Source organism: Thioalkalivibrio sp. ALgr1 (assembly GCF_000378285.1).
Classification (GTDB): Bacteria; Pseudomonadota; Gammaproteobacteria; order Ectothiorhodospirales; family Ectothiorhodospiraceae; genus Thioalkalivibrio.
Genome location: NZ_KB905138.1, coordinates 1 through 53,527, shown reverse-complemented (window position 1 = coordinate 53,527; position 53,527 = coordinate 1). Strand labels below are relative to the sequence as shown.

64 protein-coding genes (1 of these 64 cut by a window edge) are annotated in these 53,527 nt (G+C 66.8%); 14 read left to right on the top strand and 50 right to left on the bottom strand.

Annotated features, from left to right (window positions below):
• Positions 1–290 carry the 3' portion of a molybdopterin-guanine dinucleotide biosynthesis protein B gene (gene mobB / locus F466_RS0112630; protein WP_018174554.1) on the top strand. Its footprint begins 247 nt before the window's first position, so only the last 290 of its 537 coding nucleotides appear in the window; its start codon lies off the left edge, out of view; its stop codon occupies positions 288–290.
• A 27-nt stretch (positions 291–317) separates the two neighbouring features.
• On the top strand, positions 318–1,562 hold the full coding sequence (glp, locus tag F466_RS0112625; protein WP_018994272.1) for a gephyrin-like molybdotransferase Glp: 1,245 nt from the start codon (positions 318–320) through the stop codon (positions 1,560–1,562).
• A gap of 51 nt (positions 1,563–1,613) precedes the next feature.
• On the opposite strand, the gene F466_RS0112620 is transcribed toward glp, so the two are convergent.
• Entirely contained in the window at positions 1,614–1,979 is a 366-nt protein-coding gene (locus F466_RS0112620) for a PilZ domain-containing protein (protein WP_018174552.1), read from the bottom strand.
• Positions 1,980–2,041: 62 nt separating this feature from the next.
• Here F466_RS0112620 and F466_RS0112615 point away from each other — a divergent pair, with 62 nt between their 5' ends.
• Complete coding sequence (locus tag F466_RS0112615; protein WP_018138159.1) at positions 2,042–2,578, top strand: RDD family protein; 537 nt, start codon at positions 2,042–2,044, stop codon at positions 2,576–2,578.
• 43 nt (positions 2,579–2,621) lie between these two features.
• Here the strand turns inward: F466_RS0112615 and F466_RS0112610 are convergent, their stop codons facing one another.
• The 3 genes from F466_RS0112610 to lptF are packed head-to-tail and all read right to left on the bottom strand — an operon-like array spanning position 2,622 to position 5,460.
• Complete coding sequence (locus F466_RS0112610) at positions 2,622–3,278, bottom strand: GDSL-type esterase/lipase family protein (protein WP_018994346.1); 657 nt, start codon at positions 3,276–3,278, stop codon at positions 2,622–2,624.
• A complete protein-coding gene (gene lptG, locus F466_RS0112605; RefSeq protein ID WP_018994271.1) occupies positions 3,275–4,348 on the bottom strand; it encodes an LPS export ABC transporter permease LptG in 1,074 nt (357 codons plus the stop codon). The genes F466_RS0112610 and lptG overlap by 4 nt, the downstream gene beginning before the upstream one ends.
• Entirely contained in the window at positions 4,345–5,460 is a 1,116-nt protein-coding gene (lptF, locus tag F466_RS0112600; protein WP_018174550.1) for an LPS export ABC transporter permease LptF, read from the bottom strand. Before lptF ends, lptG begins: the two co-directional genes overlap by 4 nt.
• Positions 5,461–5,549: 89 nt before the next feature.
• On the opposite strand from lptF, the gene F466_RS0112595 reads away from it, so the two are divergent.
• Positions 5,550–7,043, top strand: a complete 1,494-nt coding sequence (locus F466_RS0112595; protein ID WP_018174549.1) for a leucyl aminopeptidase — start codon at positions 5,550–5,552, stop codon at positions 7,041–7,043.
• A 16-nt stretch (positions 7,044–7,059) separates the two neighbouring features.
• Positions 7,060–7,479: a DNA polymerase III subunit chi gene (locus F466_RS0112590; RefSeq protein ID WP_018174548.1), complete on the top strand. Its 420-nt coding sequence runs from the start codon at positions 7,060–7,062 to the stop codon at positions 7,477–7,479.
• A 29-nt stretch (positions 7,480–7,508) separates the two neighbouring features.
• On the opposite strand, the gene F466_RS0112585 is transcribed toward F466_RS0112590, so the two are convergent.
• Positions 7,509–8,108 (bottom strand): DUF938 domain-containing protein, encoded by a 600-nt coding sequence (locus F466_RS0112585; RefSeq protein ID WP_018994270.1) that lies wholly within the window; start codon positions 8,106–8,108, stop codon positions 7,509–7,511.
• Positions 8,109–8,198: 90 nt separating this feature from the next.
• Between F466_RS0112585 and F466_RS0112580 the strand changes: the two genes are divergently transcribed.
• Positions 8,199–9,065 (top strand): bifunctional nuclease domain-containing protein, encoded by an 867-nt coding sequence (locus F466_RS0112580; RefSeq protein WP_018994269.1) that lies wholly within the window; start codon positions 8,199–8,201, stop codon positions 9,063–9,065.
• 21 nt (positions 9,066–9,086) lie between these two features.
• On the opposite strand, the gene pgi is transcribed toward F466_RS0112580, so the two are convergent.
• Positions 9,087–10,745 (bottom strand): glucose-6-phosphate isomerase, encoded by a 1,659-nt coding sequence (pgi, locus tag F466_RS0112575; RefSeq protein WP_018138167.1) that lies wholly within the window; start codon positions 10,743–10,745, stop codon positions 9,087–9,089.
• A 153-nt stretch (positions 10,746–10,898) separates the two neighbouring features.
• Between pgi and glgA the strand changes: the two genes are divergently transcribed.
• The 5 genes from glgA to F466_RS0112550 all read left to right on the top strand — a co-directional run bounded on the left by glgA (position 10,899) and on the right by F466_RS0112550 (position 18,742).
• Positions 10,899–12,374, top strand: coding sequence for a glycogen synthase GlgA (glgA, locus tag F466_RS0112570; protein WP_018174544.1), 1,476 nt, complete (start codon positions 10,899–10,901; stop codon positions 12,372–12,374).
• An 87-nt stretch (positions 12,375–12,461) separates the two neighbouring features.
• Complete coding sequence (gene ppc / locus F466_RS0112565; RefSeq protein WP_018994268.1) at positions 12,462–15,302, top strand: phosphoenolpyruvate carboxylase; 2,841 nt, start codon at positions 12,462–12,464, stop codon at positions 15,300–15,302.
• A 66-nt stretch (positions 15,303–15,368) separates the two neighbouring features.
• A complete protein-coding gene (locus tag F466_RS0112560) occupies positions 15,369–15,650 on the top strand; it encodes a PP0621 family protein (RefSeq protein ID WP_018138170.1) in 282 nt (93 codons plus the stop codon).
• Between the two features lie 21 nt (positions 15,651–15,671).
• Positions 15,672–17,321, top strand: a complete 1,650-nt coding sequence (locus tag F466_RS0112555) for a PAS domain-containing sensor histidine kinase (protein ID WP_018174542.1) — start codon at positions 15,672–15,674, stop codon at positions 17,319–17,321.
• Positions 17,318–18,742: a sigma-54 dependent transcriptional regulator gene (locus F466_RS0112550; protein ID WP_018994267.1), complete on the top strand. Its 1,425-nt coding sequence runs from the start codon at positions 17,318–17,320 to the stop codon at positions 18,740–18,742. Before F466_RS0112555 ends, F466_RS0112550 begins: the two co-directional genes overlap by 4 nt.
• Positions 18,743–18,752: 10 nt before the next feature.
• On the opposite strand, the gene F466_RS0112545 is transcribed toward F466_RS0112550, so the two are convergent.
• The 8 genes from F466_RS0112545 to leuS all read right to left on the bottom strand — a co-directional run bounded on the left by F466_RS0112545 (position 18,753) and on the right by leuS (position 26,452).
• Positions 18,753–19,349, bottom strand: a complete 597-nt coding sequence (locus tag F466_RS0112545) for a nucleoside triphosphate pyrophosphatase (RefSeq protein ID WP_018994266.1) — start codon at positions 19,347–19,349, stop codon at positions 18,753–18,755.
• Positions 19,346–19,816, bottom strand: coding sequence for a 23S rRNA (pseudouridine(1915)-N(3))-methyltransferase RlmH (rlmH, locus tag F466_RS0112540; RefSeq protein ID WP_018174539.1), 471 nt, complete (start codon positions 19,814–19,816; stop codon positions 19,346–19,348). The genes F466_RS0112545 and rlmH overlap by 4 nt, the downstream gene beginning before the upstream one ends.
• Positions 19,817–19,831: 15 nt before the next feature.
• On the bottom strand, positions 19,832–20,224 hold the full coding sequence (gene rsfS / locus F466_RS0112535) for a ribosome silencing factor (protein ID WP_018138175.1): 393 nt from the start codon (positions 20,222–20,224) through the stop codon (positions 19,832–19,834).
• A gap of 7 nt (positions 20,225–20,231) precedes the next feature.
• Entirely contained in the window at positions 20,232–20,882 is a 651-nt protein-coding gene (gene nadD / locus F466_RS0112530; protein ID WP_018138176.1) for a nicotinate-nucleotide adenylyltransferase, read from the bottom strand.
• A gap of 69 nt (positions 20,883–20,951) precedes the next feature.
• Positions 20,952–22,256: a glutamate-5-semialdehyde dehydrogenase gene (locus F466_RS0112525; RefSeq protein WP_018174537.1), complete on the bottom strand. Its 1,305-nt coding sequence runs from the start codon at positions 22,254–22,256 to the stop codon at positions 20,952–20,954.
• 4 nt (positions 22,257–22,260) lie between these two features.
• A complete protein-coding gene (gene holA / locus F466_RS0112520) occupies positions 22,261–23,298 on the bottom strand; it encodes a DNA polymerase III subunit delta (protein ID WP_018138178.1) in 1,038 nt (345 codons plus the stop codon).
• On the bottom strand, positions 23,298–23,864 hold the full coding sequence (gene lptE / locus F466_RS0112515) for an LPS assembly lipoprotein LptE (protein ID WP_018138179.1): 567 nt from the start codon (positions 23,862–23,864) through the stop codon (positions 23,298–23,300). Before lptE ends, holA begins: the two co-directional genes overlap by 1 nt.
• A complete protein-coding gene (leuS, locus tag F466_RS0112510; RefSeq protein ID WP_018994265.1) occupies positions 23,861–26,452 on the bottom strand; it encodes a leucine--tRNA ligase in 2,592 nt (863 codons plus the stop codon). Before leuS ends, lptE begins: the two co-directional genes overlap by 4 nt.
• 206 nt (positions 26,453–26,658) lie before the next feature.
• Between leuS and F466_RS0112505 the strand changes: the two genes are divergently transcribed.
• Together F466_RS0112505 and F466_RS0112500 are read left to right on the top strand one after the other, a co-directional pair.
• Positions 26,659–27,513, top strand: coding sequence for a DUF2189 domain-containing protein (locus F466_RS0112505; protein ID WP_018138181.1), 855 nt, complete (start codon positions 26,659–26,661; stop codon positions 27,511–27,513).
• Positions 27,514–27,574: 61 nt separating this feature from the next.
• Positions 27,575–28,120 (top strand): zinc ribbon-containing protein, encoded by a 546-nt coding sequence (locus F466_RS0112500; RefSeq protein WP_018138182.1) that lies wholly within the window; start codon positions 27,575–27,577, stop codon positions 28,118–28,120.
• A gap of 47 nt (positions 28,121–28,167) precedes the next feature.
• Here F466_RS0112500 and lnt read toward each other — a convergent pair whose 3' ends face one another.
• The 7 genes from lnt to F466_RS0112465 all read right to left on the bottom strand — a co-directional run bounded on the left by lnt (position 28,168) and on the right by F466_RS0112465 (position 35,758).
• Complete coding sequence (gene lnt, locus F466_RS0112495; RefSeq protein ID WP_018994264.1) at positions 28,168–29,667, bottom strand: apolipoprotein N-acyltransferase; 1,500 nt, start codon at positions 29,665–29,667, stop codon at positions 28,168–28,170.
• Entirely contained in the window at positions 29,667–30,599 is a 933-nt protein-coding gene (locus F466_RS0112490; protein ID WP_018994263.1) for an HlyC/CorC family transporter, read from the bottom strand. The genes lnt and F466_RS0112490 overlap by 1 nt, the downstream gene beginning before the upstream one ends.
• Positions 30,592–31,107 carry an rRNA maturation RNase YbeY gene (gene ybeY, locus F466_RS0112485; protein ID WP_018138185.1) on the bottom strand — a complete coding sequence of 172 codons (516 nt, stop codon included), beginning with the start codon at positions 31,105–31,107 and terminating at the stop codon, positions 30,592–30,594. The genes F466_RS0112490 and ybeY overlap by 8 nt, the downstream gene beginning before the upstream one ends.
• Entirely contained in the window at positions 31,094–32,089 is a 996-nt protein-coding gene (locus F466_RS0112480) for a PhoH family protein (RefSeq protein ID WP_018138186.1), read from the bottom strand. Before F466_RS0112480 ends, ybeY begins: the two co-directional genes overlap by 14 nt.
• 3 nt (positions 32,090–32,092) lie before the next feature.
• The gene (gene miaB, locus F466_RS0112475; RefSeq protein WP_018994262.1) at positions 32,093–33,445 is read right to left on the bottom strand and encodes a tRNA (N6-isopentenyl adenosine(37)-C2)-methylthiotransferase MiaB; all 1,353 of its coding nucleotides are present in this window, start codon (positions 33,443–33,445) and stop codon (positions 32,093–32,095) included.
• A gap of 39 nt (positions 33,446–33,484) precedes the next feature.
• Positions 33,485–33,964, bottom strand: a complete 480-nt coding sequence (ssb, locus tag F466_RS0112470) for a single-stranded DNA-binding protein (protein WP_018138188.1) — start codon at positions 33,962–33,964, stop codon at positions 33,485–33,487.
• 405 nt (positions 33,965–34,369) lie between these two features.
• Positions 34,370–35,758: an MFS transporter gene (locus F466_RS0112465; protein WP_018174532.1), complete on the bottom strand. Its 1,389-nt coding sequence runs from the start codon at positions 35,756–35,758 to the stop codon at positions 34,370–34,372.
• A 169-nt stretch (positions 35,759–35,927) separates the two neighbouring features.
• Here F466_RS0112465 and uvrA point away from each other — a divergent pair, with 169 nt between their 5' ends.
• On the top strand, positions 35,928–38,777 hold the full coding sequence (gene uvrA / locus F466_RS0112460; RefSeq protein ID WP_018994261.1) for an excinuclease ABC subunit UvrA: 2,850 nt from the start codon (positions 35,928–35,930) through the stop codon (positions 38,775–38,777).
• A gap of 85 nt (positions 38,778–38,862) precedes the next feature.
• Here the strand turns inward: uvrA and rplQ are convergent, their stop codons facing one another.
• The 29 genes from rplQ to tuf form a co-directional block, all read right to left on the bottom strand.
• Positions 38,863–39,258: a 50S ribosomal protein L17 gene (rplQ, locus tag F466_RS0112455; protein WP_018138191.1), complete on the bottom strand. Its 396-nt coding sequence runs from the start codon at positions 39,256–39,258 to the stop codon at positions 38,863–38,865.
• A 42-nt stretch (positions 39,259–39,300) separates the two neighbouring features.
• The gene (gene rpoA, locus F466_RS0112450; protein WP_012983507.1) at positions 39,301–40,287 is read right to left on the bottom strand and encodes a DNA-directed RNA polymerase subunit alpha; all 987 of its coding nucleotides are present in this window, start codon (positions 40,285–40,287) and stop codon (positions 39,301–39,303) included.
• Positions 40,288–40,317: 30 nt separating this feature from the next.
• Positions 40,318–40,938, bottom strand: coding sequence for a 30S ribosomal protein S4 (gene rpsD / locus F466_RS0112445; RefSeq protein WP_012983508.1), 621 nt, complete (start codon positions 40,936–40,938; stop codon positions 40,318–40,320).
• A gap of 15 nt (positions 40,939–40,953) precedes the next feature.
• Positions 40,954–41,343, bottom strand: coding sequence for a 30S ribosomal protein S11 (rpsK, locus tag F466_RS0112440; RefSeq protein ID WP_012983509.1), 390 nt, complete (start codon positions 41,341–41,343; stop codon positions 40,954–40,956).
• 21 nt (positions 41,344–41,364) lie between these two features.
• Positions 41,365–41,721, bottom strand: a complete 357-nt coding sequence (rpsM, locus tag F466_RS0112435; RefSeq protein ID WP_012983510.1) for a 30S ribosomal protein S13 — start codon at positions 41,719–41,721, stop codon at positions 41,365–41,367.
• Positions 41,722–41,787: 66 nt separating this feature from the next.
• Positions 41,788–41,901, bottom strand: coding sequence for a 50S ribosomal protein L36 (gene rpmJ, locus F466_RS0112430; protein WP_012983511.1), 114 nt, complete (start codon positions 41,899–41,901; stop codon positions 41,788–41,790).
• A 36-nt stretch (positions 41,902–41,937) separates the two neighbouring features.
• Complete coding sequence (gene secY, locus F466_RS0112425; protein ID WP_018994260.1) at positions 41,938–43,284, bottom strand: preprotein translocase subunit SecY; 1,347 nt, start codon at positions 43,282–43,284, stop codon at positions 41,938–41,940.
• Positions 43,284–43,718: a 50S ribosomal protein L15 gene (gene rplO / locus F466_RS0112420; protein ID WP_018138192.1), complete on the bottom strand. Its 435-nt coding sequence runs from the start codon at positions 43,716–43,718 to the stop codon at positions 43,284–43,286. The genes secY and rplO overlap by 1 nt, the downstream gene beginning before the upstream one ends.
• Before the next feature lie 3 nt (positions 43,719–43,721).
• Positions 43,722–43,901: a 50S ribosomal protein L30 gene (rpmD, locus tag F466_RS0112415; protein ID WP_018138193.1), complete on the bottom strand. Its 180-nt coding sequence runs from the start codon at positions 43,899–43,901 to the stop codon at positions 43,722–43,724.
• Positions 43,902–43,903: 2 nt separating this feature from the next.
• Positions 43,904–44,410, bottom strand: a complete 507-nt coding sequence (rpsE, locus tag F466_RS0112410; RefSeq protein WP_018138194.1) for a 30S ribosomal protein S5 — start codon at positions 44,408–44,410, stop codon at positions 43,904–43,906.
• Positions 44,411–44,437: 27 nt separating this feature from the next.
• Positions 44,438–44,788 carry a 50S ribosomal protein L18 gene (gene rplR, locus F466_RS0112405; protein ID WP_018138195.1) on the bottom strand — a complete coding sequence of 117 codons (351 nt, stop codon included), beginning with the start codon at positions 44,786–44,788 and terminating at the stop codon, positions 44,438–44,440.
• Positions 44,789–44,798: 10 nt separating this feature from the next.
• A complete protein-coding gene (gene rplF / locus F466_RS0112400) occupies positions 44,799–45,329 on the bottom strand; it encodes a 50S ribosomal protein L6 (protein ID WP_018994259.1) in 531 nt (176 codons plus the stop codon).
• Positions 45,330–45,339: 10 nt separating this feature from the next.
• Positions 45,340–45,732, bottom strand: a complete 393-nt coding sequence (rpsH, locus tag F466_RS0112395) for a 30S ribosomal protein S8 (RefSeq protein WP_018138196.1) — start codon at positions 45,730–45,732, stop codon at positions 45,340–45,342.
• Between the two features lie 13 nt (positions 45,733–45,745).
• Positions 45,746–46,051 carry a 30S ribosomal protein S14 gene (rpsN, locus tag F466_RS0112390; RefSeq protein WP_018138197.1) on the bottom strand — a complete coding sequence of 102 codons (306 nt, stop codon included), beginning with the start codon at positions 46,049–46,051 and terminating at the stop codon, positions 45,746–45,748.
• 13 nt (positions 46,052–46,064) lie between these two features.
• Positions 46,065–46,604 carry a 50S ribosomal protein L5 gene (gene rplE / locus F466_RS0112385; RefSeq protein ID WP_018138198.1) on the bottom strand — a complete coding sequence of 180 codons (540 nt, stop codon included), beginning with the start codon at positions 46,602–46,604 and terminating at the stop codon, positions 46,065–46,067.
• A gap of 16 nt (positions 46,605–46,620) precedes the next feature.
• A complete protein-coding gene (gene rplX, locus F466_RS0112380; RefSeq protein WP_018138199.1) occupies positions 46,621–46,935 on the bottom strand; it encodes a 50S ribosomal protein L24 in 315 nt (104 codons plus the stop codon).
• A 7-nt stretch (positions 46,936–46,942) separates the two neighbouring features.
• Entirely contained in the window at positions 46,943–47,311 is a 369-nt protein-coding gene (gene rplN / locus F466_RS0112375) for a 50S ribosomal protein L14 (protein WP_012983522.1), read from the bottom strand.
• 21 nt (positions 47,312–47,332) lie between these two features.
• Positions 47,333–47,599, bottom strand: a complete 267-nt coding sequence (gene rpsQ, locus F466_RS0112370) for a 30S ribosomal protein S17 (RefSeq protein WP_018138200.1) — start codon at positions 47,597–47,599, stop codon at positions 47,333–47,335.
• A gap of 4 nt (positions 47,600–47,603) precedes the next feature.
• Positions 47,604–47,795, bottom strand: coding sequence for a 50S ribosomal protein L29 (gene rpmC / locus F466_RS0112365; RefSeq protein ID WP_018138201.1), 192 nt, complete (start codon positions 47,793–47,795; stop codon positions 47,604–47,606).
• On the bottom strand, positions 47,795–48,208 hold the full coding sequence (gene rplP / locus F466_RS0112360; RefSeq protein WP_012983525.1) for a 50S ribosomal protein L16: 414 nt from the start codon (positions 48,206–48,208) through the stop codon (positions 47,795–47,797). Before rplP ends, rpmC begins: the two co-directional genes overlap by 1 nt.
• Positions 48,209–48,220: 12 nt before the next feature.
• The gene (rpsC, locus tag F466_RS0112355; protein WP_012983526.1) at positions 48,221–48,901 is read right to left on the bottom strand and encodes a 30S ribosomal protein S3; all 681 of its coding nucleotides are present in this window, start codon (positions 48,899–48,901) and stop codon (positions 48,221–48,223) included.
• Positions 48,902–48,903: 2 nt separating this feature from the next.
• Entirely contained in the window at positions 48,904–49,242 is a 339-nt protein-coding gene (gene rplV / locus F466_RS0112350) for a 50S ribosomal protein L22 (protein ID WP_012983527.1), read from the bottom strand.
• A 9-nt stretch (positions 49,243–49,251) separates the two neighbouring features.
• Complete coding sequence (gene rpsS, locus F466_RS0112345; RefSeq protein WP_012983528.1) at positions 49,252–49,524, bottom strand: 30S ribosomal protein S19; 273 nt, start codon at positions 49,522–49,524, stop codon at positions 49,252–49,254.
• Between the two features lie 12 nt (positions 49,525–49,536).
• Entirely contained in the window at positions 49,537–50,358 is an 822-nt protein-coding gene (gene rplB / locus F466_RS0112340) for a 50S ribosomal protein L2 (RefSeq protein WP_018138202.1), read from the bottom strand.
• Between the two features lie 2 nt (positions 50,359–50,360).
• Positions 50,361–50,657, bottom strand: a complete 297-nt coding sequence (gene rplW, locus F466_RS0112335; protein ID WP_012983530.1) for a 50S ribosomal protein L23 — start codon at positions 50,655–50,657, stop codon at positions 50,361–50,363.
• Positions 50,654–51,259, bottom strand: coding sequence for a 50S ribosomal protein L4 (gene rplD / locus F466_RS0112330; protein ID WP_018862952.1), 606 nt, complete (start codon positions 51,257–51,259; stop codon positions 50,654–50,656). The genes rplW and rplD overlap by 4 nt, the downstream gene beginning before the upstream one ends.
• A 5-nt stretch (positions 51,260–51,264) precedes the next feature.
• Positions 51,265–51,909 (bottom strand): 50S ribosomal protein L3, encoded by a 645-nt coding sequence (rplC, locus tag F466_RS0112325; RefSeq protein WP_012983532.1) that lies wholly within the window; start codon positions 51,907–51,909, stop codon positions 51,265–51,267.
• Between the two features lie 111 nt (positions 51,910–52,020).
• Positions 52,021–52,332: a 30S ribosomal protein S10 gene (gene rpsJ, locus F466_RS0112320; RefSeq protein WP_012983533.1), complete on the bottom strand. Its 312-nt coding sequence runs from the start codon at positions 52,330–52,332 to the stop codon at positions 52,021–52,023.
• Positions 52,333–52,337: 5 nt separating this feature from the next.
• On the bottom strand, positions 52,338–53,527 hold a 1,190-nt coding region (gene tuf / locus F466_RS0112315; protein ID WP_018994258.1), incomplete at its 5' end, for an elongation factor Tu.

Below are 53,527 nucleotides of genomic sequence, written 5' to 3'. Positions count from 1 at the left end.
CCCCGGAGACCGACGATGGCCGCGTGCCGGACCTGGACATGCTCTGCTCGCGTCTGGACCCGGAGCGCGCAGACCTGATCCTGGTCGAGGGCTTCAAGCAGGCCGACCTGCCGAAAATCGAGGTCCACCGGCCGGCCGTCGGCAAGCCCCCGCTCTACCCGGAGATCCCCGGCGTGATCGCGGTCGCGACCGATGCCGCCGAGCTGGACTTCGACGGCCCCCTGCTGCCGATCAACGACCCCGATACGATCGCGCGTTTTATCATTGACCACTTCAACCTGAACCCCTGAACACCTGCCCCGGAGACGCCGAGCGCCATGTCCGTGCCCAGCTGCGACGAATTCGACCCCAACGCACTGACCCTGGAACAGGCGCGCGCGGCCATCCTGCAGGCCTGCGATGCACTGACCGAATCCGAGACGTTGGCACTGGAATCGGCGCTGGGCCGCACCCTGGCCGAGCCGGTCGCCGCCCGTATCGACGTCCCGCCGGCCGCCGTCTCGGCGATGGATGGCTATGCCCTGCGCGCCGACGACGCCGTCGAGGGCCGCGAGCTGATGCTGGCCGGGACTTCGGCCGCCGGGCACCCCTGGGACGGCACGGTGACACCGGGCCAGTGCGTGCGCATCCTGACCGGCGCCGTGGTCCCGGACGGGGCCGACGTCGTGATCATGCAGGAACAGGTCGAGCGCGTCGGCGAAACCGGGATTCGCCTGCACAACGGCGGCCTGGCGCCCGGGCACAACATTCGCGGCCCGGGCAGCGACACTGCCAGCGGGACCGCGCTATTCGCCAGGGGGCATGTCATCGGGGCGGCCGAGATCGGCGTGCTGGCCAGCCAGGGGATCGGCGAACTGCAAGTACTGCGCAAGCCGCGGGTCGCATTCTTCTCCACCGGCGACGAACTGGTGCCGCTGGGACAGCCGCTGGGACCGGGCCAGATCCATGACTCCAACCGCCACACGCTGCGCGCGCTGCTGGCCTCCTACCCGGTCGAGGCGCTGGACTACGGCGTGATCCGCGATACAGAGGCGGCCGTTCGCGAGGCGCTGGAGCGCGCCGGGCAGGAAGCGGACCTGGTCATCACCACCGGCGGCGTCTCGGTCGGCGATGCCGACCACGTGACTCGTGTCCTGCAGGCCTCGGGCCAGGTCGGCTTCTGGAAGATCGCGATCAAGCCCGGCCGCCCTCTGGCCTTCGGGCGTTTCGGCAACGCCCACTTCCTGGGCCTGCCCGGCAACCCGGTCGCGGTCATGACGACCTTCGCGCTGCTGGTACGCCCTGCCCTGCAGGCCCTGGCCGGACGCGACACCACGCCGCCGCACACCATCAGCGCACGCCTGGTGGAGGACCTGCGCAAGACCCCCGGGCGCAAGGACTTCCAGCGGGCGGTGCTCGCCACCGATGAGCGTGGATGGGTCGTACGTTCGGCCGGCGGCCAGAGCTCGCACCAGCTGCGCGCGATGAGCGAGGCCAATGCCTACATCGTGCTGCCGCGCGAGTCCGACGGGGCGCGCGTGGGCGAATGGGTGGAGGTGCTCCCGTTCCGGGAAGTCTTCTGATCGCCGCAGCCTTCGGGATTGCAGGCTGGGGCCTTTGCTTTGAAGGCTGACTTATTCGCGAGTCGGGGCGGACTCGGCCATGGCGGCAAATTCCCGCTCCAGCAGGGCCTCGTCACCCAGATTGAGCTCGACCAGGCGGCGCAGGTGCGTCGCCGATTCCAGCGGCATCGCCTCGATCTCGAGTCCCAGCCACAGGCCCTCCTGCCAGCGTACGCGACCCTCGAACGCGATCCGCGCCTCGTCGGACAAAGGGATGTCCAGCGTGACCACGGCATCTGGCTCAAAAACTGGGATCTGCGCCCCCTCGACCAGGACACCGCGCAGCGATATGTCCTCGACGCGCACGGGACATTCCCCGTTCGCATGGACCAGGGTGGCCGGAAACTCCAGGGGGATACGTTGAAACCGTCGCTCCATACAGGAAGACTACGCGCTCCTTGCCCGTTCCACCAACCTGCGTCCCGATCCTGACCCTGCCCATGAGCCAAGACCCCAAGAATATCGAAGGCCTGCCCGCCGGCCTGCTGCGCCGCTTCGGCGCGATCATCTACGACGCCCTGCTGTTGATCGCGATCTGGATGGTGCTGGGCATGATCGTGGTGGCGCTGGGCAACCTGACCGGCTGGTACTCCACCCGCGCGCATTTCATCGCCAACCTGTTCGTGGGCTGGGCATTCTTTTTCTGGTTCTGGACGCGCACCGGGCAGACCCTGGGCCTGCAGACCTGGAACATCCAGCTGCGCACCGAGCATGGCCAGCCGGTCAACGCCTGGCAGGCCACGCTGCGCTATCTGGTCGCGGCCGCCCAGTGGCTGGTGGTGCTGATGGCGATCTGGGCGGTGCGCGAACACGGCGCCGTGGCAACCGTGGCGGTCACCGCCGCGGCAATCTTCGCGCTGGGGCTGTCGCAGTTCCATCCACGGCGCTGGATGCTGCACGACTGGCTGTCCGGGACCGAGCTGGTACGCATCCCGGGCCTCGCCAAACCACGCTGGAAAAAAGACAAGGCGGCCTGAACCGACGCCGCCTGCGGCCCCGGAGCCCGCAGGGTCCTTTACATCACGGGGCAAGCCACAGGCCTGATTCCTCCAGCCCGTCGGCGATTTGCTCCGCCATTTGCTGATAGCCGGCCGCGTTGGGGTGGATGCGATCCGCGCGCAGGTCGCCGTTCGAGAGCACCCCTGACAGCACCCCGTCGATTAGCGGGACCTCCTCCTCGCGCGCCAACTCGCCATAGATGCCGTCGTCACGCAGGCGCCCCGTGGCGGCCGCGAAGGCCGAGGCCGAGGGCACGCCAAGCAGCAGGGGCTGGGCGCCATGCTCGCGCACCTCGTGGATCAGGGCCCGCAGGTCCTCCTTGACCGCCGGCGCGGCGCGCTGGCGCAGGAAGTCATTGCCGCCGAGACCAATGATCACCAGATCGGGCTCGTGCTCGCGCAGGCTGGGGCCCAGCCGGCCACGCGCGCTGTCCGCCCGGTCGCCGGGCACGCCGTCGTTCACCACCTGCCAGCCAGTGATCTCGGCCAGACGCGCCGGGAAATCTTCCCCGCGCGAGGCGCCCGTCCCGTGGGTCACGCTGTCCCCGAACGCCAGCACCGTGGCCGCGCGCGGCAGCGGCTCCAGGTCACCGGGTCCGCTACCACCACAGCCGGCGAGCAGGGCCAGCAGCCCCGCCAAACCGCCCGCGAGAAATATCCGCCGCAAGGGAGCGATCATGCCCGCACCGCCATGCGTCGCAGCGCGAACAGCGCGATGGCCAGGAACAGCAACACCGGCAGGCTGGCCGCCAGCAGCGGCGGCAGGTTGTACACCAGCCCCAGGTGGGTGATCGCGCGCATCACGATCACGAACGAGACCCCGATCGCGATCCCGATAAACAGGCGCTGGCCGGCGCCGCCCTCGCGCTGCGAGCCGAACAGGAACGGGATCGCCAGCAGCAGCATCACGAAGGTACTGGCCGGCAGGGTGAAGCGCTGCCAGAACGCGACCTCGTAGGGAGCCGCATCCAACTGATTCTGCTGCAGATAGTCGATGTAGCGATAGAGATCGAGCGCGGCCATCTGGCTGGGCTCGACCACCAGCACGTCGAAATACTCGGGGGCGATCAGCCGGTCGATTGTCTCCTGCTCACGGTGTTCGGCGACCACGCGGTCATGCGACAGCTGCGAACGCTCCACGTCCTCCAGCCGCCAATCTCCATCGACAAACCGGGCCCGCGCCGCGCGGGTGATGCGGCTGGGCTCGCGATCCCCGGTGAACTCGATGATGCGCACCCCGATCAGCTGATTCCCGGCCAGCACCGACTCGGCGTGGATCATCCGCTGACCGTCGCGTGCCCAAAGCCCCATCGACCCCACGCTGATCTCCTCGTCGAAGGCCGAGGCCTTCAACGCCTGGGCACGCGTCTCCGAGGCCGGGGCAAAGAACTCGCCGATAATCAGCATCACCATTACCACGACCAGCCCCGCCTGCAGCACCCAGACGATGAACCGGCCCAGGGTCATGCCGGCGGCCCGCATCGCCGTCAGCTCGCTGTTCGCGGCGAGGTTGCCCAACCACAGGAGCCCGCCCAGCAGGGCCGCCGAGGGCAGCATTTCGTACATCCGCCGCGGCAGGGTCAGCGCCACGTAGAGCATCGCCTCGGTGACCCCGTAGGTGCCGGTGCCGGTATCGCGCAGCTCGTCGATCATCGCGAACACCGCGTCCAGCGCGACCAGCAACACTACGGCCAACGTCGTGCCGATCAGCACCTGGCGGATCACATAGCGCCCCAACACCGTGGTCATGGCGCCCCTCCGGCATCACGCAAGCGAGGAGTGGCCGATCGCAGCCGCAACAGGCCCTTGTGCCAGGCCAGCACCACCCACAAAACCAGCATCAGACCATGGGTCCACCACAGCCCCAGGGCCAGTGGTGTGCGGCCGTCGGCCAGCTGTCCCTGCCCGAGGATGAGGAAGTTTGCGTACAGCACGTACACACCGATCGCGGCCGGGATGCGCGCATAGCGCCCGGTGCGGGGCGGCACCTGCGCCAGCGGCAGCGCAAGCAATGCCAGCACCAGGATCGACAGCGGCATTGCCAGACGCCATTCCAGCTCGGCGCGCGCCTCGGGATCGTCGCGCTGCGCCCACAGCGCGGAGGTCGGCAGCGCATCCAGGCTAGCGCGGCGCGTGGTTGGGTCGGGCTCGGTAATCTGGGTGCGCAGGCGCTCAAACTCCAGCATGCGGAAGCTCGCAGTGCCGGGCTCGCCGACGTAGCGATAGCCGTTCTCCAGCAGCAGGAAGCCGCTGCCCTCGGCCTCGGGATCGGGCACCGCGCGCTCGGCCACGGTGATCTGCGACTCTCCATCCACCTCGCGATAGATGAAGACTTCCAGCAAGGCCTCGCGATCCTCGCTCATGCGCTCGGCGAAGAAGACCTGATCGCCCACCCGCGAACGCAGGAAACGCCCCGGGGCAATCCCCACCAGGTCGGAGCGCTGCTCGGCCAGGTCACGCAACTGGTCGATCTGCGCCTCGGTACGGGGTACGACCATGGTCATCAGCACCAGCAGCAGGATCGCGGCCGGGGCCGCCACCCAGAACAGCGCGCGGTAGAGGGCCGCGAACGACATCCCGCTGGCCTGCAGCGCGGTCATCTCGCTGTCGCGCTGCATGCGCCCGAACACCAGCATGAACGCCAGAAACAGGGCGACCGGCCAGAGGAACACAATGCCCTTGAACGCCCCGAACGCGACCATGCCGGGGAGGAAATCGACCGGCAGGCTGCCCTCGGCGACGTCGCGCAGCACCCGCGCCAGTACGCCGCCGATAATGACCAGCAGCAACACCACGCTCACTGCGGCCTGGGTCAGCCACAGCTCGCGGGCGATGAAGCGCTCGGCGCGACGCAGGATCATGCGCCCGTCACCCCGCGCCGGACGCGACGCGTGGTCGGGCGCCGCTCGGCGCTGGTAACATGCTCGGACTCATTTTCGGGAGGCATTTGATGCAATTCTCCGTCACCACCTCGACCCTCGACAAACCCCGCGTCGGCATCCGCGCCGCCGGGATCGCCCACAAGCGCAAGCCGGCCGCGGGCGCCAGCGCCCTGGATGCCGCTCGCGACGGCGAGATCGCGGCCCTGCTGAAGGCCGGCGAGATGGATGGCGAGGCCGGCAGCCGGTTGTTGCTGCCCGGCGGTGGCAGCCCAGGCAATCAAGGGAAGGGTAGCGCACTCCTGATCGGCCTGGGGGCGAAGAAGGACTTCGACGCCCGCGCCGCGCGCAAGGCGGCGCAGGCCCTGGCCGCCGCGCTGGTCGAGCGCCCGGCCACCAGCGCCGCGATCGCGGTCGCGGACTTCCAGCCGCGCGGCAAGGACATCGCCTGGGTGGTGCACACCCTGGTCGCGGCGATCTCGGATGCCGCCTACCGCTTCACCCCGTTCAAGGGCAAGGAGAAGACCACCCCGGTGAAGCTGGACAAGATCCAGCTGTGCGTGGAGCGCAAGGACGCCGAGGCCGCGAAGCAGGCCTGCACCGAGGCCGCGGCGATCGCCACCGGCGTGAACCGCGCGAAGGACCTGGGCAACACCCCGCCGAATGTCTGCTACCCGGAGAGCCTGGCCGAGACCGCGCGCGAGCTGGCCAAGCAGCACAAGCAGCTGAAGGCCACGGTGCTGGACGAGAAGGATCTGGAGAAGCTCGGCGCCGGGGCGATCCTGGCGGTGGGCAAGGGCTCCGAGCGCCCACCGCGCCTGATCGCGATGGAGTACTCCGGCGGCAAGAAGGGCGACGCCCCGGTGGTGCTGGTCGGCAAGGGCATCACCTTCGACACCGGCGGCATCTCGCTGAAGCCCGGTGCCGAGATGGACGAGATGAAGTACGACATGTGCGGCGCCGCCAGCGTGTTCGGGGTGATCGAGGCCTGCTGCGAGCTGGGGCTGCCGGTCAACGTGGTCGGCGTGGTCACCAGTGCCGAGAACATGCCCGACGGCCGCGCGACGCGCCCGGGCGACATCGTCACCACCCTGTCCGGACAGACCGTCGAGATCCTGAATACCGACGCCGAGGGCCGCCTGGTGCTGGCCGATGCCCTGACCTGGGTGGAGCGCTACAAGCCGAAGGCGGTGATCGACATCGCCACGCTGACCGGGGCCTGCATCATCGCCCTGGGCCATCAGGGCGCGGCGATCCTGGGCAACAACGAGCGCCTGGCGAAGAGCCTGCTGGCCGCCGGCGAGGAGACCGGTGATCGCGGCTGGCAGCTCCCGCTGTGGCCGGAGTACCAGGAACAGCTGAAGAGCAATTTCGCCGACATGGCCAACATCGGCGGGCGCCCGGCCGGCACCATCACCGCCGCCTGCTTCCTGTCGCGCTATACCGAGGACTACACCTGGGCGCATGTCGATATCGCCGGCGTGGCCTGGAAGAGCGGCAAGGAGAAGGGCGCGACCGGCCGCCCAGTCCCGATGCTGATGCGCTACCTGCTCGACCAGGCCTGATCCGGGTCGGGCGCGGATGACCCACGTCAGCTTCTACCTGCTGCAGGACCCGGCCCCGGAGGCGTGCCTGCGCTTCACCTGCCGCCTGGCGAAAAAGGCCAGCGGCCAGGGCCATCGCGTGCACATCCACACCGGCTCGCCGGAGCTGACGCGCACGCTGGACGAGTGGCTGTGGACCTTCGAAGACACCGCGTTCCTGCCGCACAGCACCGATGTGCGCGATGCGGACGTCCCGGTCTCCCTGCACGAAGCCCATGCCCCGTCGGATCGCTGCGACGTGCTGATCAACCTGGCGCCGGAGGTGCCGGAGTACTGCGGGCGCTTCGAGCGCGTCGCGGATATCGTCGGCGGCGAGGAGTCGGAGCGCGAGGCGGGCCGCGCCCGCTACCGCTACTTCAAGGAACGCGGCTACCCGCTGAAGCACCACAACATCTGACGCGCACCGCGCCAGGGAAACACGGACTCTTAAGCCTTGTGCCAGATCAGCACCTGGTTGTTGACCGGCATCTCCACCACCTCGGCCCGGCCGAGACCGTGCTGCGCGGCCAGCGCGTCCAGGTCGGCCCGGTCACGCACGCCCATGCCGGCATCCTGCTGACGCAGCATCGCATCGAAACGCGCGTTGGAGGCCGCCATATGTGCGCCGTCGTGGGCGAACGGGCCGTAGAGCGCGAACACCCCGGCCGGTGCCAGCACCCGCCCCACGCCGGCAAAAAAGGCCTCGACCGCCGGCCAGTGCATGATGTGCACGGTATTCGCGCTGTAGACGTAGTCGAACGGCCCCTCGGGCCAGGGGTCGGCCAGCACGTCCAGCGCCACCGACGCCCGCAGGTTCGGCAGCGCCGCGTCCGCCCGCCAGGCCTCCACCCCCGGAAGATTCTCCGCGACATCGCTGGGCAGCCAGTCGAGGTGTGGCAGGGCGCCGGCGAAATACGCCGCGTGCTGCCCCGTTCCCGCCCCAACCTCCAGTACGCGTCCCGGGGCGGCAAAGCGGTCGCGCAATACGGACAGGATGGGGTCGCGGTTCTCCTCCGCGGCCGGGGCGTACGGCTTGTGTCGGGACATCATCTCTCCTGCATCGGATTTCGGGTCATTCTGGACGCGCCCGGGGCGGACTGCCATGATCGAGGGACATCCCGAACACAGGCCCGCCCCATGTCGCATCCCCGCTGGTTTGCCTGGCCCCGAGTCCTGATCGTCTCCCTGGTGTTCACCCTCACGCTCGCCGCCAGTGACACCCTCGCCCGCGAAGTCGATCCGGAAGCGCTGGAACGCGTGCTGCCGGTGGAGCTGGCCACCGTCGGCATGGACGCTCAGACCGGCGCCCCGATCGCCCTGCTGCGCGACCCCGACTCCGGCGAGGTGGTACCGATCGTGATCGGCCCCGACCAGGCGCAGGCCATCCTGCTGGCGATGCACGAGGTCCAGCTGTCGCGTCCGCAGACGCACGACCTGATGATCAACCTGCTGGACGAACTGAATGCGACCCTGGAGCGCGTGATCGTCGACGGCCTGGTCGACGGCACCTACCTCGGCTGGCTGGAACTGCGCGTGGAGGGCGAGGAAGAACCGCGCTACATCGACACCCGCCCCAGTGACGGCCTGGCCCTGGCCGTGCGCACCGGTGCCACGATTGCGGTCTCGCCCGACGTCCTCGAGGCCGACGTGCCGTTCGAATACAGCCCGCCCGGCGACGACGAGGTGGTGACCGCGCTCGGCATCACCGTGATCGCGGTGCGCGACGACCTGCGCGAGGCACTGGAACTGCCGGATGAATCCGGCGTGCTGGTCAGCCGCGCCCAGGGCGCTGCCGCAGCCGCCGGCCTGGCGCAGGGCGCTCTGATCCTGGAGGTAAACGGGCAAACTCCCGAGACCCCGATCGAATTCCTGGATGCGGTCTCCGAGACCCCGGATGGCGAAGAGGCGGAGATCCGCTTCTGGCTGGACGGCGAGGAACAAACCATCACTCTGCCCACCGACGTCCCGCAGATCGAAGAGTCGGACGACGCGCTGGCCGTGTAGCGGAACTGGCCAGGAAAGAAGTCAGTCGGCAGTCGGCAGCCGCGGGCGCAGCCAGTCCAGCGTCGCGGCCGTGGCCGCGTCCGGCTGCCCGCCCTCGCCGCGCAGGGCCTGGAGGGCCTCGCCCGCCAACTGCTTGCCAAGCTCCACGCCCCACTGGTCGAAGGCATTGATACCCCAGAGCGTCGCGAGCACATAGATCTTGTGCTCGTACAGTGCGATCAGCGCCCCGAGCGTTGCCGGATCGAGTTGCTCGAGCAGGATCACGGTGCTGGGCCGGTTGCCCGGGAAAGTCCGGTGCGAGGCCAGGGCATCGATCTGCTTGGGGGCGGTCCCGGCCGCGGCCATCTCCGCGCGCACCGTGTCCTCGTCCTTGCCGAGCGCCAGGGCCTGCGCCTGCGCTACCAGGTTCGCCAGCAGCAGCGGGTGCTGGGCCGGCAGGTCGTGTTCCGGCCGGGCCACGCCGATGAATTCCGCCGGGATCACCCGCGTACCCTGATGGAGCAGCTGAAAGAACGCGTGCTGGCCATCGGTGCCGACCGCCCCCCAGACGATGCTGCCGGTATCCTCCTCCACCGGGCGGCCATCCAGACGCACCCGCTTGCCGAGACTCTCCATCTCTGCCTGCTGCAGATAGGCGGGCAGCAGGGCCAGGCGCTCGTCATAGGGCAGGACCGCGCGGGCGCAGGCCCCCAGCAGGTTCTGGTTCCAGTAGTCGACCAGGGCCATGCGTACGGCGGCGTTGTCGGCGAGGGGCGTGGCGCGCACGTGCTCGTCCATCATGTGCGCCCCGCCGAGGAAGGCGCGGAAGCCATCCATGCCCAGAAGCAGCGCCACCGGCAGACCGATCACCGACCACACCGAATAGCGCCCGCCCACCCAGTCCCAGAAGCCGAACATGTTGGCCGGGTCGATCCCGAACGCCACCACCCGCTCGCGCGCGGTGGACACCGCGACGAAGTGGCGCGCGACCGCCTCCTCGGGAAAGTGGCCAAGCAGCCAGTCACGCGCGGCGCGGGCGTTGGTCAGGGTCTCCTGCGTGCCGAAGGTCTTGGAGGCGACGATGAACAGAGTCGTCTCGGGGTCGGCCTCGCGCAGCTCGGCGGACAGCGCGGCGCCATCCACATTGGAGACAAAGCGCACGGTTAGCGGATCGCCCTCGGCGGTCGGCCGCGCGTGTGCGGCCAGTGCACGACAAACCATGCGCGGGCCCAGGTCGGAGCCGCCAATGCCGATATTGACCACGCGCCGGATCGGACGCCCGGTATGGCCCATATGCTCACCCGTGTGGACCCGCCGCACGAAGGCCTCCATGCGCTCGAGTTCCGCATGCACCACACGCGCCAGGTCCTCGCCTTCGACCTCGCAGCACGCCCCGGGCGGCAGGCGCAGCGCTGAATGCAGAGCCGCCCGCCCCTCGGTGATGTTCACGCGCTCGCCCGAGAACAGGCGCTCCAAGGCCCCGGACACACCGCAGCGGTTCGCGTGCGCCGCCAGGGCCTGCCACGCCGGACCGTCCAGCCGCTGGCGCGTCCAGTCCAGGCGCAGCCCCGCGATCTCCTGCACATCCCGCTGCACCCGGCCCGAGTCCTCTTCCAGCAGGTTTCGCAGGGGGCACTCGTTCAGCCGCTCTGCATGTGCAGCCAGATCATCACTCCGTGCCCCTTCGTTCCCTGAGATCATCCGTGTGCCCCTTGCGATGGTGACTCCAGATTGCCGCGCGCCGCCCAGCCGTTCAATGCCCCGGCGCCCCATATCGCTCCGGGCGCCTGCGTTACACTCTTGGAAACGCAACCGGGGCTCCCGGTTCCACCCGTGTTTCCCCAGGAAATTGTTATGCGCATCCTTTTCGCCAGCAGCGAGGCGTACGGCCTCACCAAGACCGGGGGCCTCGCCGACGTCAGCGCCAGTCTGCCCGTTGCCCTGCGCCGGCGGCGGCAGGACGTACGGCTGGTCGTACCCGGCTATCCGGAGGCCTGCAGCCAGCTGGCCCACGCGCAACCCTTGCCCGGCCCCCCGGATGCGCCCTGGCAGCTGATTGAAGGCCATCTGCCCGGTACCAAACTGCCGGTCTACCTGGTCGACTGGCCGGAGTATTTCCAGCGGGCCGGCAACCCCTACAGCGCCAGCAATGGCACGGACTGGCCGGACAACGCCCAGCGTTTCGCCGGATTCGCCCGGGCGATCACCGCCATCGCCCGCGACGAGGCCGGGCTCGACTGGGCACCGGAACTGGTGCACCTGAACGACTGGCAGACCGGCCTGGTGCCCGTGTTCCTGGACCCCGAGCGCAGTGGCGCCCCGCGCCCGCGCACGATCTTCACGATCCACAACCTCGCCTATCAGGGCCTGTTCCCGGCGCAGGCGATGGACGATCTTGGGCTGCCGTCCGATCTGTGGACCCCGGACGCCCTGGAGTTCCACGACCAGTTGTCGTTCATGAAGGCCGGACTGGTCTTCTCCGACGCCATCACCACCGTCTCGCCCACCTACGCCCGCGAGATCCAGGAGCCGGAATCAGGCATGGGCCTGGACGGCGTGCTGCGCGCCCGCGCCGCCGACCTCTACGGCATCCTGAACGGGGTCGACTACCGCGCCTGGGATCCGTCCCGTGATCGCCACATCGCTCAGCCTTACTCGGCGGAGGACCTGGCCGGCAAGGCCCATAGCAAGGCCGCGCTGCAAAAACGCATGGGGCTGGACGAGGACCCGGACGTACCGCTGCTTGGCCATGTCGGGCGCATGGTCGAGCAAAAGGGCGTGGACCTGATCCATGCGGCCTGCACCCCGTTGCTGGAGGCCGGACGTGTGCAGCTCGCCCTGGTCGGCTCCGGACAGAAGGACCTGGAACATGCGACCGGCGCCCTGGCCCGGACCTACACCGGCCGCGTCGGGGTGCATATCGGCTACGACGAGCCGCTGGCGCACCAGATCGAGGCCGGGTCCGACCTGTTCCTGATGCCCTCGCGCTTCGAGCCCTGCGGCCTGAACCAGATGTACAGCCTGCGCTACGGCACCCCGCCGGTGGTGCATGCCACGGGCGGGCTGGCGGACACCGTGGTGCACGCAAGCCCCGAAAACCTGGCCGACGGCACAGCCACTGGCTTCAGCTTCACGCCCGACACGGTCAGCGCCCTGACGCAGGCCCTGGAACGCGCCCTCGAGCTCTACCAGCAGCGCGCCGACGGGCGCTGGGAACAACTCCTGCGCACCGGCATGACCCAGGAATTCGACTGGACCGCGAGTGCCGAGCACTACCTCTCGCTTTATCGCCAACTGGTTCCCCGCAGGCGACAGGCTACGACCGGCTGATCTGCGCTATAATCATCCTCTTTTCGCGCTAGCAACGTTCCCCACAAGGCCGGCCCATGGGCCGGCCTTGTGCGTGCAGAAGGGCTTATGACTCAAACCGACCTAGACGACCGATTCCTGCCCAAGGACAAGGAACTGCGCGCCCGCGTGCGCCTGTTCGGCGAACTGCTGGGTAACGTAATCCGCAAGCTGGAAGGCCAGACCGTATTCGACGCAGTGGAAAAGCTCCGCCGCGGTTTCGTGAGCCTGCGCAAGGACGAAGATCCCCAGCTGCGCCAGCGTCTGATGGCGGACATCACCCACTTCGACGCGACCCTGACCGAACGCGTGATCCGCGCGTTCAGCATCTACTTCAGCCTGGTCAACATCGCCGAGGAAGACCTGTTCTACCGCTGGCGGCGCGCGCAGGTCTCCAGCGGCGAGCCGCTGTGGACCGGCTCGTTCGACCAGACGCTGCGCGAATTGCACAACGAGGGTGTGACCGCCGCCGAACTGGAACGCCTGCTCGCGGAACTGCACTACCAGCCGGTATTCACCGCGCACCCCACCGAGGCCCGTCGCCGGACCACGATGGAGAACCAGCGCCGCGTGTTCGAGACAGCCGACCGGCTCAACCAGCCCGAGCTGGGCGAGGAAGAACGCCGCCTGATCATCGAGGAGCTGGAGACCCAGATCCAGCTGCTGTGGCGCACCAACGAGGTGCGGGTGAAAAAGCCGCAGGTCCAGGACGAGATCAAGTACGGGTTGTTCTATTTCGAGGAGAGCCTGTTCGAGGCAATACCGCTGTCCTACCGCTTCCTGGAGAAGGCGATCCGGCGCATCTACGGGGTACACCCAGACGGCAGCCTGCCCGTGCGCATCCCGGCCTTTCTGCACTTCGGCTCCTGGATTGGCGGTGACCGTGACGGTAACCCGAACGTCACCCCGGAAGTCACCGAACTGGCCTGCCGCCTGGCGATGGAGCAGGTCCTGCGCGAGTACATCAAGCGGGTCAATCACCTGCGCAATGTCCTCACCCATTCGGCCTATATGTGCCAGCCGTCGCAGGAATTCCTCGACAGCCTGGACGCCGACAGCAACATCGCCAACGCCGTGTTCCACGGCGCCTCCGACCGTTTCGAGAGCGAACCGTACCGGCGCAAGCTGTACATCATGCGCTACCGCCTGCGCGAGACGCTGGAGACGGTCTGCCGGCGCATCCAGGGCGAGGCGGCCGTGCTGCCGACCAACAGCGCCTACGCCGACGCCAATGCCTTTCTGCAGGACCTGAACCTGATCCGCGACTCGCTGATCAGCCATGGCGACCGCAACATCGCCTCCGGCGCGCTGACCGACCTGATCCGTCTGGTCGAGACCTGCGGCTTCCACCTGCATCACCTGGACGTGCGCCAGGAGTCCACGGTCCACAGCGAGGCCATCGCCCAGCTGCTGCAGCAACTGGCACCGGAGGTCGACTACAACACGCTGGACGAGTCCGGCCGCCAGAAGGTCCTGAGCGACCTGATCGCGGCACCATCGCTGGCCGATCTGAATCGCGAGGCCCTCGACGAGGGCGCACTGGAGACCCTGCGCGTATTCGAGGTCATCCAGTCGATGCGCCGCGAGATCGGTCCGGATGGCATCGGCACCTACGTGATCTCGATGACCCACGCCGCCTCGCACGTGCTGGAGGTCCTGCTGCTGGGCCGCCTGACGGGGCTGGCCGGCGAGGACGAGAACGGCGAGCCGTTCTGCCACCTGCGCATCTCGCCGTTGTTCGAGACCATCGAGGACTTGCTGCATGTCGAGGACGTGCTGGAAGGCCTGCTGTCCAACCCGGTCTATGCCCGCCTGTTGTCCGCCTCCGGCAACGTCCAGGACGTAATGCTCGGCTACTCCGACTCCTGCAAGGATGGCGGCATCCTCGCCTCCAGCTGGAACCTCTACGAGGCGCAGAAGAAGATCGTCGGGATCACCGACCGCTTTGGCGTGCGCTGCCAGCTGTTCCACGGGCGCGGTGGTACCGTGGGCCGCGGCGGCGGCCCGACCCATGAATCCATCCTCGCCCAGCCCCCGGCCACCGTGCAGGGGCGGATCAAGTTCACCGAGCAGGGCGAGGTGCTGTCGTACAAGTATTCCAACGCAGAGACGGCGGTCTACGAACTGGGCATGGGGGCGACCGGTCTGATGCTCGCCTCGCGCAGCCTGATCCGCACGGCACGCCAGGACCGTGACGAATACCGCGACACGATGGGCGAGCTAGCCCGTGCTGGCGAGGATGCCTACCGCGACCTGATCGACCGCACGCCGGGGATTCTCGACTACTTCTACGAGATTACCCCGGTGCAGGAGATCGGTTTCCTGAATATCGGTTCGCGCCCCTCCCACCGGCGCAAGACGGATCGTTCCAAGAGCTCGATCCGGGCGATCCCCTGGGTGTTCGGCTGGGCACAGTCGCGCCATACCCTGCCCGCCTGGTACGGGATCGGATCGGCCCTGGAACAGTGGCGGGGCGAGGACCCGGCACGCCTGGAACAGCTGCAGCGGATGTACCAGGAGTGGCCATTCTTCCGTTCTCTGCTGTCGAACTGCCAGATGGCCCTGACCAAGGCGGACATGCGCACCGCGGCCGAGTACGCACGTCTTTGCAGCGACCCGGAGCTGGCCGAACGGCTGTACTCGCGCGTGCGCGAGGAGCACACACGCACGGTCAACGAGGTCCTGCGCGTGGCCCGGCTGGACCGACTGATGGACGAGACACCGCTGTTGGCGCGCTCGCTGCAGCGGCGCAACCCGTATCTGGACCCGCTCAACAGCATCCAGATCCACCTGCTGCGCGAGTCGCGCCAGTTCGACGCCGACGCCGACGACGACGCGGACAACCCCTGGCTTTCGCCGCTGCTGCGCTCGATCAACGCGATCGCCGCAGGGATGCGCAACACCGGCTAGCCGTACGCCCCCCAGGCTTCCGGACCCGAGGGGGCGGTGGGCACCTCCTTGCGTTAGAATCGCGGCATGCGCCTGCTGCTGCTCATCGTTGCCATCGTCGCTGTCTTTCTGGCGGTCCGCACCCTGGTGCGCTCCACCAGCGCGCGCAAGGAGTCCGTCTCGCGTGACGCCCGCCCCGACCGCCTGAAGGAAGGCGGCGCGGTGATCCGTTGCGCCTATTGTGGTGTACACGTCCCGGAGGCCGAGGCCTACCGCGATGGCGATCGCCTCTACTGCTCCCCGCAACACGCCGAGATCGACCGCAACCGGCAGAATACCGGGCCCGGTTCCGACTCGGGCGCCGACTGATCCAGCGGGAGGTCGGCATCCATGGGGGGGCCCATCGCGCTTGATGCCGACACGCGCCGCTCGGCCTGGCTGTTCGCGCTATACCGCGTCTTTGTTGCCAGCGTCCTGCTGATCCTGGGGCTGGTACCGGAGGGTCCCGCGGGGCTGCACGCCGCAGCACCGGAGATGTATCCGGCGCTCGCCGGCGGCTATCTGGTTTTTGCGCTGTTCGTCGCGGCGATGACCTGGCGCCCGGCCCGCGACCCCAACACGACCAGTCTGGCCGCTCTCGCGCTACTGGGCGGGATTGGCGACACCATCAGCCTGGTCGCGCTGGTCCTGGTCGCAGGCGGCGTGGGCACCGGCATCGGCCTGTTGCTGATCCCCGCGGTGGTGGCCGCCACCCTGCTCTCCGGCGGACGGCTGAGCCTGTCGCTGGCCGCCGTCGCTACCCTGGGTCTGCTCACGGCCGAGGCGGCGGCGATCTTCCTGCTGGACCAGGACGGCTCGGGCCTGACCCAGGCCGGACTGCTCGGCGCCACGCTCTTCGCCGCCGGGCTACTCGCCCGGCATGTCGCGCGCCGCGCAGGGGCGACCCGCGCCCAGGTCGAGCGTCAGGAAGAAGACCTGGCCAACCTCGCCGAGCTCAACGCCCAGATCATCGCGCGCATGAGCGCCGGCGTCATCGCGGTCGACCCGGATGGCGAGATCCGTTCGATCAACGAGGCCGCGCGCCGGCTGCTCCCGCCCCGCCCCGGCCGCCAGCTGGCCGAGATCTCGCCGGCGCTGGCGCAGCGGGTCGAACAATGGCAAAGCACAGGGATGCGCACGGACACGCAGCAGCTGCCGGGGGATCGTGACCAGCCCGCCCTGCAGGTCCGCCTGACCCCTCTGGGCGATCGCGGGACGCTGCTGATCCTCGAGGATCTCGCGGAGATCCAGCGCCAGGCACAGGCCAGCAAGCTGCAGGCGCTCGGCCGCCTGACCGCGAGTATCGCCCACGAGATCCGCAACCCGCTGGGCGCGATCAGCCACAGTGCCCAGCTGCTCGCCGAGTCTCCACAGCTGACCCGACCCGACCAGCGCCTGCTGACCATCATCAACAAGCAGAGCAAGCGCGTGAACGAGCTGATCTCCAACGTGCTGAGCCTGTCGCGACGCGATACCGGACAACGCGAGCGACTGAACCTGCAGGAATTTCTCGACCGCTTCGTCGACGAGTTCTGTGGCGCCCTGCAGATCCCGCGCGTTGCGCTGCACGCCAGGATCGAACCGTATGACTCCGAAGTGCTGTTCGACCCCTCGCAGCTGAATCAGGTCCTCTGGAACCTTTGCACCAATGCCCGCATACACGGGGGCCACGACCAGCCGGGCTCACCGCCGATTGTGCTGCGTGGCGGCGCCGGCCAGGTGGCACGCGTTGTCAGTCTCGATGTCCTCGACGCAGGACCCGGCATTGCGCCGGACCAGCGCTCCGACCTGTTCGAACCGTTCGTCTCGAGCAGCGGCGGGGGCTCCGGGCTGGGCCTGTACATCTCGCGCATGTTGTGCGAGAACAACGGAGCAACCCTGGAGTACGTCAGCACACCCACCGGCGGGTGCTTCCGCATCCTGTTCGCCCCGACCGAAACAGTCGCGGGCAAAAGCAGCACGGAAGCATCGTCAACGGAGACCGCGAGGGAACGCGCATGAGCATTCGCCACGTCCTGGTCGTGGACGACGAACCGGACATCTGCGAACTCCTCGAGATCACCCTCTCCCGCATGGGGATCGAGGCCACCACAACCGAACGCCTGAACGGGGCGCGCGAACTGCTCGCCCAGCAGGATTTCGACCTCTGCCTGACCGACATGCGCCTGCCGGATGGCGACGGGCTGGATCTGGTGCGCCACATCCAGGGCCAGCGCCCGGACCTGCCTGTGGCCGTGATCACCGCCCACGGGAGCGTGGACACCGCCGTCCAGGCCCTGAAGCTGGGCGCATTCGACTTTGTCAGCAAGCCGGTGGACCTGCAGCAGCTGCGCGAGCTGATCGACACCGCACTGCGAATGGAACCCGCTCCAGACCTGCCCGGGACACTGAATGCCGGCACGGTCCTGGACGCCGATACCACCCGCACCGACAGCCCCTTGCTCGGACAGGCACCACCGATGCAGACCCTGCGCGCGACGATCCAGAAACTGGCGCGCAGCCAGGCGCCGGTGTTCATCCGTGGCGAGTCCGGCTCCGGCAAGGAGCTGGTGGCACGCGAGATCCATCGCCTGGGGCCGCGCAGCGATCGCCCGTTCGTGCCGGTCAATTGCGGGGCGATCCCCGGCGAGTTAATGGAGAGCGAGTTCTTCGGCCACCGCAAGGGGGCCTTCACCGGGGCCACGCAGGATCACACCGGGCTGTTCCAGGCCGCCAGCGGCGGGACGCTGTTTCTCGACGAGGTCGCCGACCTGCCACTGCCCATGCAGGTCAAGCTGCTGCGTGCAATCCAGGAGCGCGCGATCAAGCCCGTGGGGGGCACGCGCGAGATCCCGGTGGACGTGCGCCTGCTGTCGGCCACGCACCACGACCTGGAGCGCGCGGTGGCCGAGGGGCGCTTCCGTCAGGATCTCTACTACCGCCTGAACGTGATCGAACTGAAGGTCCCCGCCCTGCGGGAACGACGCGAGGACATCCCTCTGCTCGCCCAGTGCGTGCTGGCCCGGATCAGCGAGCAGTGGGGTACCGAGCCACTGGAACTGGCGCCGGACGCGCTCGAGGCCCTGGCCCGGCATCCCTTCCCGGGGAACGTGCGCGAACTGGAGAACATCCTCGAACGCGCGGCCACCCTCAGCGAGGGCCCCACGATTCACGCCGACAGCATTGACCTACCCCGTTCCGCACATGGCGAACCCTTGCCATCGGCCGAGGCCCCGGGCTTTGTCCCCCCCCCGCCCCGGCGCGAGATACCGACGGCAACGGCGGACGACGTCGCCCTGGACCAGCGCCTGGCCGAGCAGGAACGCCAGGCCATCGCCACGGCGCTGCAGCAGACCGGCGGCAACCGCACGGCGGCGGCGCGCCTGCTCGGGCTCAGCTTTCGCCAGCTGCGCTACCGGCTCAAGAAGCTCGGGATCGAGTAAAAGGGACAGATCAGGCGCGGCGCGGCGGCGGGTCTGGGATCGCCGCCAGCCACTGCTCCAGTTCGAACAGCGGAAGCCCCACCACGTTGGTGTAGGACCCGGCAATCCACTCGACAAAGGCGGCACCGCGCCCCTGGATCGCGTAGGCCCCGGCCTTGCCGCGCGGCTCGCCCGTCGCCCAGTAACGCTCGATGTCGGATGGCGTCAGCGGCCGCATGCGCACGCAGGTCGTCACGGTGCATGCCCGCATGGATTCACCGGGCCGGCAAAGGGCCATGCCGGAGACCACCCGGTGTTCACCGCCGGAGAGGCGTTGCAGCATAGCCTCGGCATCGGCGAAATCCACGGGCTTTCCCAGGGCCTCGTCGCCCAGCGCGACCACGGTATCCGCGGCCAGCACCCACTGCCCCGGGGTGCCGCGCTCGAGGGCCGCCTCCGCCTTGGCGATGGCGAGGCGCTCGACCAGCGCCTCCGGGGACTCGCCCGGTAGCGGGGTCTCGTCCACGTCCATCGGGGCCACCTCGAAGACGAGCTGGACCTGCTCCAGCAGTTCACGGCGGCGCGGGGAGGCAGAGGCCAGCAGCAGCGGATCAGCCACGGGCGTCACGCGCGATGGTAGGGGTGGTTGTTCAGCAGCGACCAGGCGCGGTAGAGCTGCTCGGCGACCAGCACCCGCACCAGCATGTGCGGGAAGGTCAGCGGCGACAGCGACCAGGCCCATTCCGCACGGGCGCGCACGGCCTCATCCAGCCCCGCGGCCCCGCCGATCACCAGCGCGACATCGCGTCCGTCCTGCTGCCAGTCGGCCAGGCGCCGCGCGACGCCCTTGGTGTCCACGCCCTTGCCGCGCTCGTCCAGCAGGATCACGCGGGCGCCCTCGGGGATGGCCTTCAGCAGGATCTCGCCCTCGCGCCGCAGCAGCGTGGCCGTGTCCATGGACTTGGCCCCGGAGGGGCCGGCCAGGGCCTGCAGGTTCAGGTTCAGCTCACGCGGCAGGCGACCGGCGTATTCGTCGAACCCGGCCGCCACCCAGTCGGGCATGCGCTTGCCGATCGCGATCAGGTCCAGGCGCATGGCGGCGCGCGGCGGTCAGCCGCGCAGGCGGCGGACGCGCTCCAGGCTGGGGTCCTCGGGCGCGGCCTTTTCGGTATCCGCGGCCTCCTCGGCCAGCCAGAGCTTTTCCAGGTTGTAGAAGTCGCGGGTCTCCGGGAGCATCACGTGGACGATCACGTCGTTCAGGTCCACCAGCACCCACTCCTGGCTCTCCTGGCCCTCGACCCCCAGCGGCTGGATACCGGCCTTCTTCGCCTCGAGCGCGACCGATTCGGCGGCCGACTGCACATGCCGCCCGGAGGTCCCGGAGGCGATCACCATGAAGTCGGCCAGTGTGGTCTTGCCGCGCACATCGATGGTGCGGATGTTCTGCGCCTTGATGTCTTCCAGCGCGGTAGTCACGAGTTCAAGCAGTTGTTCGCTGTTCATTTGTCGATCAGGTTCCGTGATGTCGTTGGGCCCCGGCCCGGTACAGGCCGTGGTCCTGAATGTAGCGGTTGACGGCCCCGGGGAGCAGAAAGCGCGGGCTGCGCCCGGCAAGCAGTTCGTCGCGGATGGCCGTGGCGGAGATATCGAGCTGGGTCACCGGCTGGAAGTACACCCGGCCCGCCGGGCTGGAGCGCAAAGCGGCCGGATCATGGGTGGCCGCGTTGCCCAGCCACCCGCCCAGCTCCTGCGAGGCGGGACTGCCCGGGCGGTGCGAAACCACGATATGGGCCAGCTCGAACAGCTGTTCCCAGCGGTTCCACGACGGCAGGCCGGCGAAGGCGTCCATGCCCATGATCAGCACCAGCGGGGCATCCGGCCCCAGCTCCTCGCGGAAGCTGAGCAGGGTATCGACCGTGTAGGAGGGCCCTTCGCGGTCCAGTTCGCGGCGGTCGGCCACGAAGCCCGGCACGTCCGCGATGGCACTCTCCACCATAGCCAGCCGATCGTCGCTGCCGGTGCCCGGGCTCGCGCGGTGTGGCGGGACATGACAGGGGATGAAATGTACCCGCTCCAGCCCCAGGTGCTGCTGGATCTCCAGGGCCGGCCGCAGGTGGCCGAAGTGGATCGGGTCGAAGGTGCCGCCGAGAATCCCGATCACGCGGGAATCGCCCCAGGGAGACGCTGATCCAATCGCGCGCAGAAGATCACTCCCAAACCCGGCAGGCTCCTAGCTACGCACATGACCGTCGCCGAACACCACGTACTTGAGGGTGGTCAGGCCGTGCAGGCCCACCGGACCGCGCGCGTGCAGCTTGTCGGTGGAGATACCGATCTCCGCACCCAGGCCGTACTCGAAGCCATCGGCGAAGCGGGTGGAGGCGTTCACCATCACCGAGCTGGAGTCCACCGCGCGCAGGAAACGCCGGGCCCGGGTGTAGTCCTCGGTCACGATGCTGTCGGTGTGGTGCGAACCGTACGTATTGATGTGGTCGATCGCTGCGTCCAGGTCGTCGACCACACGGATCGCGAGGATCGGCCCCAGGTATTCGGCCACCCAGTCGTCCTCGGTGGCCTCGGCGATATCCGCCCCGCTGTCAGCGAGGATGGCGCGGGTGCGCGCACAGCCACGCAGGCTCACCTGGCGCTCGCCCAGCGCTGTGGCCAGGCGCGGCAGGAAAGCCTCGGCCTGGTCAGCGTGCACCAGCAGCGTCTCCATGGTGTTGCAGGTGCCGTAGCGCTGGGTCTTGGCGTTCACCGCCACGGCCAGTGCCTTGTCGAGATCGGCACTGCCATCCACATAGACATGGCAGACACCATCCAGGTGCTTGATCACCGGGATCTGCGACTCGTTGCTGACGCGTTCGATCAGGCCCTTGCCGCCGCGCGGGACGATTACGTCCACGTACTGCGGCATGCGCAGCAGCGCGCCCACCGCCGCGCGGTCGGTGGTCGGCACCACCTGCACCGCTTCGCGCGGCAGCCCGGCCTGCTCCAGCCCGGCCTGAATGATCGCAGCCAGCGCCTGGTTGGAGTGCAGGGCCTCGGAGCCGCCGCGCAGGATCGCGGCATTGCCGGACTTCAGGCACAGGGCTGCGGCGTCGATGGTCACGTTCGGGCGCGATTCGTAGATGATGCCGATCACGCCCAGTGGCACGCGCATCTGGCCCACCTGGATGCCGCTCGGCTGATAGGCCATGTCCGTGATGGTGCCCACCGGATCGGGCAGCCCCGCCACCTGGCGGCAGCCCTCGATCATGGTGTCGATGCGTGCATCCGTCAGCGCCAGGCGGTCCAGCATCGCGGCGTCCAGGCCGCGCTCGCGCCCGGCCTCCAGGTCGCGGCTATTGGCCTCCACCAGCTCCGCGCGACGCGCGGCGATGCCCTCGGCGATCGCGTGCAGTGCCGCGTTCTTCGCACCCGGCTCGGCCTCGGCCATGCGCCGCGAGGCCACGCGGGCAGCACGCCCCAGGGCTTCGACCTGGGCGATCACGTCGGCGGCAGCGGGTTCGGTCGGGTGTACGGCAGCGTTCATGCAATCAGACTCGTTCGGTGTTCAGTGCGGGCAATGGCCGGGACAACCGGCGTCCCGCCATACGGGCCACCAAGTCTAGCAACCCCTGCCGGGCGTTGCCGTTTTCCTGACCCTTGATGACCCGATCCACGCGCGCGGCCTCGCCCAGCAGCCCGCGCGCCGCCGGCAGGCTCAGCCGCGACATCGCCTGGCGCAGGGCCTTCTGGCCGTCTCCGAAGCTGCCCTGAAAGGCCTCGCGATCCGGCGCCCCGGCCGCCTTGCGCTCCATCGCCTGCACCAGCAGCCGGCATTCGCGCGCCAGCGCCCAGAGGATCAGGGGCTCCGGCTGTCCCTCGTCCAGCAGCCCCTCCAGCATGCGCAGGGCATGTCGGGCATCGCCGCGCAGTGCGGTCGGGGCCAGGGCAAACAGCTCGAAGCGCGCGGCGTCGGTGGTGGCTTCGGCCAGCACGGCCTCGTCGATGTCGGTCACGCCCGCCAGCGCCAGCTTCTCGATCTCCTGGCGCGCGGCCAGCAGATTGCCCTCGATGCGCGAGACCAGCAGCGCCAGCGCCGGATCCGTGATCGTCAGGCCATGGCGCTGCAGGCGGGCGCGAACCCACGGACCCAGCTGGGATGGCGGGATCGGACGCGCGTGCAGCACCACCGCACGGTTCTCCAGCGCCTTGAACCAGGCTGCCCGGCGCATGTCCCGATCCGGCCGCGGGAGCTGCAACAGCAGCACGAGATCGTCCTGGGGATCGGCCGCATAGGCCTTCAGGTGATCGCCACCTACCTTGCCCGGCTTGCCAGTGGCCAGGCGCAGGTCCAGCACGCTGCGCTCGGCGAACAGGGACCGGTCGCGGATCGCGGACTCGAACGGCGCCCAGTCGGACTGCGCGGTCATGTCCAGCACGGTCCGTTCCAGATAGCCCTGGTCGCGGGCCGCCGCACGGATCGCATCGGCCGCCTCGATCGCCTGCAATGGCTCCTCGGCCAGCAGCAGGTAGATCGGCGCCACGCCGCGCGCCAGATCCTGTTCCAGGCGGGCGAGATCCTGGGCCATCAGTCGGTAGGTTCTCCAGTCATCGGCTGGTCATCCTCGAACTCGACATCCGTGCGCAACTGCCCGTCGGCTCCGATCACCGCCTGAATACGACGCTGCAGCTGGCTGACGATATCCCGGTTCATTGCCTCGCGCAGGGTCTCCTCGCGCTCGGAACGGCTGAGCACCGCCGAGCCGTCGAACAGATAGATCCGGCTTGCGTGCAACGTGCCCAGATCCACAGCCTCGCCGTCCACCGGGCGCAGGCGCACCTCCACCGACCGGATCAGTTCGTACTCCGCGACCCGTGCCGCGTCGGTCACCGACAGCGTGCGCCGACGGTCGCGCACGGAGCGCACATCCAGGGTGGCGCCCTGCCCCTCGGGGCGCTGATCGACCACCTCGACCCCGGCCGAGCCGAAGGCCACCGCCAGCTCGCGGTACAGGGAGTCCCGCGGATTCACGCCGGTGATCTGCACCGGGGCCAGGGCCTCCGGCCAGTCCATGCTGCCGCGCAGCTGGAAGCCGCAGGCGGCCACAGCAACCGCCAGCCATACGACCAGCACTGCGCGCAGCACCGCGGTCATTGCGGCTTCACCACGAAGTTCACCAGGCGACCGGGCACCACGATCACCTTCACCACGTTGTGTCCCTCAATGTGCCGCTGCACGTTCTCGTCGCCGCGCGCGGCGGCCTCGATCGCATCGCGGTCGGCACCGGCGGGGACCGCGATCTCGGCGCGGCGCTTGCCGTTCACCTGCACCGCCAGGGTCTCCTGCGCGGCCTGGCGCGCGGCCTCGTCGACCGTCGGCCAGGCGGTGGTCGCGACCAGCTCGTCATGGCCCAGCGCGCGCCACAGCATCTCGGTCACATGCGGGATGATCGGCGCCAGCATGCGCACGATGCCCTCCAGGGCCTCCTGGCGCACGGCCGCGGCCCGGGCCGCATCCTTCGGGAATTTTCCGAGATCGTTCAGCAGCTCCATGTTCGCGGCCACCGCCGTGTTGAAGGTCTGGCGCCGCCCGATGTCGTCAGTCACCTTGGCGATGGTGTCGTGCAGCTTGCGCCGCAGCTCGCGCCCGGCGTCGTCCAGCGCGTCCACATCCAGCGCACCCGGCGCATCGCCGTTCACGTGCTCGTGCACCGCCCGCCACAGGCGCTTGATGAAGCGCTGCGCGCCCTCGACGCCGGAGTCGGACCACTCCAGCGACAGGTCCGGCGGCGCGGCGAACATGGTGAACAGCCGCGCGGTGTCGGCACCGAAGCGCTCGATCAGCGCCTGCGGGTCCACGCCGTTGTTCTTCGACTTGGACATCTTCTCCATGCCGCCCACGACCACCGGCTGGCCGTCCTCGCGGTGGCGCGCGGCCTTCACGGCGCCGTCCTCCGCGCGTTCCAGCTCGACATCGGCCGGGTTGATCCAGTCCTTCCCGCCGTCACCGCGTTCGCGGTAGAAGGTCGGCGCGATCACCATCCCCTGGGTCAGCAGCCGGGTGAATGGCTCGTCGGAGGCCAGCAGGCCCTCGTCGCGCAGCAGCTTGTGGAAGAAGCGCGCATACAGCAGATGCAGCACGGCATGCTCGATGCCGCCGACGTACTGATCCACCGGCAGCCAGTGGTCGGCTCGCGCATCCAGCATCGCGGTGTCGTTGTCGGCACAGGCGTAACGCGCGAAGTACCAGCTCGACTCGAAGAAGGTGTCGAAGGTGTCGGTCTCGCGCCGCGCCGCCTTGCCGCATTCCGGGCAGGTTGCCTCGAAGAACTCGGGCATGCGCGCCAGGGGCGAGCCGGCGCCGTCCGGGATCACGTCCTCCGGCAGGCGCACCGGCAGGTCGGCTTCCGGCACCGGCACCGCCCCGCAGTCGTCGCAGTGGATCACCGGGATCGGGCAGCCCCAGTAGCGCTGGCGCGAGATGCCCCAGTCGCGCAGGCGGTAGTTGCGCCGGCGCCGGCCCAGCCCGGCCTGTTCCAGGTGTTCGGCGATCGCGGCCTTGGCCGCCTCGGAGGCCTGCCCGTCGAAGTCGCCGGAGTTCACCAGCACGCCGGGATCGGTGAAGGCCGCGGCTTGTACGTCGCACTCGGCGCCGCCGGCCGGGGCGATCACCTGCCGGATCGGCAGCCCGTACTGCGTGGCGAACTCGTGGTCGCGTTCGTCGTGTGCCGGCACCGCCATCACTGCGCCGGTGCCGTATTCCATCAGCACGAAGTTGGCGACCCAGACCGGGACCTCCGCTCCGGTCAGCGGGTGGCGGGCGGTAAAGCCCAGCGACCGGCCCTTCTTCTCCATGGTCGCCAGATCGGCCTCGGCCACCCCGCCCTGCGCGCAGTCGGCGACGAACGCGGCCAGGTCGGCGTCATGTTCCGCCAGCGCCTGCACCCGCGGGTGCTCCGGGGCCAGCGCCATGTAGGAGACGCCGAACAGGGTGTCCGGGCGCGTGGTGTAGACGGTCAGCGGCTCGCCGCCGTCCACCGCGAATTCCAGCTCCACGCCCTCGGAACGCCCGATCCAGTTGCGCTGCATGGTGCGCACCTGGTCCGGCCAGCCGTCCAGCCCGTCCAGGGCCTCCAGCAGCTCGTCGGCGTAGTCGGTGATGCGCAGGAACCACTGCGGCATCTCGCGGCGCTCGACCAGCGCGCCGGAGCGCCAGCCGCGGCCCTCGATCACCTGCTCGTTGGCGAGCACGGTCTGGTCCACCGGGTCCCAGTTCACGGTCGCCTTCTTGCGGTAGACCAGGCCCTTCTTCAGCAGGCGCACAAACAGCCACTGTTCCCAGCGGTAGTAGTCGGCATCGCAGGTCGCGAACTCGCGCGACCAGTCATAGGCGAAGCCCAGGCGCTTGAGCTGGGTGCGCATCTGCTCGATGTTCTGGCGGGTCCAGGCGGCCGGCGGGACGTGGTTCTGCATCGCCGCGTTCTCCGCCGGCAGGCCGAAGGCATCCCAGCCCATCGGCTGCAGCACGCTCCTGCCCTGCATGCGCTGGAAGCGCGCGATCACGTCCCCGATGGTGTAGTTGCGCACATGCCCCATGTGCAGCTTGCCCGACGGGTAGGGGAACATGGACAGGCAGTAGAACGGCTCGCCGGGGGCGTCCTCGCGCGCGCGGAAGCAGTCGGCCTCCTCCCACTGGCGCTGTACCTGCGCCTCGATCACCTCCGGGGAATACTGCTCCTGCATGCGCCTCACCTGTGCCTTTATCGCGGGAAACAAAGAACTGCGCAGAATACCAGCCGCCCGTACCCCCTCCAAGCAAACGACGCTGACCGGGGCACCCGGGCAACCCGCCGGTTTTCGAGACGGGCTTCAAAAAATGACCGGAACCACTGCGCATCACGACAGACGGAATCAGTGAGCCCACGAAAAAGTCCCAAGGAGTTGAGGACATGAGTGAGGAAAAGGACGAAATCCCCGTTGTGAAGCGCGCCTATCCCGAAGACCTGGGCGAAGTCGAAAGAGAACACACACCCGAGACCGAGAGTCCCGCAATCCGCACAGTGGAGCCCGACCATCTCGGGACCTGGCTGGGCAAGGGCTGGCGAGACCTCTGGAAAACACCCGTGGCCCTGATACACGGCCTGGTCATCGCCATCGTCGGCCTGGTGCTGCTGGGAATGTCATGGAACCAGCCCTGGATGGCCTTTTCCTTCCTGGCCGGCTTCCTGTTCCTGGGGCCGGTGCTCGCCGTCGGCGTGAACTACCTGGCGATGGAACGCGAACAGGGCCATTCCACTGGCGCAGGCCTCGGCTGGCTTACCCATCTGGGGGGATCGGTCTGGGTATTCGCCCTGCTGCTGGCCCTGATCTTCGTTATCTGGGCGAGCTTCGTCTGGATGTGGGTCGCCGTGCTGAATATCGGCGAACTGGGTGTGACCGGGCAGTTGCATCACCTGGTGGGCACCATGCTGACCACCGGCTCCGGGATCATCTCCCTGATCGGGGTAGTCGTGGCCGCCGTGGTGTTCGGGCTCATAGTCTTCGTACTGAGCCTCGTCACCTTGCCCGCCATGATCGATCACCGCGCCCGCGAGGAGGCCCCGCAGACCACGCTGGTCGACGCGATCGGGATGAGCCTGAAGGCCTTCAACCACAACCGGGGCACGCTGATCCTGTGGGGGCTGATCATTACCACCCTGTTCGTGATCTCGGTGGCCACGGCCTTGCTGGCACTGATCGTGATCTTCCCGTGGCTCGGCTTTGCGATGTGGCACGGCTACCGGGATCTGGTCGAAACTGCGTAAAAAGGCTCTAATCCTGGGGAGGGGGGCAACCGCCCCTCCCCAACAATCGACGGAGGAATCGATGAGCGAAGAACGCAGGGACGAGGAACGCGAGAACCGACTGAGCAGCGCCTACCACCGGATGCTGCACGAGGTCACCGAAGATCTCGAAAAACTGGAGGACAAGACCAGCAAGGCGATCACCGAGACACTGGAAAACGCCCGCGACCGCGTACAGAAGGCCAGCGACCTCACGCGCGAGGAGGCCCACGAGGTCATGGACTATCTGCGCCGCGACCTGCAGGACCTGGGGGCTTACCTGGACAGCCGCAGCGAGGACTGGCGCGGCTGGCTGCGGATCGACCTCGGGCTGATCGAGGCCAGTGTTCTCAATGCGCTGGAGCGCATCGCCGACAGGACTCGCATCGAGATCACCGAGCTGACCGCCCGCGCCCAGGTGATGGGCGAATGGCACACCGGCGAGATCACTGGCCCCGGCGAGCTATTGTGCAAGAAATGCGGCCATGCCCTGCACATGACCAAGGTCGCGCGCATTCCGCCCTGCTCCAACTGCCATAACACGACCTTCCGCCGTGGCCCGGGCGCCAGCGAGACCGCAGAGGCCTAGGAGCCGATCAGTCCCAGGTCCGACAGGCTCATAGTCCAGCGGAAACGTCAGACCGACTGTGACCGGGTGCGGCAACCCACCGCCGCACCCAGCACCACCAGTACCAGCGCAGCCAGCACCGCCGGGCCCTCGCCCAGCGCGGCGGCGGGGGTCAGCCCGGTGCGCGGCTCCAGCGTCCCGCGGACCACCTCGCGGGTAAACAGACCCGAGCGTTCCAGGATACGGCCATCGGCATCGATCAGCGCCGAGATGCCCGTGTTGGTCGAACGCACCATCGGGCGCCCGGTCTCCACCGCGCGCACCCGGGCAATCTGCAGGTGCTGGGCCGGGGCCAGGCTGTCGCCGAACCAGGCGTCGTTGGAGACGTTGACCAGGAATCCGGCCTCCGGCAGTGCCGCGCGAATGTGACGGGAATAGGCGGACTCGTAGCAAATACTGACCCCGGCGGTCGTCCCGGCCATCTCCATGCGGCCATCGCCCCTGCCCGGGGAGAGGTCCGACATCGGGATCTGCAGCAGCCGGTCCAGCCAGGCCAGGCGATCGCGCAGCGGGATGTACTCGCCAAAGGGCACCAGCTGGCGCTTGTTGTAGCCCACGCCACTGCCGACATGCACCACCGAGTTGAAGACATCCCGCCCCTCGGCCTCGTAATCGAAGATACCGACCACCAGCTCGCCACCGGCCTCGGCGAGCTCGCTCGCAATGCCTTCCAGAGGACGGTGAACCTCGGTATAGAACGCCGGTATCGCGGTCTCCGGCCAGACGATCAACGCATCCCCGACGGCCTCGCGGGTCAACTCCTGATAGATATCCAGCGAATACTCGATCCCGTCCGGGGCCCATTTGCGGGCCTGGTCGATGTTGCCCTGCACCATCGCGACCGGGATCTCCTCGCCGGTGGGCTCCACCCAGCGCACGAGCCCCAGTGCCAGCGATGCGATCACCACCGTGACGGCCAGCCCTGCTCCCAGCCAGCGCTTCCCCGGCAGAAATACACTGACCACGGCCACCGCGAGCAACGCGACCATCAGCCCGGCGCCCAGCTCCCCGGCCAGGGGCAGCCAGCCCTGCAGTGGGGTGTCCAGCACCGTGTGCCCGAACAGCAGCCAGGGGAAGCCCGAGAACAGCCAGGACCGGGCCAGTTCCATCAGCACCACACCCCCGGCCAGGGCCAGCAGCCCGGCTGGTCGCGTCAGCGGCAGAAAACGGGCGGCCAGCCCCGCGAGCAGGGCCGGATAAAGGGCCATCATCAGTACGAAGAGCACGGTGATGAACGAGGCCACCACCAGGGGGGCCTGCCCGAATACCAGCAGGCTGTTGAAGATCCAGGTCACGCCGGCCCCGAAGAACCCGAGCCCGAAGGCATAGCCGGTCCAGGCGGCCTGCCGCGGCGGTGCGTCGATCAGCAGGCCAAACCAGACGGCCAGCCCCAGGGGCGCGGCCAGGAACCAGCCGACCGGGGCAAAGGCGAGGGTCGCCCCCGCCCCTGAGACCAGGGCCAGCACTGTGATGGCCCAGGCAGGCAGACGCTCGGCCAGTGGCTGCATCAGGCCCCCTTGTGCTCGCCGCCGTCGGTCGGCTGGCCCTCGAAGGTCTGGCCAGAGTCATCCGAGACCGGGATCACGTCGGGCTCCGGCAGGCGCATCTCCAGCAGATGCAGGCGGCGGTTGTCCGCGCGCAGCACACGAAAACGCATGCCGTCGATCACGATCTGCTCGCCACGTCGCGGCACATGGCCGAAGTGCGACAGCACCAGTCCGCCGATGGTGTCGAAGTCGTCCTCGCTGTAGGCGGTCTGGAAGTAGGCGTTGAACTCCTCCATCGGCGTCAGCGCCTTGATGGTGTAGCGCCCGCCGGGGTGCTGCATGATCTGGGTCAGGTAGTCCTCGACATCGTGCTCGTCCTCGATCTCGCCGACGATCTGCTCCAGCACGTCCTCGATGGTCACCAGCCCGGCCACGCCACCGTACTCGTCCACCACGATCGCCATGTGGTTGCGGCTCAGGCGGAACTCCTTCAGCAGCACGTTCAGGCGCTTGCTCTCCGGCACGAACACCGCCGGGCGCAGGATCTCCTGCATGTCGAAGGCGGCATCGTCGGGCTCGCCGAAAAAGCGCAGCAGGTCCTTGGCCAGCAGGACACCGACGACCTCGTCGCGGTGGTCCCCGACCACCGGCAGGCGCGAGTGCGCGGAGGCGACCACGTCCGGCAGGAACTCGGACAGGCGCGCGTCGCGGCGGACGACCTCCATCTGCGCACGCGGGATCATGATGTCGCGCACCTGCATGTCGGCCACGTTGAGCACGCCCTCGAGCATGGTCAGGGCCTCGGGGTCGACCAGCTCGCGACCGTGCGCATCGCGCAGCGTCTCGATCAATTCGGGGCGGGTGGCAGGATCGCGGCGCGGCCACAGGCGCGTCTTCGCGCGCTCCAGCCAGCGCCGCCAGGTAGGTTGCTCGTCGGGTACGGGTTCAGGCATTGGGGACGGTTCCGGTGGCGGGCGCGCTTGGGTCACGGGCCGGAGAGCCGGTCTGATAGGGGTCGGGATAGCCTAACCCGGCCAGGATCGAGCGCTCAACGGCCTCCATCGCCTCGGCCTCGCCGGGTTCCTGGTGATCCATGCCCTGCAGATGCAGCAGGCCATGCACCACCATGTGATTGTAATGGGCCCGCAGGGACTTGCCCTGCTCGGCCGCCTCGCGCGCCAGCACCGGCGCACAGAGCACGATATCGCCGAGATAGTGCGGCTCGCCCGCCGCCATCGCGGGCAGATCGGGGGCGGGGAAGGACAATACGTTGGTGGCGTAGGCACGCCCGCGAAAGCCCCGGTTCAGTTCCAGGCCTTCGTCGGCATCCACCACGCGCAGGGTTACGCGGGCCCGGCCGGCCCCGCGCCATGCGGCGCGCGCGGCCCGGTGCAGGGTAACGGCGGACGGGATCCCCCGACGCGGCAGGGCATACTGGACCACGACCTCAAGCGTCGCCATCGCCTCGGGGTCCGCCCTCCTGTGCCGCGTCATCCTCGTGTGCGTCGTAGGCCTCGACGATGCGCTGCACCAGCGGGTGGCGCACCACATCGCCCGCCTGGAACCGCGTAATGCTCACCCCCTCCACGCCCTGCAGAATCTGCATCGCGTGCTTCAGGCCCGAACGCTGGCCGCGCGGCAGATCCACCTGGGTGATATCGCCATTGACGACCGCCGTGGAACCAAAGCCGATCCGGGTGAGGAACATCTTCATCTGCTCGACGGTGGTGTTCTGTGCCTCGTCGAGGATGATGAAGGCCTCGTTCAGCGTGCGCCCGCGCATGTAGGCCAGCGGGGCCACCTCGATCACCTGGCGCTCCATCAGACGCGCGGTCTGGTCGAAGCCCATCAGTTCATACAGGGCGTCGTACATCGGGCGCAGGTAGGGGTCGATCTTCTGCGCGAGATCGCCAGGCAGGAAACCCAGGCGCTCGCCCGCCTCCACCGCCGGACGCACCAGCACCAGGCGCTGCACGCGGTCCTGCTCCAGCGCCGCGACAGCGGCGGCCACCGCGAGAAAGGTCTTGCCGGTCCCGGCGGGCCCAATCCCGAAGCTCAGGTCATGCTGCTGGATCGAGGCCAGGTAGCGGCTCTGGCGCGGACCACGGCCCCGGATCACCGCGCGCTTCAGACGCAAGGCGGGATCAGCGGCGGCCGGCTCGGCCTCCGCCAACCCTTCCATGTGCGCGGTCTGCAGTGCCGTATGCACCTGCTCCAGGCTGACCGGTTCCTCCTGCGCCATGCGGTGGAGGTCGTGAATCAGCGCGCCGGCGGCCTGTACCGCGGCCTTCGGCCCGGTCAGGTTGAAGCGCGGCCCGCGATTGTGCACGGCCACGCCCAGGCGCGACTCGATCAGGCGCAGATGGGCATCCAGCGGACCGGACAGACGCGCCAGCGTCTCCTGGTCCCCCGGCTCCAGGGTGAAATCCAGACGGTTACTCATCAATCAGGCGCCGACGGCGGCGGGCATCGCCCGCTCGACCGCACGGCCGCGCAGGGAATGCGCCAGGGCCTCGGTGATCTCGACCGGGATCATCTGTCCGATCAGGCTGGGGTCGCCCGCGAAGTTCACGATGCGGTTGTTTGCCGTGCGCCCGGCCAGTTCGCCCGGATTGCGCTTGGCCGGGCCCTCGACCAGGACCGACTCGATGTTGCCGACCATGGCCTGGTTGCGCTCGCGCCCGTGCTGTTCGATCAGGGCCTGCAGCTCGGCCAGGCGAGCCTTCTTGGTAGCCAGCGGCACGTCGTCCGGCAGCGAGGCCGCTGGCGTACCCGGACGGGCGCTGTAGATGAAGCTGAAGGAGAAGTCGAAGTGCAGCTCCTCGATCAGCTTCATGGTCGCCGCGTGGTCGGCGTCCGTCTCGCCGGGGAAGCCGACGATGAAGTCGGAGGACAGGTCCAGGTCCGGACGCGCCTCGCGCAGGCGGCGGATCTTGGACTTGTATTCCAGAATCGTGTGGCCACGCTTCATCTGCGCCAGGATGCGGTCGGAACCGCTCTGTACCGGCAGGTGCAAGTGGCTGACCAGCTTGGGCTCGTCGGCATAGGCCTGGATCAGCGAATCGGAAAACTCCACCGGATGCGAGGTGGTAAAACGGATGCGCTCGATCCCGTCCACCGCGGCGACGTAGTGGATCAGCAGGGCGAGGTCGGCGGTGTCACCGTCTTCCATCGGCCCGCGGTAGGCATTCACGTTCTGCCCCAGCAGGTTGATCTCCTTGACCCCCTGCCCGGCCAGCGCCACGACCTCGGCGATCACGTCGTCGAACGGCCGGCTGATCTCGTCACCGCGCGTATAGGGCACCACGCAGAAGCTGCAGTACTTGGAACAGCCCTCCATCACCGAGACGAACGCGGTCGGGCCATCGGCCTTCGGCTCGGGCAGGCGGTCGAACTTCTCGATCTCGGGGAAGGAGATATCCACCACCGGCGCACGCTCGCGGCGCACCGACTGGATCATCGCCGGCAGGCGGTGCAGCGTCTGCGGGCCGAACACCAGGTCCACGTACGGGGCCCGCTCGCGCAGGGCGTCGCCCTCCTGGCTGGCCACACAGCCGCCGACCCCGATGATCACCTCCGGCCGGCGCTCCTTGATCTGGCGCCAGCGCCCCAGCAGCGAGAACACCTTCTCCTGTGCCTTCTCGCGGATGGAGCAGGTGTTCATCAGCAGGAGATCGGCCTGCTCGGGGTCATCGGTACGCTCCGCCCCGTGCAGCTCGCGCAGCGCGTCGAGCATGCGGTCGGAGTCGTACTCGTTCATCTGACACCCGTGCGTCTGGATGTAGACCTTGCGGATCATGCGTGCGTACTTGTGTTGGTGGACGTCGGGGACATCCCTTTAGAACGGGACGTCGTCGTCATCGAAGGCGCCACCGGAGACCGGGGCGCTGCTGCGGTTGCCGCCCTGCTGGCCGCCACCGCCATAGGCATTGCCGCCGCCATAGCCCGGGTCCTGGTCGAACCCGCCGCCACCGCCACCACCACGACCGCCGATCAACTGCATGTCGTTGGCGACCACCTCGGTGCTGTAGCGGTCATTGCCGGACTGGTCCTGCCACTTGCGGGTCTGGATCTTGCCCTCGATATAGACCTGCGAGCCCTTGGACAGGTACTGCGCGGCGATGTCGGCCAGACGCCCGAACATCACCACCCGGTGCCATTCGGTGTTCTCGCGCTTCTCGCCGGAGTTCTTGTCGGTCCACTGCTCCGAGGTCGCCAGCCGCAGATTGGTAACCGTAACCCCATTGGGGGTCTCGCGCTTTTCCGGATCGGCTCCGAGATTACCGAGCAGGATGACTTTGTTGACGCCGCGGGCCATGGGAACTCCTTAGTGTCTGACGCCTTGTGCAGGGCGCGGGAAACGAACCGTTAAGGAAACACTGATCAATGTACACGCTCGCGTTGGTACCCCAGGTTTTCCGAGACAAGGCGCGTCGTGCAGCGGGTAGTGGTTCTACCCGCAAGCGGCGCAACGCAGGATCGAGGAACCTGGGGTGCCAACCCCGAAGGGGCTCGGCCGCCCGTTGTAATCAAAAACTGGCATGCGCACGGCGTTGCGGCTCCCTTGTGCAGAATGACTGCACGGCAGTCGCTGCGCCTTGTTCGCACGCAAAAGCGTCGAGCGCAAGCGCGTACATTGGTCAGTGTTTCCTTAATTGTAGCAGGGCGCCCGCGAGCCGGCAGCGCCCGTTTGCGGTATTGCCACAAACGCCGATGGCACTGCTCAACCCCCGCGCGCGGCCACCCCATCGGGGGGCTGCGCCAGCCAGGCCACCAGGGCCTCCGTATCCGGCCCGCCGGGATCGACCTTGAGGTACAGCGACCGCGCATCGGGCGACAGCGCCACCTCCACGATGCCGGGCCAGCCCGCCAGCGCGAAGCGCAGCTCGGCCTCGCGCCCCGCCCAGTGGGCGGGAATCCCCAGTACACGGTTGGATCGATAGCGTGGCTGCATGCGCCAGGCGACCACAAACCAGATCAGCAGCAGGGGGACGGAGGCAAGAAAGACACCGGCGGGCCCCGTAAGGGTCAGCACGCCACCCCCGACCAGCCCCCCGGCGAAGATTCCCAGGAACTGCGCCGTGGCAAAGCCGCCCATGGCCGTCCCCTTGTGCGCGACCGGCGCCTCCCGCGCGACCAGGGACGGCAGCCCGGCCTCCAGCAGATTGAAGGCGGCGAAAAACGCCACCATCAGACCCACAAAAAGCCACATACCCATGCCATTGAAGAGGACCAGCGCCAGCAGGAGCTGGACCAGCACGAGCAGGGCAATCGCACCGCGCATCACCGTATGCACCCGTCGGCGGCGCTCGCCCAGGATGATCCCCGGCAGCATCAGGGCAAAGCCCGCCAGCAGCACCGGGACATAAAAGCGCCAGTGCTCGGCGCCGGCCAGCCCCAGATACTCGACCAGCAGCAGCGGGATCACGAGGAAATTGGCCGCCAGCACCAGGTGCAGCACGAAGATGCCGAGATTCAGGCGCAGCAGCTCCGGTTCGCGCAGCACCTGCGGCAGCGCGGACCACATGGGGACCATATCCGGGTGCTGCCGCGAGCGCTCCGGGTTGGGCACCCAGAACAGCAGGATCACGATCGCCAGTACCCCGAGCAATGCGGACAGGCCGAAGACCCCGCTCAACCCGGCCGCGCGATCGACGACCGGCCCCAGCGCCATCGAGGCGGTAAAGGTCAGCCCGATGGTCAGTCCGATCACCGCGAGTGCGCGCATACGTCGCTCCTCGCCCACCAGATCGGCGGTCAGCGCGAGGATCACCGCGGCCACCGCCCCGGCGCCCTGCAGCGCCCGCCCCAGGATCACCCCGTGCACGGTCTCCGCCAGGGCCGCGACCAGACTCCCGAGCACGAAGAGCACGAGCCCGCCGAGGATCAGTGGCTTGCGGCCCAGCCGGTCGGACAACAGACCAAACGGGATCTGCAGCAGGGCCTGGGTCAGGCCGTAGATCCCCAGCGCCAGCCCCATCAGGAGCGGGGTCGCACCCGCGAGCGCGTCCAGGTGCAGCATGAACACCGGCAGCACCATGAACAGGCCGGCCATGCGCACGCCATAGATGGCCGCGAGCCCGGAGGTCGCGCGCAGCTCGCGGGGCGTCATGCCGGTGGAATCCGCAGGGAAGGACGGGCTGTCATGCGTGCCGAGTTTACCGGCAACAACGCCACGGAAACCATGGCGGCGATCGCCGCAGTGTTACCATGAGCGGTTTGCGCCTCAGGGCAGTCTGCCGGGCGCATCTTGCACAACCAGGTGGAGTCGATACCGATCCATGGACAGCATCAGCATCCGCGGGGCCCGCACCCACAACCTGAAGAACATCGATCTCGACCTGCCGCGCGACCGGCTGATCGTGATCACGGGCGTGTCCGGCTCCGGCAAGTCGTCGCTGGCCTTCGACACCCTGTTTGCCGAGGGGCAACGCCGCTACGTAGAGAGCCTGTCCACCTACGCCCGCCAGTTCCTGTCGATGATGGAAAAGCCGGACGTGGACCAGATCGAGGGCCTGTCGCCGGCGATCTCCATCGAACAGAAGAGCACCTCGCACAACCCGCGCTCCACGGTCGGCACCATCACCGAGATCTACGACTACCTGCGCCTCCTGTTCGCGCGCGCCGGCGAGCCGCGCTGCCCGGAACACGGCGAGACCCTGGCCGCCCAGACCATCTCGCAGATGGTGGATCAGGTGCTGGATCTGCCCGAGGGCGAGAAGGTGATGCTGCTGGCCCCGATCGTGCGCGGACGCAAGGGCGAGCACCACAAGCTGCTGGAGTCCATGCGCGCCCAGGGCTACCTGCGCGCCCGCATCAATGGCGAGATCCACGACCTCGATGCCCTGCCCGCGCTGGATGCCAAGCGCAAGCACAACATCGAGATCGTGATCGACCGTTTCAAGGTCCGCGAGGACCTGCGCCAGCGCCTGGCCGAGTCCTTCGAGACGGCGACCGAGCTGGCCGACGGGCTGGCGCTGATCGCCTGGATGGACGAGCCCGAACGCGAGCCCATGATTTTTTCCGCGCGCTATGCCTGCCCCGTCTGCGGCTATGCGCTGCGCGAGCTGGAGCCCCGGCTGTTCTCGTTCAACAACCCGGCCGGCGCCTGCCCCACCTGTGATGGCCTCGGCGTGCGCCAGTACTTCGACCCGGAGCGGGTGGTCTCGCAACCCGAACTGAGTCTGGCTGGCGGGGCGGTGCGTGGCTGGGACCGGCGCAATGCCTGGTACTTCAGTCTGCTGAACAGCCTGGCCCGGCATTACGGCTTTGACGTCGAGAGCCCCTGGCAGGAGCTGCCGGCCGAGGTCCGCGCCGTGGTGCTGCACGGCTCCGGCAAGGACAAGGTCAAGCTGTCGACCCCGGCCGCGAATGGCCGCCTGCGCACGGACGAGCGCGTGTTCGAAGGGGTGATCCCGAACCTGGAACGGCGCTACCGCGAGACCGACTCCGCAGCCGTACGCGAGGAGCTGGGGCGCTATCTGGCCGAACAGGCCTGCCCCGAGTGCCACGGCACGCGCCTGAACTCCGCGGCGCGCCACGTGTTCGTCAGCGACCTCACGCTGCCCGAGGTCACGCACATGAGCGTGGCCGATGCCCGGGCCTTCTTCGGCGAGCTGCGCCTGCCGGGACGCTTCGCCCAGATCGCAGAGAAGATCGTGCGCGAGATCGGCGCGCGCCTGGGATTCCTGAACGATGTCGGGCTCGACTATCTGACCCTGGATCGCTCCGCCGACACGCTGTCGGGCGGCGAGGCCCAGCGTATCCGGCTGGCGTCACAGATCGGGTCGGCCCTGGTGGGGGTGATGTACATCCTCGATGAGCCGTCGATCGGCCTGCACCAGCGCGACAACGAGCGCCTACTGAAGACGCTTTGTCACCTGCGGGATCTCGGCAACACGGTGGTGGTCGTCGAGCACGACGAGGATGCGATCCGTGCCGCCGATCATGTGGTCGATATCGGCCCCGGTGCGGGCCGTCATGGTGGGCAGATCGTCGCCGCCGGCACCCCCGACGAGGTGGCCCGCACACCGGATTCACTGACTGGGGCCTATCTCACCGGGACACGCGCGATCGCCGTCCCGGAGAAGCGCGTCGAACCGGACCCCGAGCGCGAGATCCGCGTGATCGGCGCGCGCGGCAACAACCTGAAGGGCGGCGACTTCGCGTTCCCGACGGGCCTGCTCACCTGTGTCACCGGCGTCTCCGGATCCGGCAAATCGACCCTGGTCAACAATACGCTCTACCCGGCCGTCGCCGTGGCCCTGCATGGCGGGCGCCACACGATCGCGCCGCACGAGCGCATCGACGGCCTCGAGCTAATCGACAAGGTCGTCGACATCGACCAGAGCCCGATCGGCCGCACCCCGCGCTCGAACCCCGCGACCTACACCGGCCTGTTCACGCCGATCCGTGAGCTGTTTGCCGCCACCGCCGAGGCCCGCTCGCGCGGCTACAAGCCCGGTCGCTTCTCGTTCAACGTGCGCGGCGGCCGCTGCGAGGCTTGCCAGGGCGACGGCGTGATCAAGGTGGAGATGCACTTCCTGCCGGATGTCTTCGTCCCCTGCGACGTCTGCAAGGGCAAGCGCTACAACCGCGAGACCCTGGAGGTCCGCTACAAGGGCAAGAGCATCCACGAGGTACTGGAGATGACGGTCGAGGAGGCCCTGGAGTTCTTCCAGCCCGTCCCAGTGATCCATCGCAAGCTCGAGATGCTGATGGAGGTCGGACTGTCCTACATCCAGCTCGGCCAGAACGCCACCACCCTGTCCGGTGGCGAGGCCCAGCGCATCAAGCTGGCGCGCGAGCTGTCCAAACGCGATACCGGCCGCACCCTGTACATCCTCGACGAGCCCACCACCGGCCTGCATTTCGAGGACATCGCCCAGCTCTTGCGAGTACTCCACCGCCTGCGCGACCACGGCAATACGATCGTCGTGATCGAACACAACCTCGATGTGATCAAGACTGCCGACTGGCTGATCGACATCGGACCAGAGGGCGGTAGCGGCGGTGGCGAGCTGTTGGTGGCCGGCACCCCCGAGGCGGTCGCCAGTACCCCGCGCAGCCACACAGGCCGCTTTCTGGCGCCCTTGCTCGATACACGCCAGAATCGAGTCGCATCCGCCTGATACTTCGCCGGGGGAGTTTGCCTTCCCCCAGACGCAAAAAAGCCGGCCCAAGAGGCCGGCTTTTTAATGCGCGAGCAGTCGCCTATCAAGCGGCTTCGCCGTTCTCCTGATCTGCACTCGGCTCCGGCCGATCGACCAGCTCGACATACGCCATCGGCGCGTTGTCGCCTGCGCGGTTCCCGCACTTCAGGATGCGCAGGTAGCCACCCGGCCGACCCTCGTAGCGCGGACCCAGCTCGGTGAACAGCTTGCCCACGATCTCCTTGTCACGAAGGCGGGCGAACGCCGTACGACGACCGTGCACGCTGTCTTCCTTCGCGAGGGTGATCAGCGGCTCGGCCACACGGCGAAGCTCTTTGGCCTTCGGCAGCGTGGTCTTGATCAGTTCGTGCCGAAACAGGGCCACGGACAGGGCCTGAAAAGTGGCCTTGCGGTGCGAGCTGTTACGGCCCAGCTGACGGCCGGAATGACGATGACGCATGAGAGATTTCCTCTGAAATACGGTTGGCGCGAAGCGCCGTGATTACTCGTTGTCGTCGCGCAGACCCGGCGGCGGCCAGTTCTCGAGACGCATCCCGAGCGACAGACCGTGAGTGGCCAGCGTGTCCTTGATCTCGGTCAGCGACTTCTTGCCCAGGTTGGGAGCACGCAGCAGCTCAACCTCGGTACGCTGGACCAGATCACCAATGTAGTACAGGTTCTCCGCCTTCAGGCAGTTCGCCGAACGCACGGTCAGTTCCAGCTCGTCCACCGGACGCAGCAGGATCGGATCGATCGCGCCAGCGGTCGTGCCCGGCACCTCGCCCGTCTCTTCCTGGAGATCGACGAACGGGGCCAGCTGACCCTGCAGGATCGTCGCCGCCTGACGCACCGCGTCATCCGGTGCGATCGCACCATTCGTTTCCAGCTCCAGCACCAGGCGATCCATGTCGGTGCGCTGCGCCAGACGGGCGCTCTCGACACGGTAGGCGACACGGCGGATCGGGCTAAAGCTGGCATCCAGCAGCAGCCGGCCAATGCCGGTCTCGTCACCTTCGGCCTGACGTCGAGTACTCACCGGCTCGTAGCCGCGCCCGGCACGCGCGGTCAGGGTCATGTCGATTTCGACATTCTTGGTGATCGTCGCGATCACATGTTCCGGGTTCACGACTTCGACATCGTGATCCACGGTGATGTCACCGGCGGTCACCACGCACGGGCCCTTTTTCTTCAGGCTCAGCGTCGACTCTTCGCGGCTGTGCATGCGCAGCGCCACACCCTTCAGGTTCAGCAGGATGTCGACCACGTCTTCCTGCACACCTTCGATCGCGGTGTACTCGTGCAGCACGCCCTCGATACGGGCCTCGACGATCGCGGCACCCGGGATCGACGACAGCAGCACGCGGCGCAGGGCGTTGCCCAGCGTATGACCGAAGCCCCGCTCGAGCGGCTCCAGCGCGACCTTGGCCTGGTTCCGATTCTCGGCCTCGACCTCGATCTGTTGTTTCTTGACCAGTTCGTTGGACTGCATGGTGTCTCCTGGCGGAAGGCCGCTATACGGTTACTTCGAGTACAGCTCGACGACGAGCGACTCGTTGATGTCGGCGGGCAGGTCGGAGCGGTCCGGGATCGCCTTGAAGGTGCCCTCGAACTTGCTCGTGTCCACTTCCACCCAGGACGGAAAACCGCTCTGCTCGGCCAGGGTCATGGAATCCTGGATACGCACCTGCTTGCGTGCCTTCTCGCGAATGCTGACGACGTCGGACGGCTGCACCTGGTAGGCGGCGATATTCACCACCTGACCATTGACCAGCACCGCGCGGTGCGAGACCAGCTGACGCGCCTCGGACCGGGTGCTGCCGAAGCCCATGCGATAAACGACGTTGTCCAGACGGCCTTCCAGCAGCTTCAGCAGGTTTTCACCCGTGGAGCCCTTGCGCTGAGCGGCCTTCTTGTAATAGTTGCGGAACTGCTTTTCCAGCACCCCGTAGATACGGCGCAGCTTCTGCTTTTCACGCAGCTGCACGGCGTAATCGGACAGGCGGGTACGGCGTTCGCCGTGCTGCCCCGGGGCTTTGTCCAGCTTGCACTTGGTCTCCAGCGCGCGCGCCCGGCTCTTCAGCCCCAGGTCCACGCCTTCGCGGCGACTCAACTTGCATTTCGGTCCAATGTAACGAGCCATTCTTGAACTCCAGCCTTAAACGCGGCGTTTCTTGGGCGGCCGGCAGCCGTTGTGAGGGATCGGGGTGACATCACTGATGTTCGTGATCTTGAACCCCGCATTGTTCAGCGCACGTACCGCCGACTCGCGACCCGGGCCCGGACCGCGAACCATCACGTCGAGGTTCTTCACGCCGTGCTCGGCTGCGGCCGAACCGGCACGTTCCGCGGCCACCTGGGCTGCGAACGGAGTCGACTTGCGCGAGCCACGGAAGCCTGAGCCACCCGAGGTGGCCCAGCTGATCGTGTTGCCCTGACGATCGGTGATGGTGATGATCGTGTTGTTGAACGTGGCGTACACGTGTGCCACGCCCTCGGCGATATTTTTGCGGACCTTTTTCTTGGTCCGGGTCTGCGCTTGTGCCATGTACCTGTGATCCCAGTCTGATTACTTACGAATCGGGCGACGCGGGCCCTTGCGGGTCCGGGCGTTCGTCTGCGTCTGCTGGCCGCGCAGCGGCAGGCCGCGACGATGACGCACCCCGCGATAGCAGCCCAGATCCATCAACCGCTTGATGTTCATGCTGATCTCGCGGCGCAGATCCCCTTCCACCGGAATGCGATCGATCTGCGCACGCAGAGCGTCGACTTCGGCATCGGTCAGATCCCGCACCTTGATTTCCGGACGCACACCGGCGGCCTCGCAGATCTGGCGGGCCCGAGTCGGGCCAATGCCATAGATCGCGGTCAGCGCAACCACGGTGTGCTTCTGGTCAGGAATATTGATTCCAGCGACGCGAGCCATCCAACATCTCCATCAGAAACCGGCAAAGCCGGCTATAGTAGCAATGAATACCAGTGACGCCAAGCCTTAGCCCTGACGTTGTTTGTGGCGCTTGTCCGAGCAGATCACGCGGACCACGCCATTACGCCGGATCACCTTGCAGTTGCGGCAGATCGGCTTTACGGATGCCCGTACCTTCATGGTCTTTCTCCTTCAACGGATTCCCAACGGGATGGTCTAGCGGATCCCGGTCCCGCCGAATCCCTTCAGATTCGCCTTTTTCATCAGTCCTTCGTACTGGTGCGACACCAGGTGCGATTGCAACTGGGCCATGAAGTCCATCACTACGATCACGATGATCAGCAGCGAGGTCCCACCAAAGTAGAAGGGCACGTTCCAGTACAGGATCAGGAACTCCGGCAGCAGACACACGGCGGTAATGTACACCGCACCCACCGCGGTCAACCGGGTCATGACCCCGTCGATAAACCGTTCCGTCTGGACGCCCGGCCGGATACCCGGAATAAAGGCGCCCTGCTTCTTCAGGTTTTCCGCCGTATCGCGCGAGTTGAACACCAGCGCGGTATAGAAGAAACAGAAGAAAATAATCGCCGCCGCGTAAAAGCCGACGTACAGCGGCTGACCGGGCGCAAGCGTCGTCGACAGCTCGCGCAGCCAGTCCATGCCTTCGGCCTGTCCAAACCATTGCCCCAGGGTCGAGGGGAACAGAATGATACTCGACGCGAAGATCGGCGGGATCCCCCCCGCCATGTTCAACTTCAGCGGCAGGTGGGAGGACTGTCCACCGACAACCTTTCTCCCGACCTGGCGTTTCGCGTAGTTGATCGTGACGCGCCTCTGTCCGCGCTCGACGAACACCACGAAGGCCGTCACCGCGAGCGCCAGCACGATCAGGATCACCACAAACGCGGCCGCCAGCTCACCGGTACGCGCAAGCTCCAGGGTGCCGCCAATCGCACCCGGCAGACCCGCCACGATCCCGGCGAAGATGATGATCGAGATACCGTTACCAATCCCGCGCTCGGTGATCTGCTCACCCAGCCACATCAGGAACAGGGTACCCGTCACCAGCGAGACGACCACCGTAAAGATGAAGATGGGTCCCGGGTTCAACGCCATCGGCATGCCCTGAATGGTCTGCCCGTTGAGCGCGATCCCGATGCCGATACTCTGAAACAGCGCCAGCGCCACAGTCCCGTAGCGCGTGTACTGCGTAATCTTGCGGCGGCCCTGCTCGCCTTCCTTCTTCAGCTGCTGCAGCGCCGGCACGGTCGCGGCCAGCAGCTGCATGATGATCGCCGCCGAAATATACGGCATCACCCCGAGGGCGAAGATCGACAGCCGCTCAAGCGCACCCCCGGAAAACATGTTGAACATGTCCAGGATCGTGCCGCTTTGCTGTTCGAAGAACTGCGATACGGCGACTGGGTTAATCCCCGGCACCGGGATAAACGTCCCGATGCGGTAGACGACCAGAGCGCCCAGCACGAACAGCAGGCGTTGACGCAACTCGGTAAAGCCGGTGAGCCCGCCACCGGATCGTGCTGTCGCTCCACGCGCCATTATTCGGCCTCGACGCTCCCGCCGGCCGCCTCAATGGCTGCCTTGGCCCCCTTGGTCACGCCCACGCCCTTGACGACGCAGGCCTGGGTGACTTCACCGGACGCGAAGATCTTCGCGGTCTGGGTAATCTCGGGAATAACGCCAGCCTTCTTCAGGCTCTCCAGCGTGACCTCACCGTCAACCTTGGCCAGCTCGCTCAGGCGAACCTCGGCGGAATAGCGCTGCTTGCGCGACCGAAAGCCCACCTTGGGCAAACGGCGCTGCAACGGCATCTGACCGCCTTCGAAGCCGGTCTTGGTGAAGCCGCCGGAGCGCGACTTCTGGCCCTTGTGGCCACGACCGCCGGTCTTGCCCAGGCCGGAGCCGATGCCACGCCCCACGCGCTTGCCCGGCTTGCGGGCACCGGCGGGGCTCGAAATGTCGTTGAGTCGCATAGGTCAGACTTCCTCTACCTTCAGCAGGTACGACACCTTGTGGACCATACCGAGATTCTCGGGGGTGGCCTCGATCACAGAGGTGCTGTGGGTCTTGCGCAGGCCGAGGCCGCGAACACAGGCCTTGTGATTCTTCAGCCGTCCGGCGGTGCTGCGCACCAGGGTCAGTTTCAGCTTGCTCATGACTAGCTCGTCACTTCGTCGACAGTCTTGCCGCGCTTGGCAGCGACACGTTCGGGCGAGTTCACCTTGGTGAGCCCGTCGATGGTCGCCTGCACGACGTTGATCGGATTGCGCGAACCAACACACTTGGCCAGCACGTTGTGCACACCCGCCACCTCGAGCACCGCGCGCATCGCACCACCGGCGATGACACCCGTACCCTCGGAGGCCGGCTGCATGTAGACCTTCGCGGCGCCATGACGGCCGTTGACCGCATAGTGCAGCGTGCCGTCCTTCAGTGAGACATCACGCATCTCCTGACGCGCCTGCTGCATCGCCTTCTGGATCGCCTGCGGGACCTCACGGGCTTTGCCGTAGCCAAAGCCAACGCGGCCTTCGCCATCGCCAACCACGGTCAGCGCGGCAAAGCGGAACTGACGACCGCCCTTGACCACTTTGGCCACGCGGTTCACGCCGATCAGCTTTTCTTGCAGGCCGTCCGTGGCTTCGCTTACATCATTACGTGCCATTTATCTTCTCCGGTGGGTCGCGTTGGACTAGAACTGCAGGCCGTTTTCACGGGCGGCGTCGGCCAGGGCCTTCACCCGTCCGTGATAACGAAAGCCCGCACGGTCGAACGCGACCTGTTCGATTCCGGCTTTCTTTGCGCGCTCGGCAATCGCCTGCCCCACACGGGCCGCCGCGTCGGCGTTCCCGGTGTTGCCGGCGCTTTTCAGATCCTTCTCGACGGTAGAGGCAGCAGCCACCACCGCGTCGCCCGAAGGCGCAATGATCTGGGCATACATGTGGCGCGGCGTCCGGTGAATACAGAGACGATGCACCCCCAGCTCGCGGATCTTGAACCGCGCGCGACGCGCTCTCTTAAGTCTGGCCTCTTTCTTGTCCACTGGTGCCTACCTACTTCTTCTTGGCTTCTTTACGCACAATGCGCTCGTCTTTGTACTTCACGCCCTTGCCCTTGTAGGGCTCCGGCGGGCGGAAGGCGCGAATGTTCGCGGCCACCTGGCCCACCTTCTGGCGATCCGTCCCCTTCACTACGACCTCGGTCGCGCTGGGCGTCTCGATCGTGACCCCTTCGGGCACTTCAAACTCGATCGGGTGCGAGTAGCCTAGCGTCAAATTCAGCTTGGCACCCTGCATCTGCGCGCGGTAACCGACGCCCACCAGCTCGAGTTTGCGCTCGAAACCCTCGCTCACGCCGTGCACATGGTTGCCCAGGATGGCACGGATGGTACCCGCAAGAGCGCTGTTCTTGGCGTGTTCGTTCGGCTTCACCTGAACGACACCATCTTCGACGGTGACCGTGACGGCTTCGGGGCAGCTCAGCTGCAACTCGCCCTTCGGGCCCTTGACCTTGATCTCGCCGTCCGCCTGCTCCACGGCCACGCCGTTGGGCAGCTTGATCGGCAGGTTTGCAATGCGCGACATGGCTGATTCCTCAGTAAATCTTGCAGAGGACCTCGCCGCCCTGGCCGGCGGCCCGGGCTGCGCGATCACTCATGACACCCTGCGGCGTGGAAATCACCGCGACACCGAGCCCCTGGTTAATACGCGGGAGCTCGTCCTTGCCGCGGTAGATCCGCAAGCCCGGGCGGGAGATCCGTTCAACGCTTTCGATGACCGGACGCCCCTCGAAATATTTCAGCTTCACCACCAGCTTCTTCTGCGCGACCTCGCCCTCGACCTGGACGTCGCCCACATAGCCCTCGTCGGCAAACACCTTGAGGATTCGCTCCTTGGCTTTGCTGAACGGGATCGCGACCTGCTCCTTGTTCGCGCGCTGCGCATTGCGCACGCGGGTGAGCATGTCGGAAATCGGATCGGTCATCATTGCTTCTGTCTCCTTACCAGCTCGACTTGCGCAGGCCCGGGATTTCGCCCTTCATGGCGTGCTCCCGCAGCTTGTTCCGCCCAAGGCCGAACCGACGGTAATAACCTTTCGGGCGACCGGTGACGCCACAGCGGTTTGTCTGTCGCACCGCCGCGGAATCACGCGGCAGCTTCTGCAATGCATGCATCGCGGCCAGGCGTTCCTCGGAGGACTTGGTTTCGTCCACCAGGATGGCCTTCAGTTCCGCACGCTTTGCGGCATATTTCTGGACCAGATGGGCGCGCTTCTTCTCGCGCTCGATCATCGATGTCTTCGCCATGTGCGCCTACCTCTTAGTTCCGGAACGGGAAACGGAAGGCTTCTAGCAGGGCCTTGGCTTCCTCGTCCGTCTTCGCGCTGGTTGTGATCGTGATGTCCATGCCGCGAATCTTGTCGACACGGTCATAATCAATCTCGGGAAAGATGATCTGTTCCTTGATGCCCATGGAGTAGTTCCCACGGCCATCAAACGCCTTTGCGCTGAAGCCACGGAAATCCCGCACACGCGGCAACGCCACGTTGATCAGGCGATCCAGAAACTCGTACATCTGCCGACTACGAAGGGTCACCTTGCAACCGATCGGATAGTCGTCACGGATCTTGAACCCGGCGATCGACTTGCGGGCCTTCGTCACCACGGGCTTCTGCCCGGCGATGGCCGTCATGTCGCTGACCGCATGTTCAATGATCTTCTTGTCCGCAACTGCATCACCCAGACCCATGTTCAGGGTTACCTTGGTGACACGCGGGATCTCCATCACGTTGGCATAGCTGAACTGCTTCTGCAGCGCCTGCTTCACGTTGGATTCGTATTCTTCTCTCAAGCGTTCCATAAACCGTCCGTCCGCGTTATGCGTCCACGACCTCGCCGTTCGATCGGAAGACACGGACCTTGCGGCCATCTTCCAGGGTCTTGAACGACACGCGATCACCCTTGTCGGTTGCCGGGTTAAAGAGCATCACATTGGAGACATCGATCGGCATTTCCTTCTCGATGATCCCGCCCCCGATCCCACGCTGGGGATTGGGCTTCTGATGCTTCTTCACCATGTTGATGTTCTGGACCAGGACCTTGCCATCCAGCACCTTGATGATGGTGCCTCGACGGCCCTTGTCCTTTCCTGCGATCACGACGACGTCGTCGCCTTTGCGAATCTTATTCATGACGACCTCACAGCACTTCCGGGGCGAGGGAGATGATCTTCATGTACTTCTCCCCTCGCAGTTCACGCGTCACCGGCCCGAAGATACGAGTGCCGATCGGCTGATGCTGATTGTTCAGCAGCACCGCCGCATTGCGGTCGAAACGAATGATCGAACCGTCGGGGCGCCGAACACCCGCGGCGGTGCGCACGACGACCGCATTATAGACGTCGCCTTTTTTGACCTTGCCGCGCGGGATGGCGTCCTTGACGCTCACCTTGATCACATCGCCCACGCGCGCATAGCGACGGTGCGAGCCGCCCAGCACCTTGATGCACTGGATGCGACGGGCGCCGCTGTTATCGGCGGCCTCGAGAACGGTCTGCATTTGAATCATGACTTCTCTCCCAGCGGCCGATTAAAGCGCGTCTTGCCCGACCACTTCGATCAGGGCAAAGCGCTTCTGCTTGGACATCGGCCGGCACTCACGGATACGCACACGGTCACCCATGCGCGAGACATTGTCTTCGTCATGGACGTGCAGCTTGGTGCTGCGCCGAATGAACTTGCCATACAGCGGATGACGCACGCGGCGCTCGACCAGGACGGTGCGGGTCTTGTCCATCTTGTCGCTGATCACGCGCCCAACGACGGATCGCTGGGTTTTGGAGACTTGCTCGGTCATCTTCTTAGCCTGCCTTTCGTTCGTTCATCAGCGTCTTGATCTGCGCGATCTCGCGCCGGACCTTGCCCACCCGGTCGGGGCGCGCCAGCTGGCCGACGGCCTTCTGCATGCGCAGCCCGAATTGCTCCTTGTAGAGCGCCTCGAGCTCAGTGCTGAGCTCGTCGTCGGATTTCTTTCTCAGTTCGCTCGCTTTCATCACATCACCTGCCGACGGGTAAACACCGTCTTCACCGGCAATTTGGCTGCCGCCAGACGCATCGCCTCACGCGCGACGTCCTCGTGCACACCTTCCATTTCGTAGAGCATGCGACCAGGCTGCACCTTGCAAACCCAGTACTCGACGCCGCCCTTACCCTTACCCATACGGACTTCAAGCGGCTTCTTGGTCACCGGCACATCCGGGAACACCCGAATCCAGATCTTCCCGCCACGCTTGATGTGGCGGACCATCGCGCGACGCGCGGCCTCGATCTGGCGAGCCGTAATCCGGCCCCGCTCGACGGCCTGCAGGCCGTACTCGCCGAAGCTGACCTTGGCGCCGGTCGAGGCCATGCCCCGGTTACGGCCCTTGAACTGCTTGCGGAACTTGGTTCTTTTTGGCTGCAGCATGATCTTTCAGTCCTAGCTCGCGTTGGCGGCGGCACGGGTCCCTTCGGTCGGCTCCAGGCCAAAGACCTCGCCCTTGAAGATCCACACCTTCACGCCAATGATCCCGTAGGTGGTCCGCGCTTCGGCAAACCCGTAGTCAATATCAGCACGCAGGGTATGCAGCGGCACGCGGCCTTCGCGGTACCACTCGGAGCGCGCGATCTCGGCGCCGTTCAGGCGACCGGACACGTGCACCTTGATGCCCTGGGCGCCGAGGCGCATCGCGTTGCCGACGGCGCGCTTCATCGCGCGGCGGAACATGATGCGGCGCTCCAGCTGCTGCGCGATCCCTTCGGCCACCAGCTGGGCCTCGATCTCGGGCTTGCGCACCTCTTCAATATTGATCTTGACCGTGCCTTTCTCGAGACCCGTCTCGCGGGCCACGTCCTGGCGCAGCTTCTCGATGTCTTCGCCCTTCTTGCCGATCACGATGCCCGGACGCGCGGTCTGGATCGTGATATGCGCGGCCTTCGCCGGGCGGGAGATGCTGATGCGGCTCACCGACGCGTGGGCCAGTTTCTTCTGCAGAAACTCGCGCAACTTGATGTCGTTGTTCAGCGTCTCGCCAAACTCGCGGCCGTCGGCGTACCAAGTGGCCGACCACGGGCGAGAGATGCCCAGGCGGATGCCGGTCGGATGTACTTTCTGACCCATGCTTAGGCTCCCTTCTCGCTAACGCCGATGACGATATGGCTGGTGCGCTTCAGGATGCGGTTACCGCGGCCTTTGGCACGCGCGTGCATCCGCTTGAGCACCGGCCCTTCGTCGACCTGGATGCGCGAGATGCGCAGCTCGTCGATGTCGGCACCGTCGTTGTTCTCCGCGTTCGCGATGGCGGACTCCAGCACCTTTTTCACAATGGCGGCCGGCTTCTTCGCGCTGAACGTGAGTTCGTTGAGCGCCTCTTCCACCCGCAGGCCACGCACCTGGTCGGCGACCAGGCGAGCCTTTTGCGGGGAGATCCGCGCGAAACGCAGTTTTGCAATCGTTTCCATCGTTCGTCCTCAGCGCGACTTCTTGTTCGCGATATGACCCTTGAAGGTCCGCGTCAAGGCAAATTCGCCCAGCTTGTGGCCCACCATGTTCTCGTTGACGAGGACAGGCACGTGCTGCCGGCCGTTGTGGACGGCGATGGTCAACCCGACCATCTGCGGGATGATCATCGAACGCCGGGACCAGGTCTTGATCGGTCGACGATCGTTCTTCTCGACCGCATCTTCCACCTTCTTGCGCAGGTGGTGGTCGACGAACGGGCCTTTCTTCAGTGAACGCGGCATGCTGGGACTCCGTTACTTCTTACGCCGACGAACAATCATGCCGTCGGTACGCTTGTTATTGCGGGTCTTGTAACCCTTGGTCGGACGACCCCACGGGGTCACCGGATGACGGCCAAAGTTGCGGCCTTCGCCACCACCATGCGGGTGATCGACCGGGTTCATGGCGGTACCACGCACGGTCGGGCGGACACCCTTCCAGCGCTTGGCGCCGGCCTTGCCGTATTTCTTCAGGCTGTGCTCGGAGTGGCCAACTTCGCCCACCACGGCGCGGCACTCGGACAGGACGCGGCGCATCTCGCCCGAACCTAGACGCAGGGTGGCGTGCTGTCCTTCGCGGGCCACGACCTGCGCGGACGTACCGGCGGAGCGAACCATCTGGGCACCCTTGCCAGGCTTGAGCTCGACACAATGCACGGTGGTACCGACCGGGATCGAGCGTAGCGGCATGGCGTTGCCCGGACGAATCGGGGCCTGGTTACCACTCGCGACCTGATCACCCTGGTTCAGACCCTTCGGCGCGATGATGTAGCGACGCTCGCCGTCGGCGTACAGCAGCAGGGCCAGGTGGGCGCTGCGGTTCGGATCATACTCCAGCCGCTCGACCCGCGCCGGCACGTTGTCCTTGTTGCGCTTGAAGTCGACCACACGGTAGCGCTGCTTGTGACCGCCACCCACGTGCCGCGTAGTAATACGGCCCGTGTTGTTGCGACCGCCGCTACGGGTCTTCTTCTCGACCAGCGCGGCATGCGGCGCACCCTTGTACAGGTTGTCGCCACGGATCTGCACCGCGTGACGACGACCGGCCGAAGTCGGATTCGTCTTGATAATCGCCATGACTAGACCTGGTCTCCTTCACCCATGTCGATGCTCTCGCCTTCGGCCAGCGCGACATAAGCCTTCTTCCAGTGATTGCGGCGCCCAAAAAGGCGCCCAAAGCGCTTCTTCTTGCCCTGCTGGTTCAGGGTGCGGACATTCTCGACCCGCACCTGGAACAGATGCTCGACCGCCGCCTTGATTTCTTCTTTGCTCGCGTCGGGCAGCACGCGGAACACGTACTGACCGACCTCGCCGGCCATGGTGGATTTCTCGGAAACCACCGGGCCCTGAATTACCTGCATCAGACGCGCATTCATGCCAGCCACTCCTCAACCTTGCGGATCGCCGCTTCGGTCATCACGACCGTCTCCGCGCCGACCAGATTGGCCGGATTGATGCCGGCAACGTCGACGATGTCGATATGCGGCACGTTACCCAGCGCACGAGCGGTCATGTCATCCGCCTCGGCCAGCACGACCAGCCCCTTCGCGAGACCCAGCTCCTTGAGCTTCGCAACGCCGTCGCGGGTCTTGCCCGATGCCACGGCGAAGTCGGCCACCACCTTCAGCCGTTCTTGACGGACCAGCTCGGAGAGGATCGACGCCATCGCGGCGCGATACATCTTCTTGTTCAGCTTCTGCGAGAAGTCCCGGGTGCGCGCCGCAAAGACTTTGCCACCACCGGTCCACAGCGGGCTGCGGATCGTACCGGCACGGGCGCGGCCCGTGCCTTTCTGGCGAAACGGCTTCGCACCACCGCCGCTCACGTCGGAGCGCGTCTTCTGCGCACGGGTGCCCTGGCGCTGCCCCGCGAGGAACGCGACCACGCTCTGGTGCACCAGCGACTCGTTAAAGTCGCGCTCGAAGCACACGGGCGACAACTCTACGCTGGCACCGGTATCGGCTGTCGTTACTTGCATTGTCTTCAACCCTTCGCCTTGACGGCCGGACGAATCATCACGTCAGTGCTGGGCGCACCCGGCACCGCGCCCTGGATCAGCACGAGGCTGCGATCCGCATCCACCCGAACAACCTTCAGGTTCTGGATCGTCTTGCGCTCGGCGCCCATATGGCCCGCCATCTTCTTGCCCTTGAACACACGACCCGGGCTCTGGTTCTGCCCGATCGAACCCGGGGCGCGGTGCGCCAGCGAGTTACCGTGGGTCGCGTCTTGCGTGCGGAAGTTATGACGCTTGACCGCACCCTGGAAACCCTTGCCCTTGCTCTGAGAGGTCACGTCAACGACCTGACCTTCCTCGAAGCGATCAACCGTGATGGCGTCACCCGGGGCCAGGCCCTCGAGCTCATCCGCCTCAACACGGAATTCCCAGAGACCGCGCCCAGGCTCGACCGAGGCCGCAGCATAGTGCCCCGCTTCGGGCTTGCTGACCCGGGACGCCTTGCGTGCGCCGGCCGTCACCTGGACCGCGTTGTAGCCGTCGCCTTCACTGCGCTTGATCTGGACCACGCGATTGTTGTCCACCTGCAGCACAGTCACCGGCACGGAGACGCCGTCGTCAGTGAAGACGCGGCTCATGCCTAGTTTGCGACCGATGAGTCCAATGGCCATTGCAAAACCCCTTCCGTATCGAACGGCGCTGGCAAGCGCCCTAAAGCCGTGGCCCGGCGAACAATCCCGCCGGGCCACGGAAAGCCCAATAGTATGGCAGAAAGTTACGAGTTAGTTAAGTCGAATCTGAACATTCACGCCCGCGGCGAGGTCCAGCTTCATCAGGGCATCCACGGTCTTGTCGGTCGGATCGAGGATGTCCATCAAACGCTTGTGCGTACGCAGCTCGTACTGGTCTCGCGCGTCCTTGTTGACGTGCGGCGAGATCAGGACCGTGTACGACTCACGCTTGGTCGGGAGCGGGATGGGCCCCTTCACGCGGGCGCCCGTGCGCTTCGCGGTTTCGACGATCTCGGCCGCCGAGCGGTCGATCAGTCGATGGTCAAAGGCCTTCAGGCGAATTCGGATACGCTGGTTTGCCATCTCACTCACTCAATAATCTTGGATACGACGCCGGCGCCGACGGTGCGGCCGCCTTCGCGAATCGCAAAGCGCAGACCATCTTCCATCGCGATCGGGCTGATCAGCGACACGGTCATCTTCACGTTGTCACCCGGCATCACCATCTCGGTGCCTTCCGGCAGCTCCACCGAACCCGTCACGTCCGTCGTGCGGAAGTAGAACTGCGGGCGATAACCATTGAAGAACGGGGTATGACGACCACCCTCGTCCTTGCCCAGGATGTACACCTCGGCCTCGAAATGCGTGTGCGGGTTGATCGAACCCGGCTTGCACAGCACCTGACCACGCTGCACTTCGTCGCGCTTGGTACCACGCAGCAGAATGCCCACGTTGTCGCCCGCTTCGCCCTGGTCCAGCAGCTTGCGGAACATCTCGACACCGGTGACCGTGGTCTTCTGGGTGTCGCGGATACCGACAATCTCGATTTCCTCGCCCACCTTGACCACACCGCGCTCGATACGACCGGTCACCACCGTGCCGCGGCCGGAGATCGAGAACACGTCCTCCACCGGCATCAGGAAGTCGCCGTCCACGGCGCGTTCCGGCTCCGGAATCCAGGTGTCCATCGCTTCGACCAGCTTGTAGATCGCCGGCGCGCCCACTTCGCTCTCGTCACCTTCCAGCGCCTTCAGCGCGGAACCGGTGACCACCGGGGTGTCGTCGCCCGGGAAGTCGTAGGAAGACAGCAGGTCGCGCACTTCCATCTCGACCAGCTCGAGCAGCTCGGGGTCGTCGACCATGTCGGCCTTGTTCAGGAACACCACGATGTACGGCACACCAACCTGACGCGCCAGCAGGATGTGCTCGCGGGTCTGCGGCATCGGGCCATCGGCCGCGGACACCACCAGAATCGCGCCGTCCATCTGCGCCGCACCCGTGATCATGTTCTTCACGTAGTCCGCGTGCCCAGGGCAATCCACATGCGCGTAGTGACGAATGTCGGATTCGTATTCCACGTGCGCCGTGGCAATCGTAATCCCGCGCGCCTTCTCTTCCGGCGCATTGTCGATCTGGTCAAACGCACGGGCTTCACTGCCGTACTTCTTGCCCAGCACCGCCGTCATCGCCGCCGTCAGCGTGGTCTTGCCATGGTCCACATGACCAATCGTCCCCACATTCACATGCGGCTTCTTACGCTCGAACTTTTCCTTGGACA

What these genes read in the sequence shown, in the direction of transcription:
- ybeY (WP_018138185.1), bottom strand. Translation starts at nt 31,107, where the DNA reads ATGGCGACGCTTGAGGTCGTGGTCCAGTATGCCCTGCCGCGTCGGGGG.
- rpmC (WP_018138201.1), bottom strand. Translation starts at nt 47,795, where the DNA reads ATGAAAGCGAGCGAACTGAGAAAGAAATCCGACGACGAGCTCAGCACT.
- rpsS (WP_012983528.1), bottom strand. Translation starts at nt 49,524, where the DNA reads ATGCCGCGTTCACTGAAGAAAGGCCCGTTCGTCGACCACCACCTGCGC.
- rpmJ (WP_012983511.1), bottom strand. Translation starts at nt 41,901, where the DNA reads ATGAAGGTACGGGCATCCGTAAAGCCGATCTGCCGCAACTGCAAGGTG.
- F466_RS0112585 (WP_018994270.1), bottom strand. Translation starts at nt 8,108, where the DNA reads ATGTCCCGACACAAGCCGTACGCCCCGGCCGCGGAGGAGAACCGCGAC.
- F466_RS0112590 (WP_018174548.1), top strand. Translation starts at nt 7,060, where the DNA reads ATGACCCACGTCAGCTTCTACCTGCTGCAGGACCCGGCCCCGGAGGCG.
- rpsN (WP_018138197.1), bottom strand. Translation starts at nt 46,051, where the DNA reads ATGGCGAAGACATCGATGATCGAGCGCGAGAAGAAGCGCGCCCATCTG.
- rplN (WP_012983522.1), bottom strand. Translation starts at nt 47,311, where the DNA reads ATGATTCAAATGCAGACCGTTCTCGAGGCCGCCGATAACAGCGGCGCC.
- F466_RS0112580 (WP_018994269.1), top strand. Translation starts at nt 8,199, where the DNA reads ATGTCGCATCCCCGCTGGTTTGCCTGGCCCCGAGTCCTGATCGTCTCC.
- rpsQ (WP_018138200.1), bottom strand. Translation starts at nt 47,599, where the DNA reads ATGACCGAGCAAGTCTCCAAAACCCAGCGATCCGTCGTTGGGCGCGTG.
- rpsC (WP_012983526.1), bottom strand. Translation starts at nt 48,901, where the DNA reads ATGGGTCAGAAAGTACATCCGACCGGCATCCGCCTGGGCATCTCTCGC.
- rpsJ (WP_012983533.1), bottom strand. Translation starts at nt 52,332, where the DNA reads ATGGCAAACCAGCGTATCCGAATTCGCCTGAAGGCCTTTGACCATCGA.
- rplW (WP_012983530.1), bottom strand. Translation starts at nt 50,657, where the DNA reads ATGAATGCGCGTCTGATGCAGGTAATTCAGGGCCCGGTGGTTTCCGAG.
- pgi (WP_018138167.1), bottom strand. Translation starts at nt 10,745, where the DNA reads ATGATCTCAGGGAACGAAGGGGCACGGAGTGATGATCTGGCTGCACAT.
- F466_RS0112610 (WP_018994346.1), bottom strand. Translation starts at nt 3,278, where the DNA reads ATGATCGCTCCCTTGCGGCGGATATTTCTCGCGGGCGGTTTGGCGGGG.
- F466_RS0112550 (WP_018994267.1), top strand. Translation starts at nt 17,318, where the DNA reads ATGAGCATTCGCCACGTCCTGGTCGTGGACGACGAACCGGACATCTGC.
- rplE (WP_018138198.1), bottom strand. Translation starts at nt 46,604, where the DNA reads ATGGAACGCTTGAGAGAAGAATACGAATCCAACGTGAAGCAGGCGCTG.
- F466_RS0112560 (WP_018138170.1), top strand. Translation starts at nt 15,369, where the DNA reads ATGCGCCTGCTGCTGCTCATCGTTGCCATCGTCGCTGTCTTTCTGGCG.
- F466_RS0112595 (WP_018174549.1), top strand. Translation starts at nt 5,550, where the DNA reads ATGCAATTCTCCGTCACCACCTCGACCCTCGACAAACCCCGCGTCGGC.
- rsfS (WP_018138175.1), bottom strand. Translation starts at nt 20,224, where the DNA reads ATGAACAGCGAACAACTGCTTGAACTCGTGACTACCGCGCTGGAAGAC.
- rplP (WP_012983525.1), bottom strand. Translation starts at nt 48,208, where the DNA reads ATGCTGCAGCCAAAAAGAACCAAGTTCCGCAAGCAGTTCAAGGGCCGT.
- rplD (WP_018862952.1), bottom strand. Translation starts at nt 51,259, where the DNA reads ATGCAAGTAACGACAGCCGATACCGGTGCCAGCGTAGAGTTGTCGCCC.
- rplF (WP_018994259.1), bottom strand. Translation starts at nt 45,329, where the DNA reads ATGTCGCGCATTGCAAACCTGCCGATCAAGCTGCCCAACGGCGTGGCC.
- F466_RS0112505 (WP_018138181.1), top strand. Translation starts at nt 26,659, where the DNA reads ATGAGTGAGGAAAAGGACGAAATCCCCGTTGTGAAGCGCGCCTATCCC.
- uvrA (WP_018994261.1), top strand. Translation starts at nt 35,928, where the DNA reads ATGGACAGCATCAGCATCCGCGGGGCCCGCACCCACAACCTGAAGAAC.
- secY (WP_018994260.1), bottom strand. Translation starts at nt 43,284, where the DNA reads ATGGCGCGTGGAGCGACAGCACGATCCGGTGGCGGGCTCACCGGCTTT.
- lptE (WP_018138179.1), bottom strand. Translation starts at nt 23,864, where the DNA reads ATGACCGCGGTGCTGCGCGCAGTGCTGGTCGTATGGCTGGCGGTTGCT.
- rplC (WP_012983532.1), bottom strand. Translation starts at nt 51,909, where the DNA reads ATGGCCATTGGACTCATCGGTCGCAAACTAGGCATGAGCCGCGTCTTC.
- rpsE (WP_018138194.1), bottom strand. Translation starts at nt 44,410, where the DNA reads ATGGCACGTAATGATGTAAGCGAAGCCACGGACGGCCTGCAAGAAAAG.
- rpoA (WP_012983507.1), bottom strand. Translation starts at nt 40,287, where the DNA reads ATGCAGTCCAACGAACTGGTCAAGAAACAACAGATCGAGGTCGAGGCC.
- F466_RS0112615 (WP_018138159.1), top strand. Translation starts at nt 2,042, where the DNA reads ATGAGCCAAGACCCCAAGAATATCGAAGGCCTGCCCGCCGGCCTGCTG.
- rplB (WP_018138202.1), bottom strand. Translation starts at nt 50,358, where the DNA reads ATGGCGATTATCAAGACGAATCCGACTTCGGCCGGTCGTCGTCACGCG.
- rplQ (WP_018138191.1), bottom strand. Translation starts at nt 39,258, where the DNA reads ATGCGTCATCGTCATTCCGGCCGTCAGCTGGGCCGTAACAGCTCGCAC.
- lptG (WP_018994271.1), bottom strand. Translation starts at nt 4,348, where the DNA reads ATGACCACGGTGTTGGGGCGCTATGTGATCCGCCAGGTGCTGATCGGC.
- lnt (WP_018994264.1), bottom strand. Translation starts at nt 29,667, where the DNA reads ATGCAGCCACTGGCCGAGCGTCTGCCTGCCTGGGCCATCACAGTGCTG.
- rpsK (WP_012983509.1), bottom strand. Translation starts at nt 41,343, where the DNA reads ATGGCACAAGCGCAGACCCGGACCAAGAAAAAGGTCCGCAAAAATATC.
- rpmD (WP_018138193.1), bottom strand. Translation starts at nt 43,901, where the DNA reads ATGAGCAAGCTGAAACTGACCCTGGTGCGCAGCACCGCCGGACGGCTG.
- F466_RS0112525 (WP_018174537.1), bottom strand. Translation starts at nt 22,256, where the DNA reads ATGAACGCTGCCGTACACCCGACCGAACCCGCTGCCGCCGACGTGATC.
- F466_RS0112490 (WP_018994263.1), bottom strand. Translation starts at nt 30,599, where the DNA reads ATGCCTGAACCCGTACCCGACGAGCAACCTACCTGGCGGCGCTGGCTG.
- glp (WP_018994272.1), top strand. Translation starts at nt 318, where the DNA reads ATGTCCGTGCCCAGCTGCGACGAATTCGACCCCAACGCACTGACCCTG.
- F466_RS0112620 (WP_018174552.1), bottom strand. Translation starts at nt 1,979, where the DNA reads ATGGAGCGACGGTTTCAACGTATCCCCCTGGAGTTTCCGGCCACCCTG.
- rpsH (WP_018138196.1), bottom strand. Translation starts at nt 45,732, where the DNA reads ATGATGACCGATCCGATTTCCGACATGCTCACCCGCGTGCGCAATGCG.
- rpsM (WP_012983510.1), bottom strand. Translation starts at nt 41,721, where the DNA reads ATGGCTCGCGTCGCTGGAATCAATATTCCTGACCAGAAGCACACCGTG.
- ppc (WP_018994268.1), top strand. Translation starts at nt 12,462, where the DNA reads ATGACTCAAACCGACCTAGACGACCGATTCCTGCCCAAGGACAAGGAA.
- leuS (WP_018994265.1), bottom strand. Translation starts at nt 26,452, where the DNA reads ATGCAGGAGCAGTATTCCCCGGAGGTGATCGAGGCGCAGGTACAGCGC.
- rlmH (WP_018174539.1), bottom strand. Translation starts at nt 19,816, where the DNA reads ATGCGCCTGGACCTGATCGCGATCGGCAAGCGCATGCCCGACTGGGTG.
- lptF (WP_018174550.1), bottom strand. Translation starts at nt 5,460, where the DNA reads ATGATCCTGCGTCGCGCCGAGCGCTTCATCGCCCGCGAGCTGTGGCTG.
- F466_RS0112465 (WP_018174532.1), bottom strand. Translation starts at nt 35,758, where the DNA reads ATGACGCCCCGCGAGCTGCGCGCGACCTCCGGGCTCGCGGCCATCTAT.
- miaB (WP_018994262.1), bottom strand. Translation starts at nt 33,445, where the DNA reads ATGATCCGCAAGGTCTACATCCAGACGCACGGGTGTCAGATGAACGAG.
- F466_RS0112500 (WP_018138182.1), top strand. Translation starts at nt 27,575, where the DNA reads ATGAGCGAAGAACGCAGGGACGAGGAACGCGAGAACCGACTGAGCAGC.
- rplX (WP_018138199.1), bottom strand. Translation starts at nt 46,935, where the DNA reads ATGAATAAGATTCGCAAAGGCGACGACGTCGTCGTGATCGCAGGAAAG.
- rplV (WP_012983527.1), bottom strand. Translation starts at nt 49,242, where the DNA reads ATGGAAACGATTGCAAAACTGCGTTTCGCGCGGATCTCCCCGCAAAAG.
- holA (WP_018138178.1), bottom strand. Translation starts at nt 23,298, where the DNA reads ATGGCCCAGGATCTCGCCCGCCTGGAACAGGATCTGGCGCGCGGCGTG.
- F466_RS0112480 (WP_018138186.1), bottom strand. Translation starts at nt 32,089, where the DNA reads ATGAGTAACCGTCTGGATTTCACCCTGGAGCCGGGGGACCAGGAGACG.
- rplO (WP_018138192.1), bottom strand. Translation starts at nt 43,718, where the DNA reads ATGCGACTCAACGACATTTCGAGCCCCGCCGGTGCCCGCAAGCCGGGC.
- F466_RS0112555 (WP_018174542.1), top strand. Translation starts at nt 15,672, where the DNA reads ATGGGGGGGCCCATCGCGCTTGATGCCGACACGCGCCGCTCGGCCTGG.
- glgA (WP_018174544.1), top strand. Translation starts at nt 10,899, where the DNA reads ATGCGCATCCTTTTCGCCAGCAGCGAGGCGTACGGCCTCACCAAGACC.
- rpsD (WP_012983508.1), bottom strand. Translation starts at nt 40,938, where the DNA reads ATGGCTCGTTACATTGGACCGAAATGCAAGTTGAGTCGCCGCGAAGGC.
- ssb (WP_018138188.1), bottom strand. Translation starts at nt 33,964, where the DNA reads ATGGCCCGCGGCGTCAACAAAGTCATCCTGCTCGGTAATCTCGGAGCC.